Origin of the sequence: Pseudomonas sp. SK3(2021) (assembly GCF_016772375.1) — a bacterium.
In the GTDB taxonomy this organism is placed as follows: domain Bacteria; phylum Pseudomonadota; class Gammaproteobacteria; order Pseudomonadales; family Pseudomonadaceae; genus Aquipseudomonas; species Aquipseudomonas chlororaphis_I.
The window spans coordinates 2,141,541-2,196,860 of record NZ_CP061943.1 but is presented as its reverse complement, the minus strand read 5'-3'; the positions used below and the strand labels follow the sequence as shown (position 1 = coordinate 2,196,860).

Sequence of the window (55,320 nt, the reverse complement as noted above, 5' to 3'; positions counted from 1 at the left end):
CGGCCAGTTTTTTGCCCGATTAAAGGGTTCAGCAGCATAGCCGCGGCGGATGACAGGGAGCAACCTCAGGCCAACGCGCAGGCAGACAAAAGCCCGGACAGGCCGGGCTCGATGGTCTCTGCATCATGAATGAACACAGCACACTAGCGCCCCGCCCGTCCGCTGCCGCCCCCGGGACCGCCGGTGCCGCCACCCGCGCTACCGGTTCCACCGCCGGCACCGCCGCCGCCCATGATGGAACCATTGACGCCGGTAGAACCCATGCCACCGCCCTGGCCGGAAGAGCCGCGCGCATTGTCGGCCCGGGAACGGCTGTTCGTGACACCTACACCATTCCCGCCCAGGGACCCAGGTCGCAGCATGAGATCGTTGCTGGAACCGCCCTCGAAAGAGCGCCCGGAAGTATTGGTTGGAGCCCGTCCGTCAGCGGATTCTGCCAGGCTGGTGAAGAAGAAAATCGAGACCAGGGCGACCAACACCAGGCTCAGCAGTTTTGCGCGTCTCACGACGAGCCTCCCGGGGCGGGACGGCGCTTGCCCCTGGCCGCCTTGCGCTGCGGCTCGGGTCGAGACAGCTCCTGCTCGGCGTTGGCGTCCGGAAGGATCTGTTCGGGAGTCAGCGCATCCGTGGGAGAAGGCAGCGGATATTCGGGCGTTTCATCCCGGTCGATATGTTTCGAATCATGCTTCATATGCACCTCACACCGGTCAGGCCGGCGTGCTGGAAGCAGACTTCACGAGCGCTTTTCCTCCGACTCGCCTGCCTCATCGTCATCGCTCAGTGGCACCTGGGCGTCATCCATCAGCGAGCCCGGGTCTTCATTGCCCGGATCGTTGACCACGGGCACGCCCGAAGTATCTTCTTCTTTCTCGTCAGCTGTTTCCGGAGTCATGGCAAACCTCGTCGACACAATGTGTCCATCATTAAATTCGAGGGGCTGGAGCGATATTCGTTCCCATAAAAAAGCCCGGCACGGGGCCGGGCTTTTTGCGCACTGCAGCAGAATCAGTCGTGCTTGTGCTTGTGTTTGTTCTTGTACTTTTTGCCGCCGCCGGAGTGATGACCATCGTCACCCATGCTGCTGCCCAAAGCACCACCGGCCGCGCCACCCAGGCCTGCACCGATGGTCGAGCCCGTTTTGCCGCCCAGCTTGTTGCCGATCACCGAACCGCCGGCCGAACCCAGGCCACCACCGATGGCCGCTTCGGTCCGACTGCCTTTACGGGCACCGACCGCACTGCCGGCAGCGCCGCCAATACCCGCACCTACCGCGGCGCCTGTGCTGCCGCCAATCTGTTGTCCCACCACATTGCCCAGCGCGCCACCCAAACCGCCGCCGACCGCAGCAGTGCCATCACCGGCGGCCATCGCACCTTGAGCAGCCAGAAGCCCCAAAACCAGAGCAGGCAGTGTTAAACGCATGATGTAAACCTCGAAAAAGATGCTGGAGAGTCATTCTATAGCGGTGTCTGACTAAAGCTGAGCGGCGACAGCACAACGCTGTAATCCTTTTAGTCAAAAGGTTGGACCGTTTTTGCGCAAAGAGTTTTCACCCAGACAAAAAAAAGCCCGCTGGGGAGACGGGCTAATAAGATTTGCTTTAACGGATGAGTTGAGCCTACGCACTCACTTGTGAAGAAATTGTGAAAACAACGCCTCTCACAAATAAACGGGATGAGGGCATGTTTCCATCCCTCTTCCAACTGAGCAAACTCATGCACGAAGAACCCGTGCCACTGAAGAACGCCCCAGAGAATGCGGGCTGCCAATGGCAGGGGTTCCACGCGAGGTGTCACGCAAATTGCCTTGTTCAGGAGTTCCTGCGACAGGCTTACTGGATGCTACGGATGCTGCCTTTGTTGCCTTTGACAGTGACCGATACCTTCTTGAAGACGAAGTAGTTTTCTTCACTGACCTCATAACGTGGGGCAACGATCAGGTCGGCACCGGACGCCTTGACGGCCTTGTAGGCTGCAGCCGATTTCACCGCACTGACCGGGTCCAGCATGCCCAGGCCACCACCGGTGTCGCCACCGTAGGTCACGCCATCGGCGAACTGGTTGTCACCACCGAACTTGAGAACACCGAACAGAATATTCACCGAGGATTGCCCCGAGATGGCCTCGCCTACCGCAACGTCTGCCTTGAGGTCAGCCTTGACCTGGCTGTCGATCGGAGCGGCGGGTTGGCTGATGTTGTAGCTGGTGCAACCGCTGGCAGCGATGAGGGTCGACAGGGCAATGAATTTGAAAGCCTTCTTCACTGGTTCTATTTCCTTATACCTGATCAAAAACAGTATCCGACAGAATGTCGGCCCCACACGAAATGTGAGGGAGCGGACCTTAGCGTCGTGGGAAAACCAGGAATATGGGACCTATCTCAAAGCGTTCTGGATAATTCTGAAACAATCAATTTCGAGACTTTCAGGCCGAAAAAACCCCGCTGCTAGGCGGGGTTTCATGCTGCAAGTCAGCGCCTCGTCGTGGGCGCCACTTTTGGGAAAAACTTTGTCTGGGTCACCCTGGGTAACGCACTGGCCCTGGTCTTGCCTGCCGATGCCTTGATCGGTGGCTCGCTGTCAAACGCTGCCTGACCGCAGCGCACCAGGTTGTTGATTGGGAACTCATCCCCATTGTCCTCAATATAAGGATCGCTCATCTCCCTGCTCCCTCCAACAACCGGTCGATACCGGCAAGCACCTGACTGCCTAGAAAATATCGACCGTCACAGCGCTTCAGACTAGACGGTCATTTAAGGACTTGCAGTTCACGGGCGAAAAGACCGACGAATGGCCCAAGCCGGAGTTCTTCGCTCAAGAGTGCGAATTGTCGCCGAAAAAGGAGCAGTTGATCTTCATCTGCTCCTTTTCCGGCTGCGTTTCACCTAGACCTTACGAGCGTAGTTGCTGGCTCCGAACCAGTCGACCACCACCACGGTTTCATCCCCCACCACCCAGGCGTCATGACCTTTAGGCAGGGAGGTGATATCACCCGGCCCGGCGATGATTTCAGTGCCGTCATCCATCAGGATCGCCAGCCTGCCGGCCACGTGATACTGGAAGTGCGGAGCCTGGCAACTCGGTGTCTGCGCCAGTGGCCGGATATCGTTCGACCAGCGCCAGCCCGGCTTGAAAGTGAAGCGCCCCACTTCGCATTGGCCGATCTTCAGGATCTCTGCCTTGCCATTGGAAAACTCGCGGGTCTCGTCCGGTTCGGAGAAGGATTTATGCTCGGTGACTTGTTCGTGCGTGGACATGATCGTGTCCTCGATTGAGTAGCTGCAAAGCCTGCCGACGCCGGCAACATCGCCCGCGCCTGCAGACCGCCAGCATCGCCCCACTCGATGCGCATGACCATTCTAGACCTGAAAGCGTGGAGTGCCCGCCTGATATCGGCGGAGAACCTCACCTTCAAGGTGACCGGACCGCCAGGCTTCGCAGGGGTAACAAAGCCAAGGACCACTCAGGTATCCAGGGTGATCGATACCTCGTCGGAATAGCCTTGGCTGTTGCGAACTCGTAATGATTTTGGCCGTCGCGGGGAAACGGCGTTCAGCAAAGAAGCCGCTCGCCAACGGCTGCGACAAGCAGGACCCAGAAAGCACAAAACCCCTGACTTCTCGAGGAAATCAGGGGTTTTGCGTCGATCGAATATGGCGGTTGAGGAGGGATTCGAACCCTCGATACAGTTTCCTGTATACACACTTTCCAGGCGTGCTCCTTAAGCCACTCGGACACCCAACCGTGTCTCGTCAAACCGATTCAGTCTGTCGAGGCGCGCTAATGTAGTCGAAAGCTTTTCTGATGGCAAAGGTTTTTTTGAGAATTTTCATGCGCTTAAGACATTTCTCTGGATTCCGGCACTTCGACGACATCAGCGTCATGGCAAACCGGCCAATCTCTGGCCTGGCTGGCAGCTATAGAGAAGGGCCGATACGCGCCCCAGGTGGCCGGATACGCTTGTCAGGCCAGAAAGGGCTGACTCACCAGTCAGTCACAGCGCTTTACCTGACCTGTGACCGTGGGTAACGTCTGCCCCACTTCAATACAAGGAATTGCGTCATGAATGAGTTGATTTCTTACCACCTCGAAGACGGTATCGCGACCCTGACCTTGAGCAATGGCAAGGTCAATGCCATTTCCCCGGACGTGATTGCTGCCTTCAATGCTGCGCTGGACCAGGCCGTCACCGATCGCGCGGTGGTGATCATCACCGGGCAACCCGGCATTCTGTCGGGCGGCTACGACCTGAAGGTGATGACCGCCGGTCCTAAGGAAGCCGTGAGCCTGGTGACCTCGGGTTCGACCCTGGCCCGCCGCCTGCTGTCGCATCCCTTCCCCGTCATCGTCGCCTGCCCTGGGCACGCCGTGGCCAAGGGTGCGTTCCTGCTGCTGTCGGCGGACTACCGCATCGGCGTCGAAGGCCCGTTCAGCATCGGCCTGAACGAAGTACAGATCGGCATGACCATGCACCACGCCGGCATCGAGCTGGCCCGTGACCGTCTAAGCAAATCCGCGCTGCACCGCTCGGTGATCAATGGCGAGATGTTCGACCCGCAAGGCGCGGTGGATGCCGGCTTCCTCGACAAGGTAGTAAGCGCCGAGGAGCTGCAAGGCGCCGCCCTGGCCGCCGCGCGCCAATTGAAGAAGATCAACATGACCGCCCACAAGAACACCAAGCTGAAAGTGCGCAAGGCGCTGCTGGAAACCCTGGACAACGCGATCATCCTCGATCAGGAACACCTGGGCTGAAGCTTGAGCCATCGCATACCCGCCCGGCCCTGCGCCGGGCTTTTTTATGCCCGCAGCGCGAGAAGGACAGGCGCAGCGCTCTAACTCGCCGCTGAGCGAAGAGTCGGAAACATGCGCTTAAATATCGGCCATCTTCCCCTTCTATACAGGTAATTGCCGAAAACAGTGCACATCCGTACACTGCGCCACCTTTTATCCCCGGTGGGCCTGTAGATGCTGTATCTGTTTCGTATGTTATTGATGGGCCTGCATTTTATTGCAGCGGGGATTCTCGGTGTGGTGCTGGGGCTGTGCCGCCCGTTCAACCCGGATAACAGCCGCCTGTGCGCGCGCCTGTATGCCTTGCCTGCCATGTGCATTCTGCGCCTGCGGGTCAAGGCCGAGGTCGGGCCGCTGATGGACAAGCCCAAGAGCTGCGTGATCGTCGCCAACCACCAGTCCAACTACGACCTCTTCGTGTTCGGCAACGTGGTGCCCCAGCGCACCGTGTGCATCGGCAAAAAGAGCCTGAAATGGGTGCCGCTGTTCGGCCAGCTGTTCTGGCTGGCGGGCAACGTGCTGATCGACCGCGGCAACGCGCACAAGGCGCGTCGCTCGATGCTGACCACCACCCACACCCTGCAACACAAGGACACCTCGATCTGGGTGTTCCCGGAAGGTACCCGCAACCTCGGCGAAGACCTGCTGCCGTTCAAGAAAGGCGCCTTCCAGATGGCCATCGCCGCCGGCGTGCCGATCGTCCCGGTATGCGCCAGCAGCTACATCCGCCACATGCGCCTCAACCGCTGGCACAGCGGCAGGATCCTGATCCGTTCGCTGCCGGCGATTCCCACCGCCGGGCTGAGCATGGACGACATGCCTAGGCTGATCGAGCAATGCCGCGAACAGATGCGCGAGTGTATCGAGTCGATGGACCGCCAGTTACAGACCGCCTGAAAACAGCCCGCCGCGTGCGGGCTTTTTATTGCCGGCGAACTCCACCCTCCAGGCTGACTCTGATCAGTCATGGGGCTAAGCTGCATGGAGTCTCACTCCTCATTTCGATAAGAAGAAGCGAACAGGAACCATGGGTAGAGTTGTTGCCGCCGCAGTCTACAGCGCGGGTAAAAAAGTCACTGACATCACCCTCGACGAAGGGGCAGCCTGGGCCGCCAAACCCGGGCACTTCGTCTGGATCGGCCTCGAAGAACCCAACGCCCAGGAACTGGCCAATCTGCAACGCCAATTCAACCTGCACGAGCTGGCCATCGAGGACGCCCTGGAAAAACACAGCCGTCCGAAACTCGAAACCTTCGGCGACGCGCTGTTTATCGTCACCTACTCCCCCGTGCGCGAAAACGGCAAGCTGGAGTTCATCGAGACCCACATCTTTGCCGGCAACGGCTACATCATCACGGCCCGCAACGGCCACTCCAAATCCTATGCCTTTGTCCGCCAGCGTTGCGAGGCGCGGCCGCTGTTGCTGGAGCATGGCGAAGACTTCGTGCTCTACGCGCTGCTGGATTTCGTCACCGAGAACTACCAGCCGGTCAGCGAAGCGATCCATGCCGAGATCGACGCCCTGGAGCACAGCGTGCTGTGCAGTTCCCTCAACGAGCGGGATATCCAGCACCTTCACAGCCTGCGCCGCGACGTGCTGCGCCTGCGCCGCTATGTAGCGCCCATGGTGGAGATCAGCGAAGAGCTGCAGAAGCTCAGCTTCCCCTTTATCGACAAGAACATGCGCCCGTACTTTCGCGATGTGCAGATCCACGTCACCCGGCAGATGGAAGACCTGGCGACCTTGCGCGACATCGCCAGCCAGACCATCGAGATCGGCGTGCTGCTGGAGGCCTCGCGACAAAGCGTGGTGCAACGCAAGTTCGCCGCCTGGGCGGCGATCCTGGCGTTCCCGACCGCGGTGGCCGGGATCTACGGCATGAACTTCGACAACATGCCCGAGCTGAAGCTGCACTACGGCTACTTCGGCGTGCTGGCGTTCCTGGTACTGGGCTGTACCGGGTTGTGGGCGAGCTTCAAGCGCTCGGGGTGGCTGTGAATCAAGAGTCGTCTTGGGCAGCGGCCGTAGAGCGACAAGCTGGAGCTGGGTGCAACAACCCGGCTCGACTCACGTCCACCATCAGGCGAAGATGAACCGGGTTATCTTTTTTGCAGGACGAGGCAACACCATACCGTCAGTTTTGAATTGCATGGCCGCTGCATTTCTTAAGTGTATTCAACAATTCCAAGTTGCCTGGCCATGAACAATTCGTTTCGCTCTACTATCTCTTCAACGATCTTGCTTGAACTGTTGAAACGGAAATAAGTCAATGCCGTCCAGGTTACATCCTTGCCCTGCACATCAAAACCGTGCCATGTATTCGACCCACGAGCGTGATGGGTCAAATGAACAACGACCACATCATCAGTAACAACCTCTTTGCTGAATGTGGTGGTTATTGATTCATATCGCTCCAGCACATGTTCACACAAGGCCCGCTTGAAGTTGCCAACGCCACGAATGGGAGCGTCGCAGTCGGGCCTATGCACAATGACATCGGCATCGAAGTACTCATGCACTCGCTCAGCGTCTTTGCCATCTACGCAATATTGAAAATACTTTTTTACGACTTCCAGGTTTTTAGCACTCACTGGGCAAACTCCTCGCATGGTTAAAAGCCTAACTATTCCCTGGTTGAGCAAAGTGCCGAGAAGTACTTGCGATCAATATATAAATCACGCGTACAACATCGCATCAAAGTGTCGACCAAGGCAGAACGATCATGTCTGAATTCATTCTAGGGAGGGTTTTGCTATCCGTAAATCAACATTATATTTAGTGTGATATCAGAAAATGGAATACCAAATGAAACTCGACAGGCTTGAACGATGGGCGACAGTAAGGCATTTCCGCTTAGCGATTGCACTGGTTGAGTACGGCAGCATCTTGCATGCGGCGCGCGCACTTCATCTTTCGCAGCCCACGGCTACCAAGCTGTTGCAGGATCTGGAGGAAGCAGTGGGTGCCCCGCTCTTCATCCGGGGCCGCCGAGGCGTGACGCCTACGGAGCTTGGACAAGCCTTTGTCGATCGCAGCCGGATGGTCCTCGCCCAGATCGACCATGTTTCACACGCAATCGACGCGCTGGGCAGAGGCTACGCCGGGCGGGTCGCGATAGGTTGTGTGCTCACAGGATCGAGTTACCTCGTACCCGCGGCGATCGCACGACTCAGGTCATCCCGCCCTGACATCCGGATCAAAATTGTTGATGGAGTGAGTACTGAGCTCATCCCTCGGCTCATATCAGGCGAACTTGATTTTCTGATTGGAAGGCTGTCCGACGTTAGTACCAGCGCGGTTGTGGCTCAGGAGGCTCTATTCAGCGAAAACGCCATTATTGTTGCGAGACGGGATCACCCACTTGCCCAGCAACCCGACGTCAAGCTTGAACAACTCGCGCGCGAGGCGTGGCTGCTCCCCCATACGGAAACAACCTTGCGCAAGCAATTCGATAATATTTTTTATCGGGAAAATATCGATCCGCCCCATGCCACCATCGAAACGGTGTCCATGTTCAATATTCTTTGGTTACTCAGGCAGACGGATCTTCTGGGCATTTTGCCGCAGTCGGTGGCATTTGATCCGGCATACCGCACTGAGATTGTTCGTCTGCCCGCTTTCGAACCATTGGTATTGGAACAGATCGGCGTCTCTCGACTTTCCGGCGTCGGATTATCCCCGGCTGCTTCCGCCCTGGTAGAGGCCCTGAGGGAGATCATGCGCAGCACTTCGGAGGTTTTAGCAGGTCTGCGAGGCCTCAACCCCCAAGATTGAAAACACCTCCGCAGAACGCGACGCAGCTGCTCACCGACAAGGACTTTGAAGTCTTTGTAGAAGCGAGCTGCTCGCGATGCGCTTAAAGATTCAAACCGACCCGGCCTGCGGCTTGTGCGCGACAAAACGCATCATCCACTCGGCAACGGTGCTGCCGTGATGATCCCGGTCCAGGCTGGCGATGCCCTTTTGATAGACCTGCTCGCCCAGGTGCTGCTGGCGCAGGTCCAGCAAGGCCCGCGAATAGTCGTGGATGAACTCCGGGTGGCCCTGGAAGCACAGCACCTGGTCGTTGATGTGATAGGCCGCGAACGGGCAGAAATCGCTCGAAGCGATGACCGTGGCGTTTTCCGGCAAGGCCGTCACCTGGTCCTGGTGGCTGATCAGCAACGTCAGCTCTTCCACCACCGGGCTCATCCAGGGCGCCTTGGCCGCCAGCTTGTAGTTGTGGGTACCCACGCCCCAACCCTGGGTCGCGCGTTCACTCTTACCCCCCAGCAGCAACGCCAGCAACTGATGGCCAAAACAGATGCCCAGCAGTTTATCGCCGCGCTGATAACGCTCCAGCAGGTAGGTCTTGAGGGTTTGAATCCAAGGGTCGGTACCGAAGGAGTCGGCCTTGCTGCCCGTGACCAGGTAGGCGTCGAAGCGTTGGTCGTCGCTTGGGTAGTGGCCCTGCATCACGTTGTAGACGGAAAATTCGGCAGCGATCGGCTGCTGTGAAAACAGGCGCTGAAACATCTGCCCGTAACCCTGATATTGATCGACCAATTCCGGACGCAGGATGTCGGTTTCCAGAATGCAGATGCGTAGCGACATAAAAAATACCTGACACGTGATGGGAATAATGAACACTCCAGAGCCTGCCTTGAAACGCCCGACCAAGGCAAGCCCCGCGATGCATCACTTTAGTCCCTTCAGTCTCAGAACAACTGGCCTTTGGCGGCCTTCTCCAGCAGCAGCGCCGGCGGCGCGAAACGCTCGCCATATTGCTCGGCCAGGTACTGGGCACGGGCGATGAAGTCCTTCAGGCCGTACTGGTTGATGAACTGCAAGGCCCCGCCGGTCCAGGCCGCAAAACCGATACCGAAGATCGAGCCGATGTTGGCATCGGCCGTCGAACGCAACACACCCTCCTCCAGACAACGCACGGTTTCGATGGCCTGCACGAACAACAGCCGATCGCGCACGTCCTGCGGCGAAATCTGCCCGTCGGCTTTCTCGAAGTGGGTTTTCAGCTGCGGCCACAAGTGCTTCTGCCCCCCGGCCGGGTAGTCGTAGAAACCGCCACCTGCGGCCTTGCCTGGGCGCTTGTATTCATTGAGCAGCAGGTCGATCACGGCAAAGGCCGGATGCTCCGGCAGCGGCTTGCCTTCGGCCTGCAGGTCCTTGGCGGTCTGTTGGCGGATATGGCTCAGCAGGCTCAGGGAAACCTCGTCGCAGATCGCCAGCGGGCCGATCGGCATCCCCGCCTTGCGCGCCTCGGTCTCGATCATCGGCGCGGCTACGCCCTCGCCAAGCATGGCGATGCCTTCGTTGGTGAAGGTGCCGAACACCCGCGAAGTGAAAAAACCGCGGCTGTCGTTGACCACGATCGGGGTCTTCTTGATCTGCTGGACGAAGTCGAAACCGCGCGCCAGGGTTTCGTCGCTGGTCTGCTCGCCCTTGATGATTTCCACCAGGGGCATTTTTTCCACCGGGCTGAAGAAATGCAGGCCGATGAACTTGCCTTGATCGGGCACCGCCTTGGCCAGGCTGGTGATGGGCAAGGTCGACGTATTGGACGCGATCACTGCCTGCGCCCCCACCACCTGCTGCGCCGCTGCCGAGACCCTGGCCTTGAGCTCGCGATCCTCGAACACCGCCTCGATGATCAGGTCGCAACCGGCCAGGTCGGCGTCCTGCTCGGTGGTGCGGATTCGCGCCAGCGTGGCGTCACGCTGCTCGGCGCTCAAGTGGCCACGGGCAACCTTCTTCTCCAGCAGCGCCGCCGAATGGGCCTTGCCCTTCTCGGCCGCCGCCAGGTTGATGTCCTTGAGCACCACTTCGATGCCAGCCACGGCGCTGACGTAAGCGATCCCGGCGCCCATCATCCCGGCACCGAGCACCCCGACCTTCCTGGTCACATAGGGCGCAAAGCCTTGGGGACGGGAGCCACCGGCATTGATCTCGTTGAGCTGGAACCAGAAGGTGCCGATCATGTTTTTCGCCACCTGGCCGGTAGTCAGCTCGGTGAAATAACGGGCCTCGATCAACTGCGCGGTATCGAAATCGACCTGGGCGCCCTCCACTGCCGCACAGAGGATCTTCTCCGGCGCCGGCAGGCAGCCCTGGGTCTTGCTGCGCAGGATCGACGGCGCGATGGCCAGCATCTGCGCGACTTTCGGGTGCGACGGCGTGCCCCCGGGAATCTGGTAGCCGGCCACGTCCCAGCGCTGCTTGACCGCCGGGTTGGCGACAACCCACGCCCTGGCCTTGGCCAGCAAGTCGTCGCGGTCGCTGGCCAGCTGGTCGATCAGGCCGGCTTGCAGCGCCTGCCGCGGTCGAACCTTCTTGCCCTCCAGCAGATACGGCAGGGCTTTTTCCAGGCCCAGCAAACGCACCATGCGCACCACCCCACCGCCGCCTGGCAACAGGCCGAGGGTCACCTCCGGCAGGCCGATCTGCAGCGACGGGTCGTCCAGCGCCACCCGGTGATGGCAGGCCAGGCAGATCTCCCAGCCACCGCCCAGGGCCGCGCCGTTGATCGCTGCTACCACGGGTTTGCCCAGGGTCTCCAGGGCTCGCAGCTGGCCCTTGAGGGTCAGCACCATGTCATAGAAGGCCTGGGCTTCGGCCTTGCCGACCTTGATCAATTCATTGAGGTCGCCGCCGGCGAAGAAGGTCTTTTTCGCCGAAGTGACGATCACCCCGGCAATCGATTCCTGTTCGGCTTGCAAGCGGGCCACGCAGGCGGCCATGGCCTCGCGATACACCGCGTTCATGGTGTTGGCGCTCTGGCCCGGCATGTCGATGGTCAGAACGACGATCTGGTCCTGGCCCTTTTCGTAACGGATGGCTTCGGTCATGAAAGTGTTTCCTTGAAGTCAGGGCTCAGAGACGTTCGATGATGGTGGCGATACCCATGCCGCCGCCGACACAGAGGGTCGCCAGGCCGTAACGCTGGCGCCGCGCTTCCAGCTCGTCGAGCAGGGTGCCGAGAATCGCGCAGCCGGTGGCGCCCAGCGGGTGGCCCATGGCGATGGAGCCGCCATTGACGTTGACCTTGTCCGGGTCGATGGCCATGTCCTTGATGAACTTCAGCACCACCGAGGCGAAGGCCTCGTTGACCTCGAACAGATCAATGTCTTCGACCCGCAGCCCGGCCTTGGCCAGCGCCTTGCGCGTGGCCGGCGCCGGCCCGGTGAGCATGATGGTCGGATCGGTGCTGGTGACCGCCGTGGCGACGATCCGCGCCCGTGGCTTGAGGCCCAGCGCCTGGCCCTTGGCTTCGGAGCCGATCAGCATCAGCGCCGCGCCATCGACTATCCCTGAGCTGTTGCCCGGAGTGTGCACGTGGTGAATACGCTCGACATGGCTGTAGACCCGCAAGGCGGTGGCGTCGAACCCCATCTGGCCGATCATCTCGAAGCTGGGCTTGAGCTTGCCCAGGCCCTCGAGGGTGGAATCGGCGCGAATGAACTCATCGTGATCCAGCAGGACGATGCCGTTCTGGTCCTGCACCGGCACCAGGGACTTGCTGAAAGCCCCCGCCGCCCTGGCCCGTGCGGCCTTCTGCTGGGACTGCAGGGCAAAGGTGTCGACATCCTCACGGCTGAAGCCTTCCAGGGTGGCGATCAGGTCCGCGCCTATGCCTTGCGGGGTGAAATGGCTGTGCATGTTGGTTTGCGGGTCGAGCACCCAGGCGCCGCCGTCACTGCCCATGGGCACCCGCGACATCGACTCGACGCCACCGACCACCACCAGGTCCTCGAAGCCGGAGCGCACTTTCATCGCCCCCAGGTTCACCGCCTCGAGGCCCGAGGCGCAAAAGCGGTTGATCTGCACCCCGGCCACGCTGACGTCCCAATCGGCGACCAGCGCCGCGGTCTTGGCGATGTCAGCCCCCTGGTCGCCAATTGGCGTCACGCAGCCAAGCACGATGTCGTCGACCTGGCTGGTGTCGAGTCCGGTACGCCGCTGCAGGGCATCGAGCAGCCCGGCGAGCAGGTTCACCGGCTTGACGCTGTGCAGGGAACCATCGGCCTTGCCTTTGCCACGGGGGGTGCGTAATGCGTCGAATATCAAAGCCTGGGTCATGACGTCCTCGAACCGCTGTGCAGATGAATGATGACAGGGCTCCCACTCTTGGCCCCGAGGGCCCGGGATTCAATGACCGATGCGCTCACTGACCTTGACGGTCACGCTCAGACGAACGGTAGTGAGCTAATGGATTCCGCCCGCCGCATAACGGAACTGTCTAGACAAAGGGTGGGCAAGAAGATGGCAATAGGCCTCATGCGTTTTTTAAAGCATCCGCCTATTAGCTGATATGAAATGGATCTAAGCCAAGGGTTACAAGGCCCCTAAGGTAGGACTGTAGGCAGTGAATCGTTGCAGCCGGGTCTTGCCGGTGCACGCGCAAGGAAAGGGACACATCGCCTGGCCATAGTGAAGCGGCAGGCATGCATTTGATGTTCAGGAATAACAACAAAAGGCATTCAGCCATGTTCAAGCATTCGAAAGTCCGTCAAGCGGGGCTCATTCTGTTCGCAACCACCTTGCTTCTGATCTTGCCGAACCTCACCAAAGTGATCGGCTAGAGGCGTGGCCATCCCGTCACGCAATCGAATCTTTGTGCTCCGGTTCGCTACCGGGGCCGGCGCTTGTGTGCCACTCTTTCTGACGCCGCGGCCACGCTGAATCAGGGTGTCGTCGCGCTTATCAGAAAACTGGAGACGGGCCGTACGCGGTATTCTCCACCCCAGCGACGGACAGCGATCAATTGAAATCTCTTATCTTCCTGTGCAGCGCCCTGCTGCTCACCACGCCCGTGCATGCCGCGCAGCTGACCCTGGAACTGGGGGCCGGCAGCCGTACCTGGCAGACCGATGAACTGCTCAAGCACCCTCTGGCCCGGACCGTCACCGTCAAGGATGACGTGTCGTACAAACGCGACATGAGTTACCGCGCGGTGCCGGTCTCGGCCCTGCTCACTGGCGTCAAGGCCGATGACCACCTGCAAGCCGTCGCCCTGGACGGTTTCGCCGCCGAACTGCCCGCCGCGCCCTTGCTCAACCAGGACGGCGCCCAAGCCTGGCTGGCCATCGAAGACCCGGCCAAGCCCTGGCCGCCCCTGGCTGAAGGCAAGCACAGCGCCGGGCCTTTCTACCTGGTGTGGACCAACCCGCAGGCCGGTCATATCAGCCCCGAGCAGTGGCCATTCGAAGTGGCGAGCATCAAGCGCCTGGCGCCGGTGGCGGAACGTTTCCCGGCCCTGCGCCCGGCCCCCAGGCTGGCGGCCGGCGACCCGGTGAATCAGGGCTTCGCCCTGTTCCAGAAGAACTGCCTGGCCTGCCATCGCCTCAACGGTGCCGGCGACTCGCAGTTCGGCCCGGACCTGAATATCCCCTACAGCCCCATCGAGTATTTCGGCGCGGACTTCCTCAAGCGTTATATCCGCGACCCACAGAGCCTGCGCCGCTGGCCACAGGCGAAGATGCCAGCCTTCGCAAGCAGTGTATTGCCGGATGCCGAGCTGGAGTTGCTGGTGGGCTATCTGAAGCATATGGCGGGGCGTAAACAGGCGGCGCAATAAAGCTGGCTTGGGGAGGTGCTCTCCAGGACGCCATCGCGGGCAAGCTTCGCGCCTACCGTCGAGCGCACTCCCCGGCAAGTGCTCCATTGCCAGGCAATGCAATGGCTATCGACGGCATAGCCAGACTTGATTTCACCGCTTGGGCAAAACTGCGCAGAATTCGCTGCAACAGCGCAAACGACTTCTGCACCGCCAAGGCGCGCTGTCGATGCCCCCTTCATGGCGCCAATGGCGGCCGGGCCCGGAATGTCCCCGACCGGTTTCCTCTCCTACCGGTCTTCCCTTTTGGCCACCCTCAGCGGGTGGCCTTTTTTTGCCCGTTCTCAGGAGCGAGGCTGGCCCCCCCGGCAGATCCCAGTGGCAGAAACGAAATCGGCCGACCCGAAGGTCAGCCGATGCTGATTCTTGACGCTATTCATATGCACTAGACGAGTCGCCCTCGAACCTCCTGCTTCACGCCCCAACCTTCAATGATCCCGCCCAGGGGCGCGACCACCGCTTCAAAGTCCTGCTCGAAATCGCCGATGCCGCCGTAGGTGGCGTACATCACCTTGCTCAGCTCCAGGTACCAGGCGCCGTCATCGCGCACGCTGACCTGGGCATTCAAGGATTCACCGCGGAACTGCCCTGCCGCCCTGCGTGCCCGCTCCTCGTCCGGGAAAATGGCGTAGAACTCGATGGGATGGAATCGTGAAAAATCGAAACCGCCTTCTTTCATGCGGCGCAGCACGCTGCTGCTGATGTCTTCTTGATAGGCTGTGCTCATGAAACGTCCTCCTCAAACCGATGGATAGACTTTCCGTACTCCCTTGCCTGTCACCGCACGGTGCAGGCTTGCGGCGAGAAGATCGCCGCCAGGAAACAAGCATGTAGCTGACAAGACCAGACCTTAGCGATTCATTCGCTGATCTCGGATGCAGAGTAGCGCCAAGACGCGGGCGCTGCCAAGGTCTGGGTTCAAGCCCGGTAGGGCTTTGCGCAGTAAAGATTAAATTGGCGTAATGCTGAGGATTTGAATGCTGTTCTGATCTTTCAGGCTCTTGACCGTAGGATCATCGGTACGCCCTTCCAGATCGTTGAGGTCAAGCTCGGCCGGAACCGGCAGAAGCTTTGCGCGAATCAATTGTGCCGCCTTCTCCATGTTGGGCTGCTGCTCACAGTCGAATTGCTCCACTGACTGGACACCATGATCGTCAACGAAAGTGACTTGCCACTTTTGCATCAGCGCCTCCTTGATGAAGCCCATGGATGGACATCACAAGATGTCGACCCTGAAGAGCCAATAATCGTTCAAACCAAGAGCCCGGCAACTCCATTAAAAAATGGCTGCCCTGGGGCAGCCTTTTTTGCAGCGACCGGCGCTTACGGCTTCTCGGCACGCGCCTTCAATGCCTTGAGGGTGTTGAACGGCGCATCCACCACAAACTTGTTGGCCAGCCAGGACGGTACGCTGCCGCCCGGCTCGGTGTGCACCTGGTAGGTCACTTCGACCTGGTCCGCGCCCTTGGGCACGAATTTCCAGAAACCTTCGACCTGGGCGACACGTACGAAGCCTTTCTCGTCGGGAACATAGGTCGGTACGCCTTCGAGCTTGCGGGTCAGGCTGCCATCGGCCGCTTCGCTGGTGGTGACATGCAGCACCGAATCACGCGGGGTGACCGGCCACGGGGTATTGAACTGGGTGTAGGTCCAGCTCTGCTCACCTTCGTGCTTGAGCAGTTTCTGCGACTTGCATTCATGAATCCAGGCGCAGGCGCCTGTCACGTCGTCCTGCAGCGCGCGCAGCTTGGCCACGCTGGTTTTCATGGTGGTCACACCCCGGTAGGCCTTGTATTTGGACCCGGCCACTTCACTCAAGGAGACCTTGATGCCGTCTTCATCCTTGGCCGTTTGCCAATCTTCGGCGTGGGCGGTTGCCGACAGCAGAACGGTCAACCCACAGAGCACAGCAATTCGATGCAGCGAACCCATTGTCTTATTCCTTATTGTTGAAGTTCCGTTCATTGAAACACTTCACGCCGCCGTCATTTGCTCCCACCAGCCCAACAAGCGGATAGCCTCTTCCCGGCTGCCGCCACAGACTTCGACATCGGCCTGGAACGCACCACAGACGGCGGGCCGTTCGGGTTGGCCGAACAGACCGCACCGCAGTTCGACAGAAAGATGGATGCAACGTTCTCCGGCCGGTTTGCCATTGGGCATTCCGGGAATCGGGGTACTGATGGAAGGGGCAATGCAACAGGCGCCACAGCCTTCACGGCAGTTCATGACGACAAGCTCCTCGCGACGGGCAAAGTATTGAAATGGCGCGGACTAGAGTAACCGCTAAAACAGCCGTTTGAAATTGGCCGCCCGCTGGTTTTTGCTCTCAGGCTCGCGTGACTGACCAGTCTCCGACAAAGCGTCAGGGCCGCGGGTCACAGTCAGGATGAGGGTTTACTGCTTGAACTCGAAATCCAGCGCCGCGCCTTCCACATCACGCCGTTCGTCATTGCGCAGCTGCAACTGCATTTCGTTGCTCAGCAGGCGGCCGTTGAGCTGGAACGGACTGTCGTCCTTGGGTTTCTCGCCGAACATCGGCGGCAGCAACGGGGTGCGCTTGGGTTGGTTGACCGAGCCGATCGGCTGCAATTGCTTGACCATTTCCGGTGGCAGGCTCAGATCCACCTTGGCCGATGGCAAAGGCGTCTTCACGATCTCACTGGCAGCCTTGGACTTGGAGACGATCGGCGCGCGCCTTTTCTGCGCCTTGGCCTTGGGTTTGGCCTTGCTGTTCGCTGTCGCCTTCTTTACCGGTGCGGTTTTCTTGGCTGCCGCGGTTTTTTGCGATTTATTCGCGGTAGCGCTTGCCGCGACCTTTTCCTGGGCTGGAGCCGCCAGGATGCTGGCCGTGCCAAAAGCACTCAAGACACTGACCAATACCCAGGCAACAGGAAAAATCGCTTTCATAGAGAGACAACAGGATTGGCGGCGAAGAGCCATATGCTCGCCTGTTGACCGCGCGAAAACAAGCGCGGCAACCGATCCTTCAAAAACCGCCCGCAGCCTCCTGGCACAGCTGGCTGGCCAACATGCCCAGGGTCATCAGCGCCCGCTCGGCCTCGCGATTCCACGGGGTACCGCAGTTGAGGCGAATGCAGTGGTTGAACTGCTCGGTGTTACTGAAGATCAGCCCCGGCGCGATACTGATGCCCTGCTGCAATGCCCGGACATGCAGTTCCTGGGTATTGACCCGCCCCGGCAGGCTGACCCAGAGAATGAAACCGCCGTTCGGACGGGTAATCTGCGTGCCTTCCGGGAAGTACTGCTGCACCGCCAGCTGAAAGGCGCTGAGGTTCTTGCGGTACTCCTGACGGATAAAGCGCAGATGCCGGTCGTAACCGCCGTTCTCCAGGTAGGCCGCGACCCCCATCTGGGTGACACTGCAGGCCGAGTGGGTGCTGAAGGTCTGCAAGCGCTGGATTTCCTGCTGGTACTTGCCGGCAATCATCCAGCCGATACGCACGCCGGGGGACAGGGTCTTGGAAAAGCTCGAGCAATAGATCACCCGGTCCAGCCGGTCATAGGCTTTCAGCGCCTTGGTACGGCCAACCTCGAACATCAGTTCGCCGTAGATATCGTCCTCGACCACCTGGATATCGAAATCCGAGGCCAGGCGCAGCAATTGTTTCTGCCGCTCTTCCGGCATGGTGCCGCCCAACGGATTGCTCAGGCGCGTGGTCAGCACCAGGGCCTTGATCGACCATTGGTTGGCCGCCAGTTGCAGCGCTTCCAGGCTCATGCCGGTGGAAGGGTCGCTGGGAATCTCGATGACCTTGAGCCCCAGCAGGTCGGCCAGTTGCAGCAAGCCATAATAAGTCGGTGACTCGGCGGCAATCAGGTCGCCCGGGCGGGTCAGCACGCGCAACGACATCTGCAGGGCATCCACGCAGCCGTGGGTGATCACCACTTCGGACGGGTCGACCACCACGCCGGCGTCGCGCATGCGAATCGCCACCTGGCGGCGCAACGGCTCGAAACCGGGGCTGAACATGTAGCTGAAGGCGCGCGGACTGTGGAAACGGGTGACCTTGGCCAGTTGCTGGTGCAGCGCCCGCACCGGCAGGTAATCGACGCTCGGCACCGCAGCCCCCAGCGGAAACACGCCTTCACGGCGCGACTCCACCAACACCTGATGAATGATGCTGCTGCGCGTCACCAGGCCAGGCCGTTCGACCCGGGCGATGTCCGGGGTCGGCGCAGTCAGCGCCGGGGTCTGGTGCACGTAATAACCCGACTGCGGGCGGGCGCGGATCAGCCCCTGATCCTCGAGATTGGCGTAGGCCTGGAGCACCGTGGCGTGGCTGACGTTGAGCTGGGAACTCATCTTGCGTACCGAAGGCACGCGCTCCCCGGGCTGGTACACACCACGCCGGATATCTTCAGCCAGCTGCTGAGCGATACGTTGATAAAGCAAGAGATTGGTCATGACGCTGCACTCGATTTCACCGGCATTTTATTCTTGTGGATGACGATACCGGAACAGTTCATAAGTGTACTGGGACAGTTGCCACAATAGTCGACCGTACAGGGCAGTGTCAGCAAAAACTGTATTGTTTTGCGTGCCAATCGTCAGGCACAAAAAAACCCGGCTCCACAGGGAAACCGGGTTGTTTTGACCCTCCGCGTCTTAGCGCGCGGCGCCCAACTGGCCTTTCTCATCGGAGAAGACGATTTCCACCCGACGGTTCTGCGCTCGCCCACGTTCGGAGGCATTGGCCTCTACCGGGTACTCATCGCCATAACCTTCGACCTGGACCCGTTTCTCCTCGACGCCCAGGTCCACCAGGATATCGGCCACGGCCTGCGCCCGGTCGCGGGACAGTTTCAGATTGCTCTGCTTGTCGCCAGTGTTGTCCGTGTAGCCCTCGATTCGCACCACGCGCTTGGGGTTTAGCTGGAGAAACTGCACGACCTTGAGCACAGTGCGGTTGGCCGAGCTTTTCAGCTCCGCTTCGCCAGTGTCGAACAGCACATCGCCCAGGGTCATCACCAGCCCGCGATCGGTCTGGGTCGTGGCCAGGTTGATGATCTGCTCTTCCAGCCACTTGCCCTGTTGCTGCACGCTCAGCAGCTTGGCCTCGCGCAGGGCCAGTTGCAGGCGCTGGCGTTCCAGTTCGAGCTTGGCCGCCTGCTCCTGGTTCAGCGCCTGGTTGGTGTGCTCGCGGGCGATTTCACTGTAGCGCTGGCTGAGGTAGGCGTAATGCACCACATCCGAACCGCTGCCCCAGTAGCTGGACAGGCGATCGGCGCGGGCCAGGGACTCACCGGCGCGGATCACGTCCTTGGGCGCGATGCGCAGTACGTTGGAGTCTTCCTTGACCTTCTGGAAGTCTTCGCTGGCCTGTTCCAGCGCTGCTTCGCTGCGTTGCCCGGCGCAGCCGTAGAGGCCGGTGCAGGCGATCAGCAGCACGCCGCCCAATACTTGAGTCAGACGAATCATTGGGCATCTCCCAACTGCTTGCGCAGGCGAGTGATGCGGGTCTGGACGAGGTTCAGCTGTTCCTGGCTTTTCAAGGTCAGGACTCGCGCCTCGGCCAGGCGCGCATCCAGTTCCGCCTGCTCGGCACGCATGCGCGCATGCTTGAACGACTCTTCCTGCATGTTGCGTTGGGCGCGGGCGAACTTGTCCTCGGCCAGTTTCATTTCCGGCACATCCTCTGCCGTGGCCCCCATGGCCTTGGCCTGGGCCAGGGTTTGTTCGGTCAGGCGCATTTGTTCATTCGGCGCCGGATCGGCTGCGCAACCCGCCAGAGCCAGGACGGCCAGGGCAGCGAAAAGAGGTCGAATACTCACTAGAAATCCCTACTGTTTGGGGGTACTGACAGGTTGCTGCAACTGTGCCTTCCAACGCTCGAGATTGCGCTGCAGCACGGCTTCCGTCAGACCGGACGCGGGCAATTCTGTCATCTTTTTCGCCAACTGTCCGCGCAACCATGGGTCGTTGCAGGCGGAGTTGTGCGAGACGGCCAGGAACAGGCCGGGTTTATCGGCAGGTTGTTCAAAGGCCAGCAGATCGTTGGCCATGCCCAGCGACTGGGCCAGGGCCATGCCGGCGTAGCGTCCGGCCAGTACATACTCCACCTCCCCCAGCAGCAGTTTCTGGAACGCCTGGGTCAGGTTCGGCATGCGGGTCAGGCTCAATTGCTCTTTGGCGAAGGCGTCGAAGGACGGCGTCAGGCGTGCCCTTTCCGACAATGCGCCAGTATGCCCATGCAGGTCCGACGGCTGGCTGTAGCTCAGCGTCGAGCCCTTGCGGGTCCAGACCAGGAAATCGTTCTCCAGCAGCGGCGGATGAATGTAGTCCAACGCATCCAGCTCATTCACCGTCAGCGGTGCGTCGGCCAGCATGTCCATGCGCCCGCTGCGCACTTCATCCAGGGCGGCGGAGCGTTTGCCGGCATATAGCAGCTCGACCTTGATCCCCAGCTCCTGCGCCACATGCTGCAGCAGTTCGGCGCTGGCACCAATCAGGTGGCCGGGGTCCTGCGGGTCGCGCCACAGATATGGCGGGGCATCCGGACTGCCGGTCACCACCAGGCGCTCGCATTTGCCGGCGGCCATCGACGGCAACGGCATCAGTGTCAGTCCCAGCAGCGCTGACAGGCCACCCAGGCGGCGCAGATCCATGGCGAAATTCTCCCACTCAAATCCCAGACAATAAAAAAGCCCGGCCAAAAGACCGGGCTCTTTATAAGTGAAGCCGCTGGATTAGACCAGCTTCTCCAGCTCAGGTACGGCTTCGAACAAGTCCGCCACCAGGCCGTAGTCGGCCACCTGGAAGATCGGCGCTTCTTCATCCTTGTTGATCGCAACGATCACCTTGGAGTCTTTCATGCCGGCCAGGTGCTGGATCGCACCGGAGATACCGACGGCGATGTACAGCTGTGGCGCAACGATCTTGCCGGTCTGGCCGACCTGCATGTCGTTGGGTACGAAACCTGCGTCGACCGCGGCGCGCGAAGCACCCACGGCGGCACCCAGCTTGTCGGCCAGGGCGTACAGGTGCTTGAAGTTGTCGCCGTTCTGCATGCCGCGGCCGCCGGAAATGACGATCTTGGCAGCGGTCAGTTCAGGACGATCGGACTTGGCCAGCTCTTCGCCGACAAAGCTCGACTTGCCGGCATCGTGAGCGGCAGCAACCGCTTCGACAGCGGCCGAACCGCCTTCGGCGGCAACCGGGTCGAAACCGGTGGCACGCACGGTGATGACCTTCACGGCAGCGTTCGATTGCACGGTGGCGATGGCGTTACCGGCATAGATCGGACGCTTGAAGGTGTCGGCGCTTTCTACCGAGATGATCTCGGAGATCTGGTCGACGTCCAGCTGCGCGGCAACCCGTGGCAGGATGTTTTTGCCGTTGGAAGTGGCGGCGGCAAGGATGTGGCTGTAGCCCTTGCCCAGCTCTGCTACCAGAGGGGCAACGTTTTCCGGCAGCTGATGCGCGTAGGCGGCGTTGTCAGCGGACAGGACCTTGCTCACGCCAGCGACTTTCGCAGCGGCTTCAGCCACGGCGCCAGCGCCTTGACCTGCAACCAGGACATGGATATCACCGCCGATCTTGGCGGCAGCAGCCACGGTATTCAGCGTGGCCGGGGCCAGTACTTTGTTGTCGTGTTCAGCAATAACCAAGATAGTCATTTAGATTACCTTCGCTTCGTTTTTCAGTTTCTCGACCAGTTCAGCGACCGACTTGACCTTGATACCCGCGCTGCGTGCAGCTGGCGCTTCGACTTTCAGGGTCTTGTTGGTAGAGGCGGTGGAAACGCCCAAAGCATCAGGAGTCAGCACTTCAAGCGGCTTCTTCTTGGCTTTCATGATGTTTGGCAGGGACGCGTAGCGCGGCTCGTTCAAACGCAGGTCGGTGGTGACGATCGCTGGCAGGCTCAGCGAAACGGTTTGCAGGCCGCCGTCGATTTCACGGGTCACGGCAACCTTGTCGCCTGACACTTCGACCTTGGAGGCGAAGGTGCCTTGAGCGTACCCGCTCAGGGCAGCCAGCATCTGGCCGGTCTGGTTGTTGTCACTGTCGATGGCTTGCTTGCCAAGGATCACCAGCTGAGGCTGTTCCTTGTCGACCACGGCCTTGAGCAACTTGGCCACGGCCAGGGAGTTCAGTTCATCGGCGGATTCGACGAGGATGGCGCGATCGGCACCCAGCGCCAGGGCGGTACGCAGTTGCTCTTGAGCAGTAGCGGGACCGATGGAGACGACGACGATTTCACTCGCCACGCCTTTTTCTTTCAGGCGTACGGCTTCTTCCACTGCGATTTCGCAGAAAGGGTTCATCGACATCTTGACGTTGGCGAGGTCGACGCCGGAATTGTCCGCCTTGACGCGAACCTTGACGTTGTAATCGACAACGCGTTTGACAGCTACAAGAACCTTCATGGATTCCTCGTTACTCTCCGGTGAAAAGAAAGTCGCCTAGGCGAACCTGGCGGTTGATGCTCATCGGGCACAAGGGCACCTCTAAAAACGCTGGCATTGCCCCTTGGGACAGCAGACAGATGACCCTGCTCGCGGGATGATGACCGTTCGTCAGTAGCGACTGGCCGGTCATTCTTTATCGCGGCGTGTAAACTGCGCGTTGCGTCACCTTGTACTGCTTTCGCCCTGCCTTTAGAGGTGCTCTTGAAACCAACAGTCAGCCTACGGCGAGCGCAAAACCGACCGTATCTTGACCGGAACGCCTATTCTGGTCAATACGCCAAAATGGCCAGTCATAAGCCGCGCTTCTTTGATTTACATGGGCTGCAGCAAATTCAAACAAACGTTTGTATTGGACGCTAAGAGTGGTGTAGATATAATGCGCCGCCTAGAGAGAAAGGCGGGTCGTTCATTGTCCCCTCCCCTGTCTGGCGGAGAAAACCATCGATGCGACACCCAACCTCCAATTAGAAAAAATCGTTGAGCCTTGAGTAGGAGATAGCCTAGTGGAACGCGAATACATGGAATTCGACGTGGTCATCGTCGGTGCCGGCCCCGCTGGCTTGTCCGCCGCCTGCCGACTGAAGCAGAAGGCCGCCGAAGCCGGTAAGGAAATCAGCGTCTGCGTGGTCGAGAAAGGCTCCGAAGTCGGTGCTCACATTCTTTCCGGCGCCGTGTTCGAACCGCGCGCCCTGAACGAGCTGTTCCCGGACTGGAAGGAACTCGGCGCCCCGCTGAACACCCCGGTCAAGCGCGATGACATCTATGTCCTGAAAAACGCCGAGAGCGCCAGCAAAGTTCCTGACTTCTTTGTGCCCAAGACCATGCACAACGAAGGCAACTACATCATCTCCCTGGGCAACCTGTGCCGCTGGCTGGCCCAGCAGGCCGAGAACCTGGGCGTGGAAATCTACCCAGGCTTCGCCGCCCAGGAAGCGTTGTTCGACGAGAACGGCGTGGTCCGCGGGATCATCACCGGTGACCTGGGTGTCGACCGCGAAGGCAATCCGAAGGAAGGCCTGTACACCCCTGGCATGGAACTGCGTGGCAAGTACACCCTGTTCGCCGAAGGCTGCCGTGGCCACATCGGCAAGCAACTGATCAAGCGCTTCAACCTGGACAGCGACGCCGACGCCCAGCACTACGGCATCGGTCTCAAGGAAATCTGGGAAGTCGATCCGGCCAAGCATCAGCCAGGCCTGGTGGTCCACACCGCCGGCTGGCCGCTGGACATCATGGGCACCGAGAACACCGGCGGCTCCTTCCTTTATCACCTGGAAAACAACCAGGTGGTGGTCGGCCTGATCGTCGACCTGTCCTACAGCAACACTTACCTGTCGCCGTTCGACGAGTTCCAGCGCCTCAAGCATCACCCGGTGTTCAAGCAGTACCTGGAAGGCGGCAAGCGCGTCAGCTACGGCGCGCGGGCCATCTGCAAAGGCGGCCTGAACTCGCTGCCGAAGATGGTGTTCAAGGGCGGCGCGCTGATCGGTTGCGACCTGGGCACCCTGAACTTCGCCAAGATCAAGGGCAGCCATACCGCCATGAAGTCCGGCATGCTCGCCGCTGACGCCGTGGCCGATGCGCTGTTCGCCGGCTCCGAAGGTGCCGACGAGCTGAACACCTATGTAGAAGCGTTCAAGTCCAGCTGGCTGTACGAAGAGCTGTTCGCCAGCCGCAACTTCGGCCCGGCGATCCACAAGTACGGCGCCATCGTCGGCGGCGGTTTCAACTGGGTCGACCAGAACCTCTTCGGCGGCAAGCTGCCGTTCACCCTGCACGACACCCAGCCGGACTACGCCTGCCTGAAGCTGGCCGCGGACTGCAAGAAGATCGACTACCCGAAACCGGACGGCAAGCTCAGCTTCGACAAACTCAGCTCGGTGTTCATCTCGGGTACCAACCATGAAGAAGAACAGCCCTGCCACCTGAAGCTGACCGATCCGAGCATCCCGATCGGCAAGAACCTGCCGCTGTACGATGAGCCTGCTCAACGCTACTGCCCGGCCGGGGTGTATGAAGTGATCACCAAGGAAGACGGCGAGAAGCGCTTCCAGATCAACGCCCAGAACTGCGTGCACTGCAAGACCTGCGACATCAAGGACCCGGCGCAGAACATCACCTGGGTCGCACCGGAAGGCGCGGGTGGCCCGACTTACCCGAACATGTAAGGCGTACGCTGGAAGAAAAAAGGCTCCCGAATGGGATAATGCCGATCAGTTAAGGCTTTTTGTAGGAGATTCTATGTCTACCCAACCGTATCAACCGCCGGTCGATATGGTTGTTGGGTCTTCATCAGGGCGAAAGCGATACGGGCCAACTTGCGGGCGAGGATGACCAGCGCTTCTGTTCGTTTCAGGCCGCGTTGCAGGTATTGCTGGTAACGCTGTTGCCAGGCGGCGGTCCTGCTTGCCGCCATGGCGGCGTTGTGGAGCAGGCGACGGATCTCCGAGTCGCCTTGCTTGCTCAGTTTGCGCCGACCGCTGTAGCGCCCGGATTCCTTGACCCGCACATCCAGGCCCAGGAAGGCGATGAACGCATCGCTGTTGCGGAAAGATCCTCGCAGGAACGCCAGGTTGAGGGCCGCAGCGGTGAGCGGGCCGATGCCTTCGATCGCCTGGCAACGCTTGGCCTGCTCAGCCAGGCCCGCCTCCTGCAACGCCTTGTGCACTTGCTCGTTAAGCCGCCGTTCCAGGCGTTTGATGCGCTCCAGTACCGGTTTCAGCTCCCGGGCCATCTGCCGGTCTTGAGCAAAACTCAGGCGCAAGGCGGTGGCGCTGCGGACCAGCGTGGCGCGCCGGCGCAGCAGCAGTTGCAGGCGCCGATAAGCCTTGCAGGCGGGGTTCCAGGGATGCAACTGGTTCTGCTCATGGGCCAGGTAACGCGCCAGCAAGCGGGCATCGCTCTGGTCGGTTTTGGCGCGGCCACCGATCCCCTTGCGGTAGTTGCTCAGGCGGTAGCCATCGATGACATAGATCCTGTGCCCACATTGGTAAGCCAGATCCGCCAGCAGGACGTGGTAAGTGCTGGTGGCCTCGATGGCCACGGCACAGTCTGCGGGCAATGTTTTCAACCAGGTCACGATCGCGCGTCGATCGTTGGCCAACGTAGCGCTTTGCTGCGTATCGAGGCGATACAGGCTCAGGTTTTCCTTGGCGACATCGATGCCGATGATGGGGGTTTGTATTGTCATGAGACGCTCCTGCAGACAAGATAAAACGACCTGTCGGGGACTCACGTTTGGCGCAGGCTTGTAGATATGGTCGGTCTTGAGGTGGTGCTCAAGCCGATGGATTCCTTATCGGCGCTTGTGGTGAACGCGAGAGTGGGGGAAATCTCCTACCGTCTGGCTTGCAGAAGCGAGTTAAGTCCCTCCACCCCGACAGGCCTACCTTAGGACATACAAGCGAGCTTGCTCGCGAAGAACTCCAGCACAGCGCGTTAAACCAGGCAGTACGCGTTATCGTTGACGTTTTTCGCGAGCAAGCTCGCTCCTACAGTCGAGCCAATCGCTTAACTGATCGGCATTACCCGAATGGGAGCCTTTTTTTGTTGCTTATGTAGGAGCACAGCTTGCGTGCGATAAGGCCTTGGCAATGTCTCTGCCAGACCGCGTCGCTATTCATCGCGGGCAAGCCTCGCTCCTGCAGAAGAGTGTTGCTCCATGCCATCAGGCCGCTCGTTCATCCCCCGGATTGCGTTCGAAGTAGCGCTTGTATTCACGACTGAACTGCGAGGTGCTCTGGTACCCCACCCGATGCGCCACCTGGGCCACGCCCAGCCCTTCCCCCAACAGAAACTGCTGCGCCTTGAGCAAGCGCAGGCGCTTGAGGTACTGCACCGGCGACAGCAGCGTGCTGCGCTTGAAGTGCTCATGGAAGGTCGAGGCACTCATGTTCGCGCAACGGGCCAGGGTCTCGACGTTCAGCGGCTCGGTGTAATGCTCGTGCAAGTGATTGAGCGAGGCGGAAATCCGCGCGAACTGCCCGTGCTGCTCCACCAGCGCGCGCAGCACATCGGCCTGCGGCCCGCGCAAGACGGTGAACATCAATTCGCGCAAGCGCGCCTGGCCCATGACCTTGCACTCCAGAGGATCGTGCAGGCAGCGCAGCAGGCGCTCCACGCAACCGCGCATGGTGTCGTCGAGCACCACCGAGGTCATGGACTCCGGGGTCTGCGCCTGGGCGCTGCGCCCCGCGGCAACGCCCATCGCCAGCACCAGTTCGCCCAACAACGCCCGGTCGAGGGCGATGGACACCCCGAGCAACGGCGCATCGGGCATGGCGAAGGTCTCGCACTCGAAGGGTACCGACAGCGCCTGGATCAGGTAATGCCCGGCGCCGTACTCCAGGGTCCGCGGGCCCAGGTACGCCAGTTTGCTGCCCTGGACGATGATCATCAGGCTCGGCTCATAGATTTGCGGGCCGCGGGCCACATCGCAACTGGCCCGCAGCACCATGACCCCGGGCAGCGCCGTGGGGACGAAACCGTCGCGGGTCGCAAGGGGCTGGATCAGGGACACCAGGGTGGCGTTGGCATCGAGATGACGGGTCAACAACATGGAGAAAACTTCACGGAAAAAGGGATGAAAACATCATCGCAGGTCTGAACGCCAATGCCGCGCGCAAATGGCCGATGGCGGAGGAATAGGCATGACATGGCGAGGAATCGCCATGTTCGCGCCAGGCAACGACGCCGAGAATAGCCCGCCTCACCTGTCAGTGCTCTTGCGAGGTTCATCATGTACACAGCCATCGGTTACGCCGCCCAGTCAGCCACCACGCCCCTCGCCCCCATGAGTTTTCAGCGACGCAGCCCGCGCCCCGACGACGTGGCCATCGAGATTCTCTACTGTGGTGTCTGTCACTCCGATATCCACCAGGCCCGCAATGAATGGGGCATCGCCGTGTACCCGCTGATGCCGGGCCACGAGATCGTCGGCAAGGTCACCGCGGTCGGTGCCCAAGTGACCAGGCACAAGGTCGGCGACCTGGTCGGCGTCGGCTGCATGGTCGACTCCTGCCGGCATTGCGAAGCCTGCGCCGCCAACCTGGAACAGTACTGCCTGGAAGGCCCGACCATGACCTACGCCACCCCGGACCGGGTCGACGGCAGCAACACCATGGGCGGGTACTCCGACAGCATCGTGGTCAGCGAGCACTTTGTCGTGCGTATCCCCGAGAAACTCGACCTGGCCAGCGCCGCGCCGATCCTCTGCGCGGGCATCACCACCTACTCGCCGCTCAAGCATTACGGGGTGAAGGCTGGCGACAAGGTGGGCATTCTCGGCATGGGCGGCCTGGGCCACATGGGCATCAAGTTCGCCAAGGCCTTGGGCGCAGAAGTGACCCTGTTCACCCGTTCGGCGAGCAAGGCCGAGGAAGGTCGTCGCCAGGGCGCCGATCATGTGATCGTCTCCACCGACGCCGAGCAGATGAAAGCCGCGGCCGGTCGCTTCGACTTCCTGCTGGACACCATCCCGGTGCAGCACGACCTCAACCCCTACCTGGATACCCTGCGTTTTGACGGCGTACACATCCTGGTCGGCCTGATCGAACCGGTGGAGCCGCCCGTGCACGCGGCCAAGCTGGTGCTAGGCCGTCGCGTGCTGGCCGGCTCGCTGATCGGCGGCATCGCCGAAACCCAGGAAGTGCTGGATTTCTGCGCCAAGCACAACATCACCTGCGACATCGAAATGCTCGATATCCGCCAGATCAACGAGGCTTACGCGCGGATGATCGCCGGCGATGTGAAATACCGCTTCGTCATCGACATGGCGACCCTCAAGCAATAAACGCAGCCCCCTGGGAGCGAGGCTTGCCCGCGATGGCGATGGACCTCCATCGCGGGCAAGCTCCGCGCCTACAGAAGCCTGGGTCAGCCGCCGAGTTCGGCAGAGATGCCAGCCGCGGCCTGCTTGATCACCGGGACCAGCTCGGCCATCTTCTCCAGCGGCATGTACGGCACGGTGCTGGCAATACTGATGCCGGCGACGATCTTGCCGCTGGCATCGCGGACTGGCGCCGCCACGCAACGGATCGACGGTTCGTTGTCCTCCAGGTCGAAGGCATAACCGCCCGCCACATATTCCTGCATGCGCTGCTGGAACTGCTCCCAGGTCGGCTCTTCGTGTTGTGGCCAGAGCGCGTTCCGGCCCCCCGCCGGCAGGCTCACTTCATATAAACGCTGCCACTCCCGGGGCGAGCTATCGAGCAGCAGCGCCTTGCCGATCCCGGTGCGCGCCAGCGGCATGCGATGGCCGACCCGCGAGCGCATTTCCGGACCATTGCGCCCTGGGTTCTTGTGCAGGTACAGCACATCGTCGTCTTCGCGAATCGCCAGGTGAATGGTGTCGCCGGTCAACGCCGACAGCTCATCGAGGAATGGCCTGGCCAGGGTCACCAACGGCAAGGCTTCGCGGGCCTGGAAACCCAGCTCGATCAGCTTCGGCCCCAGCAGGTAGCCGACCTGCGGCACCACCCTCAGGTAACGCTCGTCCACCAGGCAACTGGCCAGGCGATGGGTGGTGCTGCGGGTGGTGCCGATCAGCCGGGCGATTTCCTTGAGGTCGCGGGCACCGCTGGCCACGGCCTGCACCACCGCCAGGCCACGGAGCAATGTCTGGGTACCGGTGGGGGCGGCATCCTTGGCGGTCTTTGCTGCGTCGTCCTGCATATCCAGCCTTTTGAGGGTGAGAACGGGCGGCATTATGGTCGCCCGCCCCCCGCCACTACAACTCGATACGCTCGACCTTGCCCACCAGCAACACGTAGGACAGGGCCCCCGCCAGCGCCAGCACGGCAATGTAGGTAATGGCCGGGGCGAAGGAGTCGCCGCTGGCCAGGAAGCCGATGACGATCGGCGTGGCGATCGCCGACAGGTTGCCGATGAAGTTGAACACCCCGCCGGTCAGCCCCAGCAACCGTGCCGGCGCCAGGGTCGAGACCAGCGACCAGGTGATCGAGGCCAGGCCGTTGCCGAAGAACGCCAGCGCCAGGAAGGCGATCACCAGCGGCGTCGACTCGACGAAGTTGGCGCCGATGATCGAGGTGGAAATCAGCAGCCCGCCAATGATCGGCAGCTTGCGGGCAAAACCCACCGAGGCGCCACGCCGGATCAGCCAGTCGGAGAAGAACCCGGAACACAGCACGCCGACAAAGGCCGCGAGGAACGGCAGCGAAGCCAGCAGGCCGGACTTGATGAAATCCATGCCGCGGTACTTCACCAGGTAAGTGGGGAACCAGGTGAGGAAAAACCACAGGGTCGAATTGAGGCAGAACTGCCCCAGATAAATGCCCCACAGCTTGCGCTTGCTCAGGACAATCCCCAGGTCCGTCCAGCTGAAACGCGCCTTGCGCTTGGCCGTCTCGCGCTGGATATCCACCAGGCCGCCGTCCTGGCGGATCAGGTCGATTTCCGCCGGGTTGGCGCCCTTGAAATCCCGTGGTTCGCGATACACCGCGTACCAGATCGCCGCCCACAGAATGCCCACCGCGCCGGTGACGACAAACACCATCTGCCAGCCAAAGGCATGCTGCAGCCAGGCCAGCACCGGGGTGAGAAAGGCCAGCCCGACAAACTGCCCGGAGGTGTAAAAGCCGATGGCCGTGGCGCGCTCGCGCTCGGGAAACCAGGTGGTCACCACCCGGCTGTTGATCGGATAGGCCGGCGCCTCCAGCGCGCCCACCGCCATGCGCAGGACGAACAGGGCAATAAAGCTGGCGGCGAAACCGAGCATCACCGTCGCCAGCGACCACAGCAGCAGCGCCGCGGTGTAGAGAATGCGCGGCGGCACCCGGTCCACCAACCAGCCACCGGGGATCTGCATGGCGGCGTAAGTCCAGCCGAAAGCCGAGAAAATCAGCCCGACGTGGATCGGGTCGATGCCCAGGTCGCTGGTCAGCGCCGGCGCGGCGATCGACAGGTTGCTGCGATCCAGGTAGTTGATCACCACCGTGATGAACAACAGCACCATGATGAAAAAACGCTTGCGGCTCGGCGCGACCAGCGACGCCTGCCCGGTGAAGGTTTCCGGTTGCATGGGAATGCCTTTTCTTATGGTTATTGAGGGCAATGTTTCTCTGTACCTGGAGGCGCGAGATGGCTCGCGATGGCGTCGCTTGCTTCACCGCGATAAGCGTCAGACCCTGTCGTCCGCATCGCGAGCAAGCTCGCTCCTACAAGAGATGAATCAACTCACCATTCGGCGAAGCTGCCGTCGGCATGGCGCCAGATCGGATTGCGCCAGCGGTGGCCGATGGCCGCGCGCTCGATGACGTATTCCTCGTTGATCTCGATGCCCAGGCCCGGGCCGTCGGGAATCTTCACCATGCCTTGCTGGTAGTCGAAGACGCGCGGGTCCTTGACGTAATCCAGCAGGTCGTTGCTTTCGTTGTAATGGATGCCCAGGCTCTGCTCCTGGATGAAGGCGTTGTAGCAGGCCGCGTCCAGTTGCAGGCAGGCGGCCAGGGCAATCGGCCCCAGCGGGCAATGCAGGGCCAGGGCCACGTCGTAGGCTTCGGCCATATTGGCGATCTTGCGGGTCTCGGTGATGCCGCCGGCATGGGAAGCATCCGGCTGGATGATGTCGACGTAACCTTCGCTGAGCACCCGCTTGAAATCCCAGCGCGAGAACAGCCGCTCGCCCAGGGCGATCGGGGTGTTGGTCAGTGGTGCCAGCTCCTTGAGGGCCTCGTAGTTTTCGCTGAGCACCGGCTCTTCGATAAACATCAGCTTGTAGGGATCGAGTTCCTTCATCAGCACCTTGGCCATGGGCTTGTGCACCCGGCCATGGAAGTCGACGCCGATCCCGACGTTGGGGCCGACCGCGTCACGCACCGCGGCCACGTTGGCCAGGGCCAGGTCGACCTTGTCGAAGGTGTCGAGGAACTGCAGCTCCTCGGTGCCGTTCATCTTCACCGCGGTAAAACCACGCGCCACCGCCTCTTTGGCGGCGCGCGCGGTATCGGCCGGACGGTCGCCGCCGATCCACGAATAGACGCGGATCTTGTCCCGCACCTGGCCACCCAGCAGGTCGCTGACCGACACCCCCAGGGCCTTGCCCTTGATGTCCCACAGCGCCTGGTCGATACCGGCCAGGGCACTCATGTGGATCGCGCCGCCGCGGTAGAAGCCGCCGCGGTAGAGCAGGGTCCAGATGTCCTCGATATTGCGCGGGTCCTTGCCGATCAGGTAATCGGCCAGTTCGTCCACGGCGGCGGCCACCGTGTGCGCCCGCCCTTCGACCACGGGCTCGCCCCAGCCGGTGACCCCCTCGTCGGTCTCGACCTTGAGAAAACACCAGCGCGGCGGAACGATAAAGGTGGTCAGTTTGGTGATTTTCATCTTCTTGTCTCTCTTGTCGGATGCAGCGCCGATGGCGCAGGAAAGTCTTAAGCCAGGGCGTTCCAGGCAGCGACATAGGCCTTGGCGCGAGTCGCCACCTCGGCAACGCTCATCCCCGGCTTGAACAACCCGGAACCGAGGCCGAAGCCCTTGACCCCGGCGTCGACGAACACCTGCATGTTGTCCGCAGTGATCCCACCCACCGGCAGCAGCACGGTGCCGGCCGGCAATACCGCGAGCCAGGCCTTGACCACCGCCGGGCCCATCTGCTCGGCGGGGAACAGCTTGAGCACGTCGGCGCCTTCGGCCAGCGCGGCAAACGCCTCGGTCGGCGTGGCCACGCCGGGGGACAGAGACAGGCCGGCGGCCCTGGCCGCGCGCAGCACCTTGGGGTCGCTGTGGGGCATGACGATCACCTGGCCGCCCGCGGCCTTGACGTGCTCGACCTGCTCCGGGGCCAGCACCGTGCCGGCGCCGATCAGGCAATCGGCGGGCAAGGCGTCGCGCAGGATGCGGATGCTGTCGAAGGGTTGTGGAGAGTTGAGCGGCACCTCGATAACCCGAAACCCCGCCTGATACAGCACCTCGCCGATGGCCGCCGCTTCTTGCGGACGCAGCCCCCGGAGAATGGCGATCAGGCCGTTGTGTGCCAGTGCTTGCTTGAGCATGTCGGACCTCTTTTCAAGGGTGAGCGCAAGGGACGCGCGCCAGCAGCCCGGCCGCTTCGGCCAGGTGCCATAAACCGCGTTCGGTGGCCTGTTCGGCCAGGATTGCCCGGGGAAAACCACAGGCGGACAAGGCCCGGCTGTAACGGGCGCACAGCTGGGAATTGCCGATCAGCACGATCGACGGCAACGGGTCACTGTGGCGGCGCCGCTGCACGGCGGCCAGTGCGCAGAGTTCGTGGCCGATCAACAGGCCCGACAGATAGTCCGGCTGGGCGCGGCCGCTGAGTTCACCGGTCAACCCCAGGCTGCGGGCGCTGAACAGAGTCGACAGCGGGCCGATCTCGCCCTCGGCGGACAAAGCCACCTGCACGCCACGGTCGAAGGCCTCGACATCGAACGTCGCGCCACGCTCCTGGGTGCGGCCGAGAATGCTGTGTTGACTGAGCACGGCAAACAACTCGCCGGTCATGAAAGTGTCGAAATGGACGATGCAACCATCGGCCACCTGCACCCATTTGGAATGACTGCCAGGCAGGCCGATCAGCACGTCGTCCCCTGCCCCGTCCGGCAGTTGCGGCAGCGCGCCCAGCACCTGGGTTTCTTCGCCCCGCATCACGTTCGGTAAGCGCGAACGCTGGATCACCCCCGGTACGATATGCACGTCCACCCCGCGCCGGCTGCGCAAGGTCACCAGGGCCTGCCCGAGCTGGGCGACATCCGCCGGGGTCTCGCAGTAACTGGCCTCGCACCAGCCCTGGGCACTGCCGACCATGCCACAGGCAATCACCGGCAGCCCCGGCTGCGCATCAAGCCAGTCGCCGCAGGCGTCGTCGAAGGCCAGTTCGAAACCGTCGTCGCAGCGCTGGCCGGCAACCATCCGCGCCACCTTCGGCAGTTGCATGATCCCCGAGGTCAACGCACGTTGTTCCAGCACCTGGCCGCCTGCTGCGAGTTTGTAAGCACGAAGGGAGGTGGTTCCCCAATCGAGCGCGATCAATTGCGCCTGCATCGCTTCACCTGTGAGTTGTTTTTGGCAGTGAGTGCTGATGGCGGCGACTATAAACCCGACGAAATAAAAATCTCAATATATAAATTACAATCCCATATTTCGGGATAAAACAGTCCTGTAGCCGCTGCCGAGCCTTAGCGAGGCTGCGATCGACCGCGAAGCGGGCGCAGGATCTTGAGACCGCTGGAGGACCTTCGGCCCTATCGCAGCCTCGCTGGCGCTCGGCAGCGGCTACAGGGTTTAGCGCCGACCGGCAGGTCGCGCCCGGCTTTTTGATCTTGATCCACCCGCCCCATCGGGAGGCTTCGTTCCGGTGTTCATCAGGGGAATGGCGCGCAGCGCCCCTCGACGCGGTCGAGGACATCGCATGGAGGTCGAAGCGAAGCCGACCGGAGTCGATGCCCCCTGATGGACACCGGAGCGAAGGCCGGACTCAGGGGCAAGCCCTTTTGGTTACTTTTGCCTGGGCCGGCATTCCGGGCGTTTGGTAAAAGTGACTCGCCGTCAGGCGAAACCGTAAGTGGCCGTGACCGCAGCAACGGATATGTACACCGTCCAAAATGTGGGTGAGCTGCATCAAATACAAATACCCAACCGACAAGGCACCTGGCCAACGCCAGCGCGATCTTGCTACGTGACAGCTGCGATTTGATGGACGTGATGGGTTGGAAATTGCAGGCCTGAAGCCCTAATGCACAACGGCAGCCCGGAGTATGTGGGCTGCCTTGAGAATGACATTGGCTCTCAATCCACGGGCAATCGAACGTCGACCCGCCGCCCCTGCAGGGAGAACACAGGAAAAAGATCAGCCCTGGGCAAACGCGCGCAGCACATCGCCATCCATGCGATACCTCACCCACTCTTCCTGGGGTTGGGCGCCCAGGGATTTGTAGAACTGGATCGCCGGTTCGTTCCACTCCAGCACGCTCCACTCGAAGCGCCCGCAACCGTTGTCGCAGGCGATCCGCGCCAGGTGCCGCAGCAGTTGCTTGCCAGCGCCGCCGCCGCGTTGTGCAGGGGTGATATAGAGGTCTTCCAGGTACAGGCAGTTGCTGCCCAGCCAGGTGGAATAGCTGAAGAAAAACACCGCGAAACCGATCGGCACGCCATCGCGCAGGCAGATCAGGCCGTGGGCCGTGGCGCCTTCGCTGAACAGGCTGCGCTCGATGTCGGCGACGCTGGCGATGACCTCATGACGAGCGCGTTCGTAATCGGCCAACTCCCTGATGAAGGCAAGGATTTGCGGTGCATCGCTGGGCACGGCTGGACGGATTTCGACGGACATCGGCGGGTCTCGGTTGGAAGGCAGGCGGCCATATTAGATCGACAGGGGAAGGACATGCACGGGTATTTCACAAAGGATATGCCTGGAGGTCGTGGCGAGTGATTGTCCATGTCGGACTTGCCGATTCCCGTAACCGGTGCCGCAGACTTGCCGACCGGCCAGCCAACAAAGGACGCAGGCAGGAGCGCCACGGGCCTTATCGCCGCCTTCGACAGCAGCTACAGTGGCGCGTTATTCACCCGCTGATGGCTCCCCCCGATGACCGCCCACGCTTTCGCTCCCCTGCCCGATCTCGCCAACACCCTGCTGCCCCACGCCTTGGAGCCCGTCGACGACGGCGCCCACGACCTGTCGCACCTGCAGCGGGTGTGGGCCAATGTGCGGCGTATCGCCAGGGAAGACGGCGGCGACTTGCAGGTGCTGCTGGCCGCCACCCTGCTGCACGACTGCGTCGCCGTGGAAAAGAGCTCACCGCTACGCGCCCAGGCCTCGCGCCTGTCGGCGGAAAAGGCCGCGGCCCTGCTGCACCGGCTGGGCTGGCCCGAAGCCAAGATCGCCGCGGTGGCCCACGCCATCGAAGCCCACAGTTTTTCCGCCGCCATCCAGGCCGACACCCTGGAGGCGAAGATCCTGCAGGATGCCGACCGTCTCGACGCCCTGGGCGCTCTCGGCGTGGCCCGCACCTTCTATGTCGGCGGCCGGTTGAACCGAGCCTTCTACGACCCCCACGACCCGCACGCCGAGCACCGCGGCTACGACGACCTGAACTTCACCCTCGACCATTTCCACACCAAGCTGCTGCACTTGGCCGAGGGCTTCCAGACCGTGACTGGCGCGCGCCTGGCGCAGGTGCGGCATGCCCGCCTGAAGCGCTTCATGGACGAGTTCATCGATGAGATCGGCGGCTGACTCACTCCGCTGTGGGCTAACCCTGAAGCCTGCAAGATCACAACTAACGCGACAGCCGCCCATGGTAGAACGGCGCCTCATGAATCCAACAACAAACGAGGCCTGCGCATGTCCAGCGCTACCCCACCGCCCATGGTTCCAGCCAGGCTGTTCGGGCTGTTCTGCATCGCCAGCTACCTGCTGTCGCTGTCCTATGGCTCGACCTTCCTGCTCTCGCTGCTGATCGGCACCCGCGTCGCAACGCGGGTGCCGACAGCGCCGACTCAGCAGGTCGGATGGTTGAAGCGATTGATCATGTTGCCGTAGGTGCGGTTGTAGCGGTTGGCCGAGCGAACGATGCTCGAACTCTGCATATGCGCCGGCAGGTTCTTCATCGCGCCTTCGGGAGCACGCTTGTACACCCCGTCCTTGACGTCGCGGATGATCGAACGCGACTGGCCGATGAACTCATTGATTTCCAGCATCCCGCCAGCGCACGACTTGCCGCTCTGCGCCGCCTGGGCGCTGACCTTGCCATTCCAGCCCGCGGCCGCGTCGGCCACCAGTGCCAGGGACTTCTCGAAAGCCGCCAGGGCCTGCGGATCGTTCGGCTCGGCGAACAGCGTCTCGGCATCGGCGGTATTGAGTTTGCCGTAGTAGATCAACCCGGCACGGTAGTAGGCCGCGGTGTCTTTCGGCGCCTCGTCGAAGGCCTGCTTGGTCAGCGCCAGGTCCCGCGCGCCAAGGCCGGCGTAGAAGTCCTGCTCCTTTTCGCTGACCGCAGTCAGGGCGGCCAGATAGGCCTGGCTCTGGCGACGGGCCAGCTCGCCGTTGTCGCTCAGGTAGCCCTTGGAAGTGGCGTAGTTCTGCAGCTCATGACTCAGCGGCGAGAGGGTTTTCAGGGCCGCGGAAAAGGCCTGGGCCGCCTGATCCACTTCCGGGATTGGCGTATCGATGGCCAGGGCGCCATCCAGGGCCCGGCTCAGGCGATCGATGAGGATATCGTTGCCGACGCTGAAAGCGCTGATCGGCGCCTTGCCCGCCAGGGCCGGCACCTCGTACTGCTGGTAACGCTGGAGGAACGTCTGGAAGGATTCGCTGATGCTGTTCGCCGCACCGACGTACTGGTTGTATTTGTCGATTTCCTGCTGCCGGGCATCGACCTGTGCCGCGGGCTGGCTGACCTTTTCACTCTTGTCGCCACAACCGGCCAGCAGCACGCTGCCGCCCAACAGGGCCGCAGCCAAAAACATCCGGGTATTCATTGGTTCATTCCTTTAAAAACAGGCCACGACCACACCGCACGGCAGCGGCAGACCGGTGACGGGGTTGGATTTGCGCAACAGGGGATTGATAGCGGGGCCGCCCCTGATCTGGGGCGCAAGAATCATCCATGAGCATCTCGCGAAAAGGCCTGACAACTCGTCAGACGCATCCATTTTCGGGGCAGGCATTGTGCGAGACTTCCCCCGCCCTGGCAAACCTCGGGCCATCCTGACCTGCCGCTTTTGTGCGCAATGCTGTGCTTCTGTGACAGCGATCACACCCTTCTGGCACCGATGTCGAGAGCCCCATTCGTCGATTCCCGGGCACTTATCGGCCTTTCTCCCGCCCCAACTTCAGGTACCCATTGCCAAAGGAGAGCCCTCATGCCTCGTGGAAGCAAAGCCAAATACACCGCCGAACAGAAGCGCAAGGCCGCGCATATCGAAGCCGGCTACGAAGCCAAGGGCGTGCCCAAGGACGAGGCCGAAGCGCGCGCCTGGGCCACGGTGAACAAGCAGTCCGGTGGTGGCGAAAGGGCTGGCGGCTCCGGGCAACGCACACCGGCCTCGGAAAAGGCCGCCGCGCGCCAGTCCTCGGCCAGGCGTGCCGTCGCCAGCCGTGAGGGACACGCCCGCAACAGCCAGGCCTCGCTGAGTACCCAGACGAAAGACAGCCTGCTGAAGGAAGCCCGGGTGAAGAACATCCGCGGCCGCTCGACCATGAGCAAGCAGGAGTTGATCGAGGCATTGCGCAAGGCGGGATAAACCGCGATCGCGAGCTGTGCTCCCTGTAGCAGCGAGCTTGCTCGCGATCCCCTCACTCCGTCAGCAAGTGTCAGGCGTGGACGCTGTTCCCATTGACCAACGCATCCACCTCCGCCACGCCCGGCGCGGTGGCCGGCCCCCAGCGGGTCACCGCCAGGGCCGCCGCGGCGTTGGCACGACGCGCCGCCTGCAACGGCTCCAGCCCCTGCGCCAGGGCCGCGACGAAGACTCCGGCATGGGCATCGCCAGCGCCGTTGCTGTCCACCGCCTGGACCTTGAAGCCCGGCACATGGGCGCTGTGGCCATGCTGGCTGACCCAGCAGCCCTGCGGGCCGTCCCTGACCACCAGCAACACCTCCTGTGGCAGCCCCTCATGCAAGCGTCGCAGGGCTGCTGCGATGGTCGAGGTCCCGGTGAAGCGCAACGCCTCGACGCCGTTGCTGGTCCAGATATCGATACGCGGCAGCAGCCGGCGCATGGCCGCGGCGTCCGGCGAATCCACCAGCGGACCCGGATCGAACACCAGCCGGATCGCCCGTGGCAAGGCCAGCAGCCAGTCCAGCAAAGCCTCGGCCTTGCCGGCATGCAACAGGCTGTAGCCACTGACATAGACAAAGTCGTCGGCCTGTACCGCGACACCGGCCAGGTCCCGGGCCGACAGCTGGCCTTCCGCCCCGATATAGGAAATGAAGCTGCGTTCGGCCGTGGCTTCGGTCAGCGCCACGCACAGCCCGGTGTCCTCGGTGCGGCTGGCCTCGAGAGCAATCTGGATACCCTCGGCGCGCATCGCCTCGCGCGCCAGATCCCCGAAGCGACCGTTGCCGTGGCGTCCCAGGTACAGCACCGGCAAGCCGTTGCGCTGGGCGGCAGCCATCACGTTGAAGCCGCCGCCGGCCTCGAAGCTAGCGGACTGTGCCAACACGTCGCCGCCGGAGCTCGGCAGGCGCTCCACGGACATCACCAGGTCGACCATGACCTGGCCGGTGTGCAGCATTCTAGGCATTGGCATTCTCGACAAAGGCAGCGCGGCGGTCCCTGGCCCCGCCCAGCACGGCATACACGCCGCCGGCCACCAGGAAGGTGACGATCCAGCCCAGGCCGTTATGGCCCAGCCAGGAATCGGCCAGCGGCCCGGCGAACCAGACGTTCTCGGCGGTGGTGCCGATGGTGGTGAAGCTGAAACCCAGCACTATGGCCAGCGCCCAGGCGCCGAAGGCCCGCCATTCGACCCCGCCGCGATACCAGTAGGCGCTGCTCGGGCTGACGTCCAGCAGGTCCTTGGGGCTGTAGTAGTGACGGTGGATCAGGTCGACCACGAAGATCCCGACCCAGGCAGTGATGGGCACCGCCAGCAACGAGATAAAGGTAATGAACGGCCCGTAGAAGCTCTCGGCGATCAACATGAAGTAGATGGAGCCGGCAAAGATCGCCACGATGTCCACCACCACCGCATACACCCGCTTGACCTTGAGCCCCAGGGTCAGGGTGGTCAGGCCGGCCGAGTACACCGACAGGTTGTTCGACAGCAGCAGGCCGCCGAAGGCGGTGATCAGGTACGGCACCGCCATCCAGGTCGGCAGCATGTCGCGAATCGCCACGATCGGATCGGTGGCCGAGGCCAGGTCGTCGTTACCCACCGACAGCAGGCCGCCCAGGGTAATCAGCAGCACCAGCGGAATGCCCGCGCCGAAGGCCGCCGACGCCACCAGGCGCGCGGCCTTGACGCTGCGGTGCTGATAACGCGACATGTCGGCACCGGCATTGGCCCAGCCGATACCGGTGCCCGCGGCCATGGTGCCAACCCCGATGATCATCGCGCTCAGCGGCGCCGGGGTGGCGTTGAACACGGCGCTCCAGTCGATGGTGGCGCAGAGGAAGCCGCCCACCAGCAGGTTCAGCGCGCCGAACACATAGGTGGCCCACTTCTGGATCACCAGCAGGGTCGCGTGGCCAAGGCCGGAGACGGCCAGGGTCAGCAGCACGAAAATACCGATGAACAGCAGGGTCAGCAGCGGCGCGCTTTTGGCCTCCACTGGCGAGCCGAACAGGATCGAACACAGCGACAGCAGGACGAAGGCGGCGGTGGTGGTGTTGACGGTTTCCCAGCCCAGGCGCGACATCAGCGACACCAGGGTCGGGCCGATATTGCCACGCACGCCGAAGATCGCCCGCGACAGCGTCAGGCTCGGCGCCCGCCCGCGACGGCCGGCAATGGAAATGATCCCCACCACCGCGAACGAACCGGCGGCACCAAGGATGGCGACGATGATCGCCTGTCCGATCGACAGGCCGCGAAAGGCTACCAGGGTCGCCCCCAGCGGCAAGCCGAGGATGCTGATATTGGCGGCGAACCAGACCCAGAACAGTTGCAGCGGATGGCCATTGCACTCGCCTTCCGGTACCGGCTCGATGCCGCGGGTTTCCAGTTGCCCGGCGCTTTGCCCGGGGTTCGATGCACTCATGAAAACACTCCTGTTGCCTTTGTTGTGATTGTCGGCAATTTCGGAAGTCGATCAGACGTCCCGGCATTCCTCGCCGTGTTCCTGCTATCCATGGCAAATAAGCTTCAGCGACGGCTCGCGCACAGGGGGTGGGAGCCCTGGCCAAGCAGCCAGTCGCTTTAACGCAGGGCCAGCAGCCCCTGCACCAGCGGTTCGAGATCCAGGTCGTTGACCTGCTTGATCTGCCCGATCAAGGCGGCCGGCCAGCACTCCATCCCCTGGCAGGCTCCTAGCATCGCGCCGAGGATCGCGGCAATGGTATCGGTGTCGCCCCCCAGGCTGGCGGCCATGCACAGCGCCTCGAACGCCTGCAGCTCGCCGATGGCTACCTGATGCGCCAAGGCAAAGGACACCACCACCGATTCCTGGGAAGCGACGGAAGTACCGATCAGGTCGTACAGCAGATCGGCCAGCAGTGCCTTGTCGCTTTCGACGCTGAGGCTACGCGCCCAACTGATACGGGTGGCGATACGGCCGCCGGCCACCCAGTGGCCATGCTTCTCTGCCTCCTGGGCGATCTGCACGCCGATCTGCAAGGCGTCGCCCAGCGGCACGCCATTGATCCCGGCGGACACCACCGCCGCCACCGCCGCCGCGCTGGAGATACCCAGCGTGGTGTTATGGGTGACCTGGCAGGCCTCTACCACCGCACGGATAAAGTCCTGGGCATCGTCGACATTCGCCGCGATACCCACCGGGGTGATGCGCATCGCCGCGCCGTTGGTGGTGCCGTAGCGCCCGGCCTCTTCCGCGGTATGGCCGGCGAGGATCATCTCTATCGCGCGTTTGGTCGACGGGCCCAACAGGTCCTGGGAGCCCTTGGCCTGCATCGCCGCTTCCCATTCGATCAGGCTGTGGGCCAGCACCGCCGGTTCGATCCGGCCCTTGCCCGCGACCAGCAGGTCGCCGACCAGGATTGCCTGCTCGGTGTCATCGGTAATCGAACCCTTGGGCATATTGGCGGCAATCGGTTGATCGGGGCCGGCATCTTCCAGGCTGCGGATGGCACCGAAGCGCTGCTTGATCTGTTGCCGGCTCAGGGATTGGGTCGGCATGCCCAAGGCATCGCCCAGCGCCAGCCCGTAAAAGGCGCCCAGAGCGCGATCCAGCGGGATCATTTCTGCGCTCCGAATTGCAGGTGCAGGCGAAAGTGCACCGGGTCGAGAAAACTTTCCACCTGCTCCATGAAACGTCCGCGACGGTCATAGGTGGTCCGCAGGGCCTTGAGGAATACACTGCCAACCGGACGCCCCAGCAGGTGCGCCTGTTCTTCGTTCAATGGCTCGGCGCCGATCCATTGATCGCCGCGATCGCCGATGTAGCCATAGGCGGCCAGGGTAATGGTCAGGGAATCATCGATCAGCCCTACCTGCGGCAGGCTTTCCAGGCCTCCGGTGGCAGGCATCAGGGAACGTTCAAGGGAAACCACGGTGCCGTCGGTAGAGCGCCGGCGCCGGTCCAGGACGATGAACTGGTCAGTGCCGAAGCGGCTGAGCAGGTCGGGACGCTGCACCGCTTCCAGGCGCAGCACCTCGGTGTTGATCAGCGCACCGGTGTCCGCCAGGGCCTGGGCCCAGCCGCTCTGCTGGTCCAGCACCACGCCGTCATAGGTGACGATGGAGCCGACCCCGCTCTGGGTGGCGATGTAGTTGCGGCGTTTGAGTTCGGCCAGAGCCTCACGCAGCGTGCCACGACTCACCGAGAATTCCTGGGCCAACTGATGCTCGCCCGGCAACAGGAAACCGTCCTCCATGAGGCCGCTTTCGATGCGTCGGATCAGCTCATCGACCACGCGTTTTTTCTTGTCAAATCGAACATGTCTAATCATGTACAAATTGATACCCGAAACGGGATCTTCGTCGCAAGATATTTATTCGGGAAACAAGGTATTTCGGAGCTCAGGGCTCCAGGCCGATCGGGAAGAACGCCCCGCCGCTCCAGACGCCCAGCCAGTTCTGACCGTCGATCGGACGGCTCACCGCCAGCTCCACCAGTTGGTAGAACACATTGCGGTGCACCAGCGCCTCCAGGTTGCTGCGCACATGAACGTAAGGCGCCGGCTCCTGGGTCTGCGGGTCGATCACCACCCGCAGCGGATGCTCGCTGCCGGCGCTGATCTGCTCGTCGACATGGGTGGTAAAGCGCAGGACCTGGGCCTCACCCTGGCCTTCGACCTCCAGGGCGACAGCGACAAAAGGCGCGTCATCGACCTTGATGCCGACCTTTTCCACCGGGGTGATCAGGAAATAGTCGTCGCCGTCGCGGCGAATGATGGTGGAGAACAGCCTGACCATGGGTTTGCGGCCAATGGGGGTACCCAGGTAGTACCAGGTGCCGTCACGAGCGATACGCATATCGATATCGCCACAGAAGTCGGGATTCCACAGGTGGACCGGCGGCAAGCCCTTCTCCGCCTTGGGAATCTGCGCCAACAGATCGTTGGCTTTGCCCGGACCACTCATGCTGCTCTCCTCGTGCTTGGCTTAATCGCTCAAGCCTAACAGGCTGCGGGCGTATTGTTCGAGCGGCGGGCCAAGCAGGTCTTCCGGCTTGTTGTCGTGGAACGTCAGTAAACCGCCACGACTGCGAATCCGCGCGGTATCGATCAGGTACTGGGTACTGGTCTCGATCAGCATGATCTGAATCACACCGTTGTCGACCCCCAGGCGATCCACGGCTTCCTGGTCGAACCATTCATCGGAGTTGCCGATACGGTCGTCGGCCTTGGCGAAACGGGTGTACAGCAGGTAATGCGCACCTGCCTCACGGGCTTCGGCCATGGCCTGGTCCAGGCCCTCCGGAGCCCGGGCGCGACGGACCATTGGGAAGTATTCGATAAAGCCCTTGAAGGCTTCCTCGGCTACCACGTTGGGGCGCGGATAGGCGCTGCCCGGCGGCGCAAAGGCGCCCTGGGCGATGAAAATGAACGAGTCCGGCTGAACGCGGAACGAGTTGGAGCGCTGGGTATTACTGTGATCGAGGAAACCCGCGTCACCCATGTGATAGCGAACACCCTCGCCCATATCGCTGACATTCATGCAGCCGCCGAGCCCCAAAAAAGCCAGCAGCAAAACCAGGCTACGCATCCTTCCCTCCAGAAGCCGGTGACGGAAAACCGGCGAATGGCCACGAGATGCAGCTTCCGCGCCAGCTCAGGCTCCCGTAGCCGCTGCCGCAGCCAGCAACCCAATAAATGCGATTGACCTGAGAGAAGTGGGGCGCCTGGATTGGCGAGGGCTGCGAGCCTGCGGCAGCGGCTACAGAGAGACGGGAGTCAGGGCGATCGACGCTTAGCCGCCGATGATTTTCATCACCGTCGCACCACCGGAGAACGCCACATCCTGCTTGTCGCCCAAGGCTTTGACCAGCAGGCGCTGCAAGGCCGGCAAGGCTTGATGGCGCGGTTTGTCCAGCAGGTCGCCGACATAATGCCGGTTGCTCGACGACAGGCAACCGTGCAGCCAGCCGGTGGACGACAACCGCAGGCGCGAGCAGGTCCGGCAGAACGGCACGCTTTCGTTGGCGATCACGCCGAAATGGCCCAGCCCCGGAATTTCATAACGCACGGCGGTGGCATCCACCGGGGCATCGGCCTGCAGGTATTCGTAGCGCTCGCCGATCAGGCTCAGCAGCTGTTGCAGGCTGACGAACTGCTGCAGGAAGGCATTGGAATCGCTGGCCAGGTGGCCCATGCGCATCAGCTCGATAAAGCGCAGTTCATAGCCACGTTCCAGGCAGTAGTCGAGCAGCGGCATCACCTGGTCCAGGTTCTGCCCGCGCAGCGGCACCATGTTGACCTTGATTTTCATGCCCGCCGCGCGAGCCTGGTCCATGCCGTCGAGCACGGTTGCCAGGTCGCCGCCACGGGCAATGCTGCGAAAAGCCGAGGCGTCCAGGGTGTCGAGGGAAACATTGATGCGCCGGATACCGGCATCCACCAGCAGCGGCAGCTTGCGTGCGAGCAATTGGCCGTTGGTGGTCAGGCTGATGTCTTCCAGGCCCATCTGCCCCACCGCGCCCATGAAGGCTTCGAGTTTCGGGCTGACCAGGGGTTCGCCGCCGGTGATGCGCAGGCGTTCGATGCCTGCCGCCTCGATCAGGTAGGCCACGCCGCGCGCCATGGCTTCGGCCGACAACTCGTCCTGGGCAGCCACCAGCCGCTTGCCGTTGGGCACGCAGTAGGTACAGGCGTAGTTGCAGGCAGAAGTCAGGCTGATACGCAGGTTGCGAAAACGCCTGCCTTGACGGTCAACGATCATGGATGACTCCGGCGAAGGAAGAGTGAACCGACCAAAACCTGACTCAAAAATCAGGTTTTGGCAAGTCCCATGCCTGAGTATATTCCTGGGACACTGCGCCATATAGAGAAATCATGGCGCCATAAGGCGACTGAATGAATCAGCTGCCGGAGCTATCGGGGTCGCGCTTGCGCTTGTTGCCCATGCGCACACCGATGTCCATCAGGAACTGGAAGAAGCCTTCCTGGTCTTCCAGCACGTTGCTCCAGAACGGCGAGTGGTACAGCGCCACCGCGCCATGCACCAGCGCCCAGGCCGCGCAGTAGTGGAAGTAAGGCGGCACGTCTTCGAGCTTGCCTTCGCTGATGCGACCCTTGATCAACAAGGTCAGGCGTTCGAAGTTGGAAGCACGGATCTTGTGCAACTCCTCGACCATTTCCGGCACCTGGTTGCCCTTGACCACTTTCTCTTCCAGGCGATCGAACAGCCGGTAACGCTGTGGATCACGCATGCGGAATTCGAAGTAGGCCCGGGACAGGGCTTCCTTATCCTTGTCGACATCGGCAGAGTGCAGCAGCTCGTTCAGGTCGCGCTCATAATCGAGCATCAGGCGCAGATAGATCTCCGCCTTGGACTTGAAGTGCTTGTAGATGGTCCCTTTGCCGATACCAACGGCATCAGCGATCATCTCGACGGTGACGCTGTCTTCACCTTGATCGAGGAACAGCTTGAGCGCGGTATCGAGAATTTCTTGCTCGCGGCGACGAAACTCACGGACCTTACGAGGTTCTTTCTGCATAAGAAAAGGTCTGTCGGGGTCAAAATCGAAGCCGCGTATTATGCCTAAATTGCGCCAAAATGCACGGATCATCCGACCATGACTATGTTTCTTGATGAGTTTGTACAGGCCCCGGGCCTGCGTTATTTGAATCACGCAGCTGTCGCCCCCTGGCCGAACCGGGCCGCCGAAGCCGTGGCGCGCTTCGCCAAAGAGAACGTTTTGCTGGGTGCGCGGGACTATCCGGACTGGATGGCCCTTGAACAACGCCTGCGCGAACGCTTGATGCGCTTGCTAAATGCACCGTCAACGGATGACATCGCGCTGGTCAAAAATACTTCGGAAGCACTGTCATTCGTCGCCTTTGGCCTGTCCTGGGAAAAAGGCGACCAGATCGTCATCAGCGACGAAGAATTCCCCTCCAACCGCATCGTCTGGGAAGCCCTGGCCAGCCAGGGCGTGGAAGTGCTCCACGTCAGCCTCAAGGGCGACGACCCGGAAGGCGCGCTGCTGGCCGCCTGCGGGCCGCGCACCCGGTTGATGGCGATCAGCGCGGTGCAGTTCGCCAGCGGCCTGCGCCTGGACCTGCAGCGCCTGGGCGCCGGTTGCAAACAGCAGAACGTGCTGTTCTGCATCGACGCCATCCAGCAACTGGGCGCCCAACCCTTCGATGTCCAGGCCTATCAATGCGACTTCGCCATGGCCGACGGCCACAAATGGATGCTCGGGCCTGAAGGCCTCGGCGTGTTCTATTGCCGCAGCGAGCTGCGCGCGCAGCTCGAGCTCCATGAGTTCGGCTGGCACATGCTGGAACACATGGGCGATTACAGTCGCAGCGAATGGGAGCCGGCCAAGAGCGCCCGACGCTTCGAATGCGGCAGCCCGAACATGCTCGGCGCCATGGCCCTGGAGGCAAGCCTGTCGTTATTGGAAGAAGTGGGCATGGAGCACGTGGCGACCTTGATCGCCGAACGGGTGCAGTGGCTTCAGGATGGCCTGAACGCGATCCCCGGCGTACGCCTGCACACCCCGCTCAACCCTGCCCGACGCGGCGGAATTTTTTCGTTCAGTATCGATGGCATTGATAATCAGGTGGTTTATGAGGCGTTGCAACAGCAACAGGTAGTGTGCATTCCTCGCGGCCCAGGGGTTAGATTTTCACCGCATTTCTACACCGAAAAGCGCGTGATCGACGAAACTCTCGAGATCGTGGCTGGAATCGCCCGGCAATGAGAACTCAAGCGAAGCGCTCGTATTCCAAATTTGTTTAAAAAACGAGCAAGGCCAACTGGACTGAATTCAATAGTGATCAATACTTGAAGTGTCGGCGTGACATCTCCCCCAAGTGAAGCGCCGATGAAGGTACCAAGGGATGGCGTGCCTTTGTTTTACTCCTAATGGTCTTAACCCGGATTCACCCCCCAGAACCCGGGTTTTTTTTGCCTGCGATTCAGCCCTTGACGTGCGCCAGCGGGAACAGGCGCTTGAAGTTCTCGGTGGTCTGCTCGGCAAAACGCTCGTAGGCCTCCCCACGCAGCATGGCCAGGAACTCGGCGACTTCCCGCACGTACTGCGGCAGGTTGGGCTTGCCGCGATAAGGAATCGGCGCCAGGTACGGCGAATCGGTTTCCACCAGCAAACGGTCGGCCGGCACCTGGCGCGCCACGTCCCGCAACGCATCGGCATTGCGGAAAGTGACAATCCCGGACAGGGAAATGTAGAAACCCAGGTCCAACGCGGCCTTGGCCATGTCCCAGTCTTCGGTGAAGCAGTGCAGGACCCCGGCTTGCGGCAACGCCGCTTCGCGCAGCAGGGTCAAGGTATCGGCGCGCGCGCCACGGGTGTGGACGATTACCGGCTTGCCGGTCTGCTGGGCAGCTTGCAGGTGCAGGCGGAAGGATTCCTGCTGCAACTGCGCCGCTTCCGGCTCGTAGTGGTAATCCAGGCCGGTCTCGCCGATGGCCACCACCCGTGGGTGGTTCAGCTCCCGCAGCAGCCAGTCGAGGGCTGGCGCGGCACCGGGCTGGACATCCAGGGGATGGACACCGACCGAGCAATCGACGTCGTCATAACGTTCGGCCAGGGCTTTGACGTCGGCCGCATTGTCGGCACTGATGCCAATACACAGGAAATGCCCGACACCGCGCTGACGAGCCGCGTCCAGGGCGGCGTCAAGGGAGCCGTCGTGCGCGGCGAGGTCGAGGCGATCGAGGTGACAATGGGAATCTACAAGCATAAGAAGCGACAACCACATTCGGTCAATGAACAGGCCGGCCCGAGCGGCAGCCGGCGATTCGGTTTGTTTCCAGGCGCCGCCGTCAGTTGCGGGCAGGCAGTGCGGCCCACTGCACCAGCAAGGCTTCGAGCAACAGCACCCGATTGAGATTGGCCTTGTTCAACACCTTCTGGCGCTGCGCAAGGATCCAGTCCTGGATCTCCAGAACCTTGGCCTGGGAGGATTTCTGCGCGAGGTACTGCACCACTTTGCGCATATCGGCCAACCCCAGCCCCTCCTCGTCCTGCGTCAGTTGATAACGCAGGATCAGGCTCGACCAGTCGCAGAACCAGTCGAACAGCAGCAACAAGGGTATCGCATTCCAGCCTTCGGCCAGTTGGGTCGGCGATTGCTGCTGCTTGAGCAGTTTCTTCACCCCGTCGACCACCTGCGCCCGCTGCTCGCGCGCGCCCTGGGCTTGCAGGCTGACAGCCGCCAGGGGCGAACCGGCGGCCAGGGTCAACAGCTCGACCCGCTCCTCTTCCGAGCAGTCCGGCAGGGCCTTGCTCAACCATTGCAGGCTCATGGCCTCACTGGGCAGAGGACAGGCCTGCTGCACGCAGCGGCTCTTGATGGTCGGCAACAAACGGCTCGGCTGGTGGCTGACCAACAGCAACACCGTATCGCCAGACGGCTCTTCGAGGCTTTTCAGCAGCGCGTTGGAAGCGTTGATGTTCATCGACTCCACCGGTTCGATCAGCACCACCTTGCGCCCACCCAACTGCGCGGTCTGCACCACGAAGCTAACCAGTTCGCGCACCTGGTCGACCTTGATCGCCTTGTCCGCTTCTTCCGGCTCCAGCACATAGTTGTCCGGGTGGCTGCCAGCCTGCAGCAGCAGGCACGATTTACACTGCCCGCAAGCATCCAGCCCCGCCGGGTGCTGGCACAGCAGGCGCGCCATCAGGCGCTCGGCCAGCGCACGCTTGCCGATGCCCGCCGGACCATGGAGCAGATAGGCATGGGCATGCTGTGCACGGCCCGCCAGTTGCTGCCAGAGCTCGTCCTGCCAGGGAAAGGCCTCAGCCACGGTGCAGCTCCAGCAATTTCGGCAACAGGGCGTCCAGCGCCTGCTGGACCTGGGACAGCGGTTGCGAAGCATCCACCAACAGGTAACGCGCCGGATCGGCCGCAGCACGCTTCAGGTACGCCTGGCGTACCGCGTCGAAGAACACCCGGCCTTCCAGCTCGAAACGATCCAGGCGGCCACGGGCGCTGGCGCGGGCCAGGCCCACTTCGACCGGCAGGTCGAACACCAGGGTCAGGTCGGGCCGCAGCTCGCCCTGAACGAACTGCTCCAGAGTCGCGATGCGCTCCACGGACAAACCACGACCGCCGCCCTGATAGGCGTAGGTGGAATCGGTAAAACGGTCGCACAACACCACCGCGCCACGCGCCAGTGCCGGGCGAATCACCTCGGCCAGATGCTGGGCCCGCGCGGCGAACACCAGCAACAGCTCGGTATCGGGGTTCATGACCTCGTCGCCGGGGGTCAACAGCACTTCGCGGATCCGTTCGGCCAACGGCGTACCGCCCGGCTCGCGGGTCAGCAACACCTCGATGCCGGCGGCGCGCAGGCGCTCGGCCAGGTATTCGCGGTTGGTGCTTTTACCCGCGCCTTCCGGGCCTTCCAGAGTAATAAACAAGCCAGTCACAGGCAGTCCTTAATCAAAGTCAATGCGGGCTTTTCGGCTCGGACTCGAGGGGAGTTTCGACCGGTGCTTGCGGCGATGCTTCCGGGCTCAGCTGGGGAGCCTGCTGAGAGGGCTCCTCAAGGGGCTCCTGAGGCGCCACCTGCGGAACCGCCTCGGGCGTCGTATCGGGTGACGCCGCCGGAGTCGACTCCGGAGTCTCGGAAGCCGCCGGGCTGCCCGCCGGTGCCGGGCTGGAACGATAATCGGCGCGCCGCTTGAGCTGGAACTCGCGCACAGCATTGTTGTGCGCCTCCAGGTCGTCGGAGAACACGTGGCTGCCATCGCCACGTGCCACGAAATACAGACTGCTGCCCGGTACCGGGTTGAGCGCCGCATGAATCGCCTCGCGGCCGACCATGGAAATCGGGGTCGGCGGCAAGCCACTGATCACGTAGGTGTTGTAGGGGGTCGCTTCCTTCAGCAGAGCGCGGGTCAACTTACCGTTGTAACGCTCGCCCAGACCATAGATCACCGTCGGATCGGTTTGCAGCAACATGCCGACCTGCATGCGGCGCACGAACACTCCGGCAATCTGTCCGCGCTCCTGGGGCACGCCGGTTTCCTTCTCCACCAGCGAGGCCATGATCAGCGCCTGATAAGGCTCGGTATAAGGCACATCGGCCGAGCGCTTGTTCCATTCCTTGGCCAGCACCTCCTCCAGGCGGCTGTAGGCTTTTTCCAGCAACTCGGCATCGGTCATCCCGCGCACGAAACGGTAGGTGTCGGGAAAGAACCGGCCCTCGGGGAAAACTCCGCCGTGGCCGAGCTTTTCCATGACTTCGCTGTCGCTCAACCCATTCAGGGTCTGCTCGAGCTTGTCATGCCTGGCCAGAGCGGCGCGTACCTGGCGGAATGTCCAGCCTTCCACCAGGGTCAAGCTGTACTGCACCACTTCACCGCGCTGCCAGACCCCGATCAGGCCTTGCGCGGTCATCCCCGGGGTCATGCGGTATTCGCCGCTGTGCAGCGGCTGCCCTTCCATATTGAAGCGCCAGTACAGGCGCAGCCAGAACGCGTCCTTGAGAACGCCATTGGCCTCCATACGGTTGAAGGTGCCGCCTGGTGTCGAACCGGCCGGCACGTCGAGCAATTGCTCTTGGGTCAGGTTGAGAGGCTGCTCCAGCGCCGAATTCAACTTCCAGGCCGAGGCGCCCAGCGCCAGACCTGCCAGAACCAGTCCGGTCTCCAGCAGAAGCAATAGTTTACGTCTCACAAATCAGGCATCCAGTAGCGTGCGGGCAATGCGTTGCAGTTTACGGGTGAGCGGTCCGGCCGACCAGCACAGCGCGCCACAGGCGAGCACCGGCCAAATGCCATAAACGCTGTTGCAGACAAAGACTTCGTCGGCCTGTTGCAACTGTTCGAGACTGATGTCGGCGATTTCCGTGGGGATCCCCAACGACGCGGCCTGAAACAATATTTCGGCGCGCATCACTCCGGCGACCCCGCAACGGCTCAAATCGGCCGTGAACAAGGCACCGTCGCGCACCAGGAACAGATTGCTGAACACCCCCTCGATCACCCGTCCGGAAACATCGAGCATCAAGCCTTCGGCATGCTCGCTGTCCTGCCACTCGGAACGAGCGAGGACCTGCTCCAGTCGGTTGAGGTGCTTGAGGCCGGCAAGCAGGGGCTGCTCGGACAGGCGGGTGGTGCAAGGGAACAGTCGAATCCCCTGCTCGGCATACGCTGCCGGATAAGCCGCTGGCGCATTGCCTTGGAGGATTCGCCGCGGCTGTGCTCGAGGGTCGGCAGCATAACCGCGCAGGCTGTCGCCACGGGTGAGGATCAGCTTGAGCACGCCCTCCCCCAGCAGCGAGGCGTAGGCGGCGAGTTCGCTGCGGATCAAGGCTTGATCGGCAGCGATGGCCAGGCGCGAACAGCCCTCGGCCAGGCGCAGCAAATGCCGCTCCAGCAACAAGGGCTGGCCCGCTTTCACGGCGATGGTCTCGAACAGACCATCGCCATAAGCCAGGCCGCGGTCCTTGAGCGACAGAACGTCAGCCGGCTGACCGTCGACCCAGCAGTCCATCAGCCGGCGAACCGGCGAAACACCAGGGAGCCGTTGGTGCCGCCGAACCCGAAGGAGTTGGACAGCACCACGTCGATGTCCATATTGCGTGCCGTGTGCGGCACGAAATCCAGGTCGCAACCTTCGTCCGGCTCATCGAGGTTGATGGTCGGCGGCGCTGCCTGGCTGTTGATCGACAGCACGCTGAAGATGGCCTCGATCGCGCCCGCCGCACCCAGCAGGTGGCCAGTCATGGACTTGGTGGAGCTGACCGCCAGCTTGTAGGCGTGATCGCCGAATACGCTCTTGATTGCCTCAGCTTCCGCCAAGTCACCGGCAGGAGTCGAGGTACCATGGGCATTGATGTACTGCACCTGCTCGACGTTCAGCTTGGCATCACGCAACGCATTGGCGATGCAACGCGCCGCACCGGCGCCATCGGCGGGTGGCGAAGTCATGTGGTAGGCATCGCCGCTCATGCCAAAACCGATCAGTTCGGCATAGATGGTCGCGCCACGAGCCTTGGCGTGCTCCAGCTCTTCGAGCACCAGCGCACCGGCACCGTCGGACAGCACGAAGCCATCACGCCCCTTGTCCCAAGGGCGGCTGGCACGAGTCGGCTCGTCGTTGCGGGTCGACAGCGCGCGGGATGCGCCAAAGCCGCCCATGCCCAGGCCACAGGCGGCCATTTCAGCGCCACCGGCGATCATGACGTCGGCCTCGCCAAAGGCAATATTGCGAGCGGCCATGCCAATGCAGTGGGTACCTGTGGTACAGGCCGTGGAAATGGCGTAGTTCGGCCCCTGGGCACCCAGATGGATGGACAGGAACCCGGAAATCATATTGATGATCGAGCCAGGCACGAAGAACGGAGAAATTCGACGCGGGCCGGAATCATGCAGCGTGCGGCTGGTTTCTTCGATATTGGTCAAACCGCCAATACCCGACCCCATGGCAACGCCGATTCGCTCACGGTTGGCATCGGTCACTTCCAGGCCGGCATTACGCACTGCCTGAAAACCGGCCGCCAAGCCGTATTGAATGAACAGGTCAAGCTTGCGAGCCTCTTTGACCGACAGGTATTCCTCGACATTGAAGCCCTTTACCGAGCCGCCAAAACGGGTGGAATAGGCAGAAAGGTCGGTGTGTTCGATCAGACCAATGCCACTGCGGCCAGCCAGAATGCCCTGCCAACTGCTCGGAACATCCGTACCCAGTGGCGACAACATACCCATACCGGTGACTACGACGCGTCTACGCGACACAGCACTCTCCTTTTTTCTAATGACGACACTTTGCATCGGGCCTAAAGAAAAAACCGCACGCCGTAACGGCAGTGCGGTTTTTCCATGACAGCAAAAGACGACTAAATACGATTAAGCCTGGTGGCTGGTAACGTAGTCGATAGCTGCTTGAACGGTAGTGATCTTTTCAGCTTCTTCGTCAGGGATTTCGGTCTCGAATTCCTCTTCCAGAGCCATCACCAGCTCAACGGTGTCAAGGGAGTCGGCACCCAGGTCTTCAACGAAGGAAGCGGTGTTAACAACTTCTTCTTCTTTAACGCCCAGTTGCTCAGCAACGATTTTCTTGACGCGCTCTTCGATGGTGCTCATACCTTGTTTTCACTCCTAATGGACAAATTCAGGCAGCTGGCCAGTGGGTAAGTGTATAGAAAGGCTTTTCAGCTTTTCAACTGAAAGCTTCACTCCTCAAACCCTTTGGCCATCTGTCTTATAAATTGATTGCAGCTTTATAACGGATTTTAGACAGCTCGTATGACATTTTTTTGAAGCAATCCGTCACATTTAACTCACATGTACATCCCGCCGTTCACCGGGATTGTAGCCCCGGTCACGTATGCCGCACCGTCGGATGCAAGAAAAGCGACCACTTGCGCGATCTCTTGAGCCTGCCCCAGACGACCCAGCGGAATTTGGGTTTGCAGCGCTTCACGCTGCGCTTCAGGCAAATCGCGAGTCATGTCGGTATCGATGAAACCCGGGGTCACCGAGTTCACGGTAATCGACCGCGAGCCAACCTCACGCGCCAGAGCACGACTGAAACCTTCCAGACCGGCCTTGGCGGTGGCGTAGTTTACTTGGCCAGCGTTGCCCATGGCACCCACCACCGAACCAATACTGATGATTCGACCCCAGCGAGCCTTGGTCATGCCGCGCAGAACGCCCTTGGACAGGCGATACAGACTGTTCAGGTTGGTATCGATCACGTCGTACCATTCGTCGTCTTTCATGCGCATCATCAGATTGTCGCGGGTAATACCGGCATTGTTCACCAGAATCGCCGGCGCGCCGAACTGCTCCTGAATGCTGGCCAGCACGGCAGCAACGGATTCGTCGCTGGTGACGTTCAGCTCAAGGCCGGTGCCTTGAATGCCGTTTTCCTTCAAGGTGGCAGCAATACCCTCGGCCCCCGAAGCGGAAGTTGCGGTCCCCACAACGATCGCGCCCAGGCGACCCAGTTCAAGCGCGATGGCCTGGCCGATACCGCGGCTGGCGCCGGTAACCAATGCGACTTTACCTTGCAGACTCATGCAGGCTTCTCCTAATTCAGGCCAACGCTGCGCGAGCGGCAGCGAAAGCATCTGGGGTATTCAGGTTAGAGGTCGATACGCCTTCGGCGCAGCGCTTGTTGAGACCCGCCAGGACCTTGCCCGGACCACATTCGACCAGCTGGGCAGCACCCTTGGCGGCCAGGGTCTGTACCGACTCCACCCAACGCACTGGCTTGTACAACTGCTCCAGCAGGTCGCGCTTGAGGGTTTCAAGATCCGGCGCCACATCGGCGCTGACGTTCTGTACCAATGGAATCTGCGGCGCCTGCCAGTTGATGGCGGCAATCGACTCGGCGAAGCGCTCGGCGGCCGGACGCATCAGCTCGCAGTGCGATGGCACGCTGACGGGCAATGGCATGGCGCGCTTGGCACCACGCGCCTTGCAACCCTCGATGGCACGCTCGACAGCAGCCTTGGCACCGGCGATCACTACCTGGCCCGGGGAGTTGAAGTTGACCGCGCTGACCACTTCACCTTGTGCGGCTTCGGCACAAGCGGCCAGCACATCGGCATCTTCCAGGCCGAGAATCGCCGCCATGCCGCCCTGCCCTGCAGGAACGGCTTCTTGCATCAACTGACCGCGACGCTCTACCAGTTTCACGGCTTCGCCCAGAGTCAGGCTGCCAGCGGCAACCAGCGCACTGTATTCACCCAGGCTGTGGCCGGCAACGAATGCCGGGCGCGCACCGCCTTCCGCCAGCCACAGACGCCACAGGGCGATGGAGGCGGTCAGAATGGCCGGTTGGGTTTTGTCAGTTTGATTGAGCAGCTCTTCGGGCCCCTCTTGGGTCAAGGCCCAGAGATCGTAGCCCAGAGCATCGGAAGCTTCTTTGAAGGTATCGAGGATCAATGGGTACTGCGCGCCCAGCCCGGCCAACATGCCGAGGGACTGCGAGCCCTGTCCAGGAAAGACGAATGCGAGGGATGCAGACATGTAACAAGCCCCTAATGATCTTGTCGTCGGAGAATTGACGCCCCACCGTAGTGGACGCAAGAAACTGAGAGTTGGATGGCCAATTGAACTGAGCGGTCACATTTAAGCATTTCCGAGTACAAACGCCTAAAGCAACAGATCTTCGAGCCGGCCGTGCAGGCGCTCCGGGAGGTTTTCCTGGATCTCGATCAATGCCCGCTGAATCGCACTCTGGAAGCCCTGAACCCCTGCCGAACCGTGGCTTTTCACGACTATTCCCTGC

The 55,320-nt window shown here is 61.7% G+C and carries 59 protein-coding genes, 1 tRNA gene and 1 pseudogene (1 of these 61 cut by a window edge); 11 read left to right on the top strand and 50 right to left on the bottom strand.

Annotated features, from left to right (window positions below; all coding sequences use genetic code 11):
- Positions 1-143: 143 nt before the first annotated feature.
- The 8 genes from IF690_RS10055 to IF690_RS10020 all read right to left on the bottom strand — a co-directional run bounded on the left by IF690_RS10055 (position 144) and on the right by IF690_RS10020 (position 3,742).
- Positions 144-506, bottom strand: coding sequence for a hypothetical protein (locus IF690_RS10055; RefSeq protein ID WP_202699941.1), 363 nt, complete (start codon positions 504-506; stop codon positions 144-146).
- Positions 503-691: a hypothetical protein gene (locus IF690_RS10050; protein WP_202699940.1), complete on the bottom strand. Its 189-nt coding sequence runs from the start codon at positions 689-691 to the stop codon at positions 503-505. Before IF690_RS10050 ends, IF690_RS10055 begins: the two co-directional genes overlap by 4 nt.
- Before the next feature lie 42 nt (positions 692-733).
- Positions 734-892, bottom strand: coding sequence for a hypothetical protein (locus tag IF690_RS10045; protein WP_202699939.1), 159 nt, complete (start codon positions 890-892; stop codon positions 734-736).
- Positions 893-1,005: 113 nt separating this feature from the next.
- Positions 1,006-1,422, bottom strand: a complete 417-nt coding sequence (locus tag IF690_RS10040; RefSeq protein WP_202699938.1) for a hypothetical protein — start codon at positions 1,420-1,422, stop codon at positions 1,006-1,008.
- A 409-nt stretch (positions 1,423-1,831) separates the two neighbouring features.
- Complete coding sequence (locus IF690_RS10035; protein ID WP_025804301.1) at positions 1,832-2,263, bottom strand: hypothetical protein; 432 nt, start codon at positions 2,261-2,263, stop codon at positions 1,832-1,834.
- A gap of 206 nt (positions 2,264-2,469) precedes the next feature.
- Complete coding sequence (locus tag IF690_RS10030; protein WP_202699937.1) at positions 2,470-2,658, bottom strand: hypothetical protein; 189 nt, start codon at positions 2,656-2,658, stop codon at positions 2,470-2,472.
- Positions 2,659-2,883: 225 nt separating this feature from the next.
- Positions 2,884-3,255 carry a cupin domain-containing protein gene (locus IF690_RS10025; protein WP_023968464.1) on the bottom strand — a complete coding sequence of 124 codons (372 nt, stop codon included), beginning with the start codon at positions 3,253-3,255 and terminating at the stop codon, positions 2,884-2,886.
- Between the two features lie 397 nt (positions 3,256-3,652).
- A tRNA-Ser gene (locus tag IF690_RS10020) sits at positions 3,653-3,742 on the bottom strand.
- A gap of 318 nt (positions 3,743-4,060) precedes the next feature.
- Here IF690_RS10020 and IF690_RS10015 point away from each other — a divergent pair.
- The 3 genes from IF690_RS10015 (at position 4,061) to IF690_RS10005 (ending at position 6,788) form a co-directional block, all read left to right on the top strand.
- Positions 4,061-4,750 (top strand): crotonase/enoyl-CoA hydratase family protein, encoded by a 690-nt coding sequence (locus IF690_RS10015; RefSeq protein ID WP_202699936.1) that lies wholly within the window; start codon positions 4,061-4,063, stop codon positions 4,748-4,750.
- A gap of 213 nt (positions 4,751-4,963) precedes the next feature.
- Positions 4,964-5,686, top strand: coding sequence for a 1-acylglycerol-3-phosphate O-acyltransferase (locus IF690_RS10010; protein WP_202699935.1), 723 nt, complete (start codon positions 4,964-4,966; stop codon positions 5,684-5,686).
- Positions 5,687-5,816: 130 nt separating this feature from the next.
- The gene (locus tag IF690_RS10005) at positions 5,817-6,788 is read left to right on the top strand and encodes a magnesium and cobalt transport protein CorA (RefSeq protein ID WP_009047875.1); all 972 of its coding nucleotides are present in this window, start codon (positions 5,817-5,819) and stop codon (positions 6,786-6,788) included.
- A gap of 167 nt (positions 6,789-6,955) precedes the next feature.
- Here the strand turns inward: IF690_RS10005 and IF690_RS10000 are convergent, their stop codons facing one another.
- The gene (locus IF690_RS10000; RefSeq protein ID WP_202699934.1) at positions 6,956-7,381 is read right to left on the bottom strand and encodes an ester cyclase; all 426 of its coding nucleotides are present in this window, start codon (positions 7,379-7,381) and stop codon (positions 6,956-6,958) included.
- Positions 7,382-7,595: 214 nt separating this feature from the next.
- On the opposite strand from IF690_RS10000, the gene IF690_RS09995 reads away from it, so the two are divergent.
- Positions 7,596-8,564: a LysR substrate-binding domain-containing protein gene (locus IF690_RS09995; RefSeq protein WP_215729800.1), complete on the top strand. Its 969-nt coding sequence runs from the start codon at positions 7,596-7,598 to the stop codon at positions 8,562-8,564.
- A gap of 90 nt (positions 8,565-8,654) precedes the next feature.
- Here the strand turns inward: IF690_RS09995 and IF690_RS09990 are convergent, their stop codons facing one another.
- The 3 genes from IF690_RS09990 to IF690_RS09980 form a co-directional block, all read right to left on the bottom strand.
- Positions 8,655-9,383 carry an amidotransferase gene (locus tag IF690_RS09990; RefSeq protein WP_202699932.1) on the bottom strand — a complete coding sequence of 243 codons (729 nt, stop codon included), beginning with the start codon at positions 9,381-9,383 and terminating at the stop codon, positions 8,655-8,657.
- Between the two features lie 104 nt (positions 9,384-9,487).
- On the bottom strand, positions 9,488-11,632 hold the full coding sequence (locus IF690_RS09985; RefSeq protein WP_202699931.1) for a 3-hydroxyacyl-CoA dehydrogenase NAD-binding domain-containing protein: 2,145 nt from the start codon (positions 11,630-11,632) through the stop codon (positions 9,488-9,490).
- 25 nt (positions 11,633-11,657) lie between these two features.
- Positions 11,658-12,863 carry an acetyl-CoA C-acetyltransferase gene (locus tag IF690_RS09980; RefSeq protein WP_202699930.1) on the bottom strand — a complete coding sequence of 402 codons (1,206 nt, stop codon included), beginning with the start codon at positions 12,861-12,863 and terminating at the stop codon, positions 11,658-11,660.
- Between the two features lie 685 nt (positions 12,864-13,548).
- On the opposite strand from IF690_RS09980, the gene IF690_RS09975 reads away from it, so the two are divergent.
- The gene (locus IF690_RS09975; RefSeq protein WP_202699929.1) at positions 13,549-14,361 is read left to right on the top strand and encodes a c-type cytochrome; all 813 of its coding nucleotides are present in this window, start codon (positions 13,549-13,551) and stop codon (positions 14,359-14,361) included.
- A gap of 424 nt (positions 14,362-14,785) precedes the next feature.
- Here the strand turns inward: IF690_RS09975 and IF690_RS09970 are convergent, their stop codons facing one another.
- From IF690_RS09970 to IF690_RS09920, 11 genes are all read right to left on the bottom strand, one after another.
- Positions 14,786-15,127 carry a ribonuclease E inhibitor RraB gene (locus IF690_RS09970; RefSeq protein WP_009042886.1) on the bottom strand — a complete coding sequence of 114 codons (342 nt, stop codon included), beginning with the start codon at positions 15,125-15,127 and terminating at the stop codon, positions 14,786-14,788.
- A gap of 222 nt (positions 15,128-15,349) precedes the next feature.
- Complete coding sequence (locus IF690_RS09965) at positions 15,350-15,607, bottom strand: hypothetical protein (protein WP_031286304.1); 258 nt, start codon at positions 15,605-15,607, stop codon at positions 15,350-15,352.
- Between the two features lie 116 nt (positions 15,608-15,723).
- Entirely contained in the window at positions 15,724-16,332 is a 609-nt protein-coding gene (locus tag IF690_RS09960; RefSeq protein WP_009047868.1) for an START domain-containing protein, read from the bottom strand.
- Between the two features lie 42 nt (positions 16,333-16,374).
- Positions 16,375-16,629 (bottom strand): YkgJ family cysteine cluster protein, encoded by a 255-nt coding sequence (locus IF690_RS09955; RefSeq protein WP_202699928.1) that lies wholly within the window; start codon positions 16,627-16,629, stop codon positions 16,375-16,377.
- A gap of 168 nt (positions 16,630-16,797) precedes the next feature.
- Positions 16,798-17,310, bottom strand: a complete 513-nt coding sequence (locus IF690_RS09950) for a translation initiation factor 2 (protein ID WP_202699927.1) — start codon at positions 17,308-17,310, stop codon at positions 16,798-16,800.
- Between the two features lie 79 nt (positions 17,311-17,389).
- Complete coding sequence (locus IF690_RS09945) at positions 17,390-18,829, bottom strand: aminotransferase-like domain-containing protein (RefSeq protein WP_009047866.1); 1,440 nt, start codon at positions 18,827-18,829, stop codon at positions 17,390-17,392.
- 201 nt (positions 18,830-19,030) lie between these two features.
- Positions 19,031-19,843 carry an OmpA family protein gene (locus IF690_RS09940; protein ID WP_023968454.1) on the bottom strand — a complete coding sequence of 271 codons (813 nt, stop codon included), beginning with the start codon at positions 19,841-19,843 and terminating at the stop codon, positions 19,031-19,033.
- Positions 19,840-20,196 (bottom strand): DUF4398 domain-containing protein, encoded by a 357-nt coding sequence (locus IF690_RS09935; RefSeq protein WP_202699926.1) that lies wholly within the window; start codon positions 20,194-20,196, stop codon positions 19,840-19,842. The genes IF690_RS09940 and IF690_RS09935 overlap by 4 nt, the downstream gene beginning before the upstream one ends.
- 9 nt (positions 20,197-20,205) lie before the next feature.
- Positions 20,206-21,030: a substrate-binding periplasmic protein gene (locus tag IF690_RS09930; RefSeq protein ID WP_202699925.1), complete on the bottom strand. Its 825-nt coding sequence runs from the start codon at positions 21,028-21,030 to the stop codon at positions 20,206-20,208.
- Between the two features lie 81 nt (positions 21,031-21,111).
- Positions 21,112-22,041: an electron transfer flavoprotein subunit alpha/FixB family protein gene (locus tag IF690_RS09925; RefSeq protein WP_023968452.1), complete on the bottom strand. Its 930-nt coding sequence runs from the start codon at positions 22,039-22,041 to the stop codon at positions 21,112-21,114.
- Positions 22,042-22,791: an electron transfer flavoprotein subunit beta/FixA family protein gene (locus IF690_RS09920; protein WP_202699924.1), complete on the bottom strand. Its 750-nt coding sequence runs from the start codon at positions 22,789-22,791 to the stop codon at positions 22,042-22,044.
- Positions 22,792-23,336: 545 nt separating this feature from the next.
- On the opposite strand from IF690_RS09920, the gene IF690_RS09915 reads away from it, so the two are divergent.
- Positions 23,337-25,001: an electron transfer flavoprotein-ubiquinone oxidoreductase gene (locus IF690_RS09915; RefSeq protein ID WP_202699923.1), complete on the top strand. Its 1,665-nt coding sequence runs from the start codon at positions 23,337-23,339 to the stop codon at positions 24,999-25,001.
- Between the two features lie 77 nt (positions 25,002-25,078).
- On the opposite strand, the gene IF690_RS09910 is transcribed toward IF690_RS09915, so the two are convergent.
- Both IF690_RS09910 and IF690_RS09905 read right to left on the bottom strand, forming a co-directional pair.
- Complete coding sequence (locus tag IF690_RS09910) at positions 25,079-26,023, bottom strand: IS110 family transposase (RefSeq protein WP_202697134.1); 945 nt, start codon at positions 26,021-26,023, stop codon at positions 25,079-25,081.
- 477 nt (positions 26,024-26,500) lie between these two features.
- Positions 26,501-27,391, bottom strand: coding sequence for an AraC family transcriptional regulator (locus IF690_RS09905; RefSeq protein WP_202699922.1), 891 nt, complete (start codon positions 27,389-27,391; stop codon positions 26,501-26,503).
- Between the two features lie 180 nt (positions 27,392-27,571).
- On the opposite strand from IF690_RS09905, the gene IF690_RS09900 reads away from it, so the two are divergent.
- Positions 27,572-28,624, top strand: a complete 1,053-nt coding sequence (locus tag IF690_RS09900; protein ID WP_202699921.1) for an NAD(P)-dependent alcohol dehydrogenase — start codon at positions 27,572-27,574, stop codon at positions 28,622-28,624.
- 83 nt (positions 28,625-28,707) lie between these two features.
- Here IF690_RS09900 and IF690_RS09895 read toward each other — a convergent pair whose 3' ends face one another.
- The 6 genes from IF690_RS09895 to IF690_RS09870 all read right to left on the bottom strand — a co-directional run bounded on the left by IF690_RS09895 (position 28,708) and on the right by IF690_RS09870 (position 35,137).
- On the bottom strand, positions 28,708-29,505 hold the full coding sequence (locus tag IF690_RS09895) for an IclR family transcriptional regulator (protein WP_202701370.1): 798 nt from the start codon (positions 29,503-29,505) through the stop codon (positions 28,708-28,710).
- Between the two features lie 55 nt (positions 29,506-29,560).
- A complete protein-coding gene (locus IF690_RS09890; RefSeq protein ID WP_202699920.1) occupies positions 29,561-30,871 on the bottom strand; it encodes an MFS transporter in 1,311 nt (436 codons plus the stop codon).
- Between the two features lie 155 nt (positions 30,872-31,026).
- Positions 31,027-32,175 carry a galactonate dehydratase gene (gene dgoD / locus IF690_RS09885; RefSeq protein ID WP_202699919.1) on the bottom strand — a complete coding sequence of 383 codons (1,149 nt, stop codon included), beginning with the start codon at positions 32,173-32,175 and terminating at the stop codon, positions 31,027-31,029.
- Between the two features lie 47 nt (positions 32,176-32,222).
- Complete coding sequence (locus tag IF690_RS09880) at positions 32,223-32,843, bottom strand: 2-dehydro-3-deoxy-6-phosphogalactonate aldolase (protein WP_202699918.1); 621 nt, start codon at positions 32,841-32,843, stop codon at positions 32,223-32,225.
- Between the two features lie 13 nt (positions 32,844-32,856).
- Positions 32,857-33,852, bottom strand: coding sequence for a 2-dehydro-3-deoxygalactonokinase (locus IF690_RS09875; protein WP_202699917.1), 996 nt, complete (start codon positions 33,850-33,852; stop codon positions 32,857-32,859).
- A gap of 805 nt (positions 33,853-34,657) precedes the next feature.
- Positions 34,658-35,137, bottom strand: coding sequence for a GNAT family N-acetyltransferase (locus IF690_RS09870; protein ID WP_007928100.1), 480 nt, complete (start codon positions 35,135-35,137; stop codon positions 34,658-34,660).
- Positions 35,138-35,395: 258 nt separating this feature from the next.
- Here IF690_RS09870 and IF690_RS09865 point away from each other — a divergent pair, with 258 nt between their 5' ends.
- Together IF690_RS09865 and IF690_RS09860 are read left to right on the top strand one after the other, a co-directional pair.
- A complete protein-coding gene (locus IF690_RS09865) occupies positions 35,396-36,046 on the top strand; it encodes an HD domain-containing protein (protein WP_023968443.1) in 651 nt (216 codons plus the stop codon).
- Between the two features lie 108 nt (positions 36,047-36,154).
- Positions 36,155-36,280, top strand: a pseudogene (locus tag IF690_RS09860) (MFS transporter); the annotation flags it as partial.
- Positions 36,281-36,309: 29 nt separating this feature from the next.
- Here IF690_RS09860 and IF690_RS09855 read toward each other — a convergent pair.
- Positions 36,310-37,290 (bottom strand): DUF3829 domain-containing protein, encoded by a 981-nt coding sequence (locus IF690_RS09855; protein WP_202699916.1) that lies wholly within the window; start codon positions 37,288-37,290, stop codon positions 36,310-36,312.
- 384 nt (positions 37,291-37,674) lie between these two features.
- Between IF690_RS09855 and IF690_RS09850 the strand changes: the two genes are divergently transcribed.
- Positions 37,675-38,055: a termination factor Rho gene (locus IF690_RS09850; RefSeq protein WP_202699915.1), complete on the top strand. Its 381-nt coding sequence runs from the start codon at positions 37,675-37,677 to the stop codon at positions 38,053-38,055.
- A 70-nt stretch (positions 38,056-38,125) separates the two neighbouring features.
- Here the strand turns inward: IF690_RS09850 and IF690_RS09845 are convergent, their stop codons facing one another.
- From IF690_RS09845 to IF690_RS09810, 8 genes are all read right to left on the bottom strand, one after another.
- Positions 38,126-39,058: a PfkB family carbohydrate kinase gene (locus IF690_RS09845; RefSeq protein WP_202699914.1), complete on the bottom strand. Its 933-nt coding sequence runs from the start codon at positions 39,056-39,058 to the stop codon at positions 38,126-38,128.
- Positions 39,051-40,517 (bottom strand): purine-cytosine permease family protein, encoded by a 1,467-nt coding sequence (locus IF690_RS09840; protein WP_202699913.1) that lies wholly within the window; start codon positions 40,515-40,517, stop codon positions 39,051-39,053. Before IF690_RS09840 ends, IF690_RS09845 begins: the two co-directional genes overlap by 8 nt.
- A gap of 158 nt (positions 40,518-40,675) precedes the next feature.
- Positions 40,676-41,674 (bottom strand): ADP-ribosylglycohydrolase family protein, encoded by a 999-nt coding sequence (locus tag IF690_RS09835; protein WP_202699912.1) that lies wholly within the window; start codon positions 41,672-41,674, stop codon positions 40,676-40,678.
- The gene (locus IF690_RS09830) at positions 41,671-42,384 is read right to left on the bottom strand and encodes a GntR family transcriptional regulator (protein WP_202699911.1); all 714 of its coding nucleotides are present in this window, start codon (positions 42,382-42,384) and stop codon (positions 41,671-41,673) included. The genes IF690_RS09835 and IF690_RS09830 overlap by 4 nt, the downstream gene beginning before the upstream one ends.
- Before the next feature lie 70 nt (positions 42,385-42,454).
- Entirely contained in the window at positions 42,455-43,018 is a 564-nt protein-coding gene (locus IF690_RS09825) for a DUF1285 domain-containing protein (protein WP_202699910.1), read from the bottom strand.
- 21 nt (positions 43,019-43,039) lie between these two features.
- On the bottom strand, positions 43,040-43,642 hold the full coding sequence (locus IF690_RS09820) for a DUF4823 domain-containing protein (protein ID WP_202699909.1): 603 nt from the start codon (positions 43,640-43,642) through the stop codon (positions 43,040-43,042).
- A 204-nt stretch (positions 43,643-43,846) separates the two neighbouring features.
- Positions 43,847-44,815, bottom strand: coding sequence for a GTP 3',8-cyclase MoaA (locus IF690_RS09815; RefSeq protein ID WP_009047842.1), 969 nt, complete (start codon positions 44,813-44,815; stop codon positions 43,847-43,849).
- 139 nt (positions 44,816-44,954) lie between these two features.
- Positions 44,955-45,593 carry a TetR/AcrR family transcriptional regulator gene (locus IF690_RS09810; protein ID WP_007928069.1) on the bottom strand — a complete coding sequence of 213 codons (639 nt, stop codon included), beginning with the start codon at positions 45,591-45,593 and terminating at the stop codon, positions 44,955-44,957.
- Between the two features lie 78 nt (positions 45,594-45,671).
- On the opposite strand from IF690_RS09810, the gene IF690_RS09805 reads away from it, so the two are divergent.
- Positions 45,672-46,805, top strand: a complete 1,134-nt coding sequence (locus IF690_RS09805) for an aminotransferase class V-fold PLP-dependent enzyme (RefSeq protein WP_202699908.1) — start codon at positions 45,672-45,674, stop codon at positions 46,803-46,805.
- Between the two features lie 217 nt (positions 46,806-47,022).
- Here the strand turns inward: IF690_RS09805 and IF690_RS09800 are convergent, their stop codons facing one another.
- From IF690_RS09800 to plsX, 10 genes are all read right to left on the bottom strand, one after another.
- Positions 47,023-47,808, bottom strand: a complete 786-nt coding sequence (locus IF690_RS09800) for a TatD family hydrolase (protein ID WP_202699907.1) — start codon at positions 47,806-47,808, stop codon at positions 47,023-47,025.
- Between the two features lie 82 nt (positions 47,809-47,890).
- On the bottom strand, positions 47,891-48,877 hold the full coding sequence (locus IF690_RS09795; protein ID WP_202699906.1) for a DNA polymerase III subunit delta': 987 nt from the start codon (positions 48,875-48,877) through the stop codon (positions 47,891-47,893).
- Positions 48,870-49,502 carry a dTMP kinase gene (gene tmk / locus IF690_RS09790; protein WP_053278067.1) on the bottom strand — a complete coding sequence of 211 codons (633 nt, stop codon included), beginning with the start codon at positions 49,500-49,502 and terminating at the stop codon, positions 48,870-48,872. The genes IF690_RS09795 and tmk overlap by 8 nt, the downstream gene beginning before the upstream one ends.
- 19 nt (positions 49,503-49,521) lie before the next feature.
- The gene (mltG, locus tag IF690_RS09785) at positions 49,522-50,754 is read right to left on the bottom strand and encodes an endolytic transglycosylase MltG (RefSeq protein WP_202699905.1); all 1,233 of its coding nucleotides are present in this window, start codon (positions 50,752-50,754) and stop codon (positions 49,522-49,524) included.
- 3 nt (positions 50,755-50,757) lie between these two features.
- On the bottom strand, positions 50,758-51,573 hold the full coding sequence (gene pabC / locus IF690_RS09780) for an aminodeoxychorismate lyase (protein WP_202699904.1): 816 nt from the start codon (positions 51,571-51,573) through the stop codon (positions 50,758-50,760).
- Positions 51,573-52,817 (bottom strand): beta-ketoacyl-ACP synthase II, encoded by a 1,245-nt coding sequence (gene fabF, locus IF690_RS09775; RefSeq protein WP_023968430.1) that lies wholly within the window; start codon positions 52,815-52,817, stop codon positions 51,573-51,575. The genes pabC and fabF overlap by 1 nt, the downstream gene beginning before the upstream one ends.
- Positions 52,818-52,928: 111 nt before the next feature.
- On the bottom strand, positions 52,929-53,165 hold the full coding sequence (gene acpP / locus IF690_RS09770; protein ID WP_003175607.1) for an acyl carrier protein: 237 nt from the start codon (positions 53,163-53,165) through the stop codon (positions 52,929-52,931).
- A gap of 197 nt (positions 53,166-53,362) precedes the next feature.
- The gene (fabG, locus tag IF690_RS09765) at positions 53,363-54,103 is read right to left on the bottom strand and encodes a 3-oxoacyl-ACP reductase FabG (protein WP_009047835.1); all 741 of its coding nucleotides are present in this window, start codon (positions 54,101-54,103) and stop codon (positions 53,363-53,365) included.
- Positions 54,104-54,119: 16 nt separating this feature from the next.
- The gene (gene fabD, locus IF690_RS09760) at positions 54,120-55,058 is read right to left on the bottom strand and encodes an ACP S-malonyltransferase (protein ID WP_202699903.1); all 939 of its coding nucleotides are present in this window, start codon (positions 55,056-55,058) and stop codon (positions 54,120-54,122) included.
- Between the two features lie 126 nt (positions 55,059-55,184).
- A protein-coding gene (gene plsX / locus IF690_RS09755; protein WP_202699902.1) for a phosphate acyltransferase PlsX crosses the window boundary here: on the bottom strand, positions 55,185-55,320 show its 3' portion. The gene runs 875 nt beyond the window's last position; only the last 136 of its 1,011 coding nucleotides appear in the window; the start codon falls outside the window, past its right edge — the gene reads right to left on this strand; it ends in the stop codon at positions 55,185-55,187.

Coding starts and splice junctions, on each gene's coding strand:
- IF690_RS10050 (WP_202699940.1), bottom strand. CDS start 691: ATGAAGCATGATTCGAAACATATCGACCGGGATGAAACGCCCGAATAT.
- IF690_RS10045 (WP_202699939.1), bottom strand. CDS start 892: ATGACTCCGGAAACAGCTGACGAGAAAGAAGAAGATACTTCGGGCGTG.
- IF690_RS10040 (WP_202699938.1), bottom strand. CDS start 1,422: ATGCGTTTAACACTGCCTGCTCTGGTTTTGGGGCTTCTGGCTGCTCAA.
- IF690_RS10030 (WP_202699937.1), bottom strand. CDS start 2,658: ATGAGCGATCCTTATATTGAGGACAATGGGGATGAGTTCCCAATCAAC.
- IF690_RS10025 (WP_023968464.1), bottom strand. CDS start 3,255: ATGTCCACGCACGAACAAGTCACCGAGCATAAATCCTTCTCCGAACCG.
- IF690_RS10015 (WP_202699936.1), top strand. CDS start 4,061: ATGAATGAGTTGATTTCTTACCACCTCGAAGACGGTATCGCGACCCTG.
- IF690_RS10010 (WP_202699935.1), top strand. CDS start 4,964: ATGCTGTATCTGTTTCGTATGTTATTGATGGGCCTGCATTTTATTGCA.
- IF690_RS10005 (WP_009047875.1), top strand. CDS start 5,817: ATGGGTAGAGTTGTTGCCGCCGCAGTCTACAGCGCGGGTAAAAAAGTC.
- IF690_RS09995 (WP_215729800.1), top strand. CDS start 7,596: ATGAAACTCGACAGGCTTGAACGATGGGCGACAGTAAGGCATTTCCGC.
- IF690_RS09990 (WP_202699932.1), bottom strand. CDS start 9,383: ATGTCGCTACGCATCTGCATTCTGGAAACCGACATCCTGCGTCCGGAA.
- IF690_RS09985 (WP_202699931.1), bottom strand. CDS start 11,632: ATGACCGAAGCCATCCGTTACGAAAAGGGCCAGGACCAGATCGTCGTT.
- IF690_RS09980 (WP_202699930.1), bottom strand. CDS start 12,863: ATGACCCAGGCTTTGATATTCGACGCATTACGCACCCCCCGTGGCAAA.
- IF690_RS09970 (WP_009042886.1), bottom strand. CDS start 15,127: ATGAGCACAGCCTATCAAGAAGACATCAGCAGCAGCGTGCTGCGCCGC.
- IF690_RS09965 (WP_031286304.1), bottom strand. CDS start 15,607: ATGGGCTTCATCAAGGAGGCGCTGATGCAAAAGTGGCAAGTCACTTTC.
- IF690_RS09960 (WP_009047868.1), bottom strand. CDS start 16,332: ATGGGTTCGCTGCATCGAATTGCTGTGCTCTGTGGGTTGACCGTTCTG.
- IF690_RS09955 (WP_202699928.1), bottom strand. CDS start 16,629: ATGAACTGCCGTGAAGGCTGTGGCGCCTGTTGCATTGCCCCTTCCATC.
- IF690_RS09950 (WP_202699927.1), bottom strand. CDS start 17,310: ATGAAAGCGATTTTTCCTGTTGCCTGGGTATTGGTCAGTGTCTTGAGT.
- IF690_RS09945 (WP_009047866.1), bottom strand. CDS start 18,829: ATGACCAATCTCTTGCTTTATCAACGTATCGCTCAGCAGCTGGCTGAA.
- IF690_RS09940 (WP_023968454.1), bottom strand. CDS start 19,843: ATGATTCGTCTGACTCAAGTATTGGGCGGCGTGCTGCTGATCGCCTGC.
- IF690_RS09930 (WP_202699925.1), bottom strand. CDS start 21,030: ATGGATCTGCGCCGCCTGGGTGGCCTGTCAGCGCTGCTGGGACTGACA.
- IF690_RS09925 (WP_023968452.1), bottom strand. CDS start 22,041: ATGACTATCTTGGTTATTGCTGAACACGACAACAAAGTACTGGCCCCG.
- IF690_RS09920 (WP_202699924.1), bottom strand. CDS start 22,791: ATGAAGGTTCTTGTAGCTGTCAAACGCGTTGTCGATTACAACGTCAAG.
- IF690_RS09910 (WP_202697134.1), bottom strand. CDS start 26,023: ATGACAATACAAACCCCCATCATCGGCATCGATGTCGCCAAGGAAAAC.
- IF690_RS09905 (WP_202699922.1), bottom strand. CDS start 27,391: ATGTTGTTGACCCGTCATCTCGATGCCAACGCCACCCTGGTGTCCCTG.
- IF690_RS09900 (WP_202699921.1), top strand. CDS start 27,572: ATGTACACAGCCATCGGTTACGCCGCCCAGTCAGCCACCACGCCCCTC.
- IF690_RS09895 (WP_202701370.1), bottom strand. CDS start 29,505: ATGCAGGACGACGCAGCAAAGACCGCCAAGGATGCCGCCCCCACCGGT.
- IF690_RS09890 (WP_202699920.1), bottom strand. CDS start 30,871: ATGCAACCGGAAACCTTCACCGGGCAGGCGTCGCTGGTCGCGCCGAGC.
- dgoD (WP_202699919.1), bottom strand. CDS start 32,175: ATGAAAATCACCAAACTGACCACCTTTATCGTTCCGCCGCGCTGGTGT.
- IF690_RS09880 (WP_202699918.1), bottom strand. CDS start 32,843: ATGCTCAAGCAAGCACTGGCACACAACGGCCTGATCGCCATTCTCCGG.
- IF690_RS09875 (WP_202699917.1), bottom strand. CDS start 33,852: ATGCAGGCGCAATTGATCGCGCTCGATTGGGGAACCACCTCCCTTCGT.
- IF690_RS09870 (WP_007928100.1), bottom strand. CDS start 35,137: ATGTCCGTCGAAATCCGTCCAGCCGTGCCCAGCGATGCACCGCAAATC.
- IF690_RS09865 (WP_023968443.1), top strand. CDS start 35,396: ATGACCGCCCACGCTTTCGCTCCCCTGCCCGATCTCGCCAACACCCTG.
- IF690_RS09855 (WP_202699916.1), bottom strand. CDS start 37,290: ATGAATACCCGGATGTTTTTGGCTGCGGCCCTGTTGGGCGGCAGCGTG.
- IF690_RS09850 (WP_202699915.1), top strand. CDS start 37,675: ATGCCTCGTGGAAGCAAAGCCAAATACACCGCCGAACAGAAGCGCAAG.
- IF690_RS09845 (WP_202699914.1), bottom strand. CDS start 39,058: ATGCCTAGAATGCTGCACACCGGCCAGGTCATGGTCGACCTGGTGATG.
- IF690_RS09840 (WP_202699913.1), bottom strand. CDS start 40,517: ATGAGTGCATCGAACCCCGGGCAAAGCGCCGGGCAACTGGAAACCCGC.
- IF690_RS09835 (WP_202699912.1), bottom strand. CDS start 41,674: ATGATCCCGCTGGATCGCGCTCTGGGCGCCTTTTACGGGCTGGCGCTG.
- IF690_RS09830 (WP_202699911.1), bottom strand. CDS start 42,384: ATGATTAGACATGTTCGATTTGACAAGAAAAAACGCGTGGTCGATGAG.
- IF690_RS09825 (WP_202699910.1), bottom strand. CDS start 43,018: ATGAGTGGTCCGGGCAAAGCCAACGATCTGTTGGCGCAGATTCCCAAG.
- IF690_RS09820 (WP_202699909.1), bottom strand. CDS start 43,642: ATGCGTAGCCTGGTTTTGCTGCTGGCTTTTTTGGGGCTCGGCGGCTGC.
- IF690_RS09815 (WP_009047842.1), bottom strand. CDS start 44,815: ATGATCGTTGACCGTCAAGGCAGGCGTTTTCGCAACCTGCGTATCAGC.
- IF690_RS09810 (WP_007928069.1), bottom strand. CDS start 45,593: ATGCAGAAAGAACCTCGTAAGGTCCGTGAGTTTCGTCGCCGCGAGCAA.
- IF690_RS09805 (WP_202699908.1), top strand. CDS start 45,672: ATGACTATGTTTCTTGATGAGTTTGTACAGGCCCCGGGCCTGCGTTAT.
- IF690_RS09800 (WP_202699907.1), bottom strand. CDS start 47,808: ATGCTTGTAGATTCCCATTGTCACCTCGATCGCCTCGACCTCGCCGCG.
- pabC (WP_202699904.1), bottom strand. CDS start 51,573: ATGGACTGCTGGGTCGACGGTCAGCCGGCTGACGTTCTGTCGCTCAAG.
- acpP (WP_003175607.1), bottom strand. CDS start 53,165: ATGAGCACCATCGAAGAGCGCGTCAAGAAAATCGTTGCTGAGCAACTG.
- fabG (WP_009047835.1), bottom strand. CDS start 54,103: ATGAGTCTGCAAGGTAAAGTCGCATTGGTTACCGGCGCCAGCCGCGGT.
- fabD (WP_202699903.1), bottom strand. CDS start 55,058: ATGTCTGCATCCCTCGCATTCGTCTTTCCTGGACAGGGCTCGCAGTCC.